This window comes from Flavobacterium sp. ARAG 55.4 (assembly GCF_051846875.1).
Lineage (GTDB): Bacteria > Bacteroidota > Bacteroidia > Flavobacteriales > Flavobacteriaceae > Flavobacterium > Flavobacterium plantiphilum.
This window is the reverse complement of record NZ_JBPYCT010000009.1, coordinates 115,344-172,295: the sequence shown is the minus strand read 5'-3', so window position 1 is coordinate 172,295 and position 56,952 is coordinate 115,344. Positions and strand designations below refer to the sequence as shown.

General features: G+C 33.8%; 57 protein-coding genes and 3 tRNA genes (2 of these 60 running past the window's edge). 22 read left to right on the top strand and 38 right to left on the bottom strand.

All coding sequences use genetic code 11. The features are described 5' to 3' along the window. From ACSV4D_RS11600 to purL, 6 genes are all read right to left on the bottom strand, one after another. A protein-coding gene (locus ACSV4D_RS11600; protein ID WP_408081948.1) for a PhzF family phenazine biosynthesis protein crosses the window boundary here: on the bottom strand, window positions 1-416 show its 5' portion. 364 nt of this gene lie to the left of the window's left edge; only the first 416 of its 780 coding nucleotides appear in the window; the start codon lies at window positions 414-416; its stop codon lies beyond the left edge, outside the window. Continuing rightward, window positions 397-1,830, bottom strand: coding sequence for a PLP-dependent aminotransferase family protein (locus ACSV4D_RS11595; protein ID WP_439228403.1), 1,434 nt, complete (start codon window positions 1,828-1,830; stop codon window positions 397-399). Before ACSV4D_RS11595 ends, ACSV4D_RS11600 begins: the two co-directional genes overlap by 20 nt. A gap of 61 nt (window positions 1,831-1,891) precedes the next feature. After that, window positions 1,892-2,287, bottom strand: a complete 396-nt coding sequence (locus tag ACSV4D_RS11590) for a hypothetical protein (protein WP_439228402.1) — start codon at window positions 2,285-2,287, stop codon at window positions 1,892-1,894. Window positions 2,288-2,451: 164 nt separating this feature from the next. After that, window positions 2,452-2,877 (bottom strand): HIT family protein, encoded by a 426-nt coding sequence (locus tag ACSV4D_RS11585; protein ID WP_408081945.1) that lies wholly within the window; start codon window positions 2,875-2,877, stop codon window positions 2,452-2,454. Window positions 2,878-3,007: 130 nt separating this feature from the next. Continuing rightward, complete coding sequence (locus ACSV4D_RS11580; protein ID WP_439228401.1) at window positions 3,008-3,385, bottom strand: DUF2059 domain-containing protein; 378 nt, start codon at window positions 3,383-3,385, stop codon at window positions 3,008-3,010. A 133-nt stretch (window positions 3,386-3,518) separates the two neighbouring features. Then, entirely contained in the window at window positions 3,519-7,181 is a 3,663-nt protein-coding gene (gene purL, locus ACSV4D_RS11575; protein ID WP_439228400.1) for a phosphoribosylformylglycinamidine synthase, read from the bottom strand. A 256-nt stretch (window positions 7,182-7,437) separates the two neighbouring features. On the opposite strand from purL, the gene ACSV4D_RS11570 reads away from it, so the two are divergent. Then, window positions 7,438-8,094, top strand: coding sequence for a M15 family metallopeptidase (locus ACSV4D_RS11570; RefSeq protein WP_439228399.1), 657 nt, complete (start codon window positions 7,438-7,440; stop codon window positions 8,092-8,094). A 3-nt stretch (window positions 8,095-8,097) separates the two neighbouring features. On the opposite strand, the gene ACSV4D_RS11565 is transcribed toward ACSV4D_RS11570, so the two are convergent. Then, on the bottom strand, window positions 8,098-8,859 hold the full coding sequence (locus ACSV4D_RS11565) for a C40 family peptidase (RefSeq protein ID WP_408081934.1): 762 nt from the start codon (window positions 8,857-8,859) through the stop codon (window positions 8,098-8,100). A gap of 13 nt (window positions 8,860-8,872) precedes the next feature. Further along, window positions 8,873-10,051 carry an acetyl-CoA C-acyltransferase gene (locus ACSV4D_RS11560; RefSeq protein ID WP_439228398.1) on the bottom strand — a complete coding sequence of 393 codons (1,179 nt, stop codon included), beginning with the start codon at window positions 10,049-10,051 and terminating at the stop codon, window positions 8,873-8,875. A 246-nt stretch (window positions 10,052-10,297) separates the two neighbouring features. On the opposite strand from ACSV4D_RS11560, the gene ACSV4D_RS11555 reads away from it, so the two are divergent. From ACSV4D_RS11555 to ACSV4D_RS11545, 3 genes are all read left to right on the top strand, one after another. Then, a tRNA-Ser gene (locus ACSV4D_RS11555) sits at window positions 10,298-10,381 on the top strand. 96 nt (window positions 10,382-10,477) lie between these two features. After that, window positions 10,478-10,552 (top strand) — tRNA-Pro (locus ACSV4D_RS11550). A gap of 112 nt (window positions 10,553-10,664) precedes the next feature. Further along, window positions 10,665-10,738 (top strand) — tRNA-Arg (locus tag ACSV4D_RS11545). 59 nt (window positions 10,739-10,797) lie between these two features. Here the strand turns inward: ACSV4D_RS11545 and ACSV4D_RS11540 are convergent. The 10 genes from ACSV4D_RS11540 to ACSV4D_RS11495 form a co-directional block, all read right to left on the bottom strand. After that, window positions 10,798-11,451 carry a 3'-5' exonuclease gene (locus tag ACSV4D_RS11540; protein ID WP_408081932.1) on the bottom strand — a complete coding sequence of 218 codons (654 nt, stop codon included), beginning with the start codon at window positions 11,449-11,451 and terminating at the stop codon, window positions 10,798-10,800. Further along, window positions 11,451-13,391 carry a DUF294 nucleotidyltransferase-like domain-containing protein gene (locus tag ACSV4D_RS11535; RefSeq protein ID WP_439228397.1) on the bottom strand — a complete coding sequence of 647 codons (1,941 nt, stop codon included), beginning with the start codon at window positions 13,389-13,391 and terminating at the stop codon, window positions 11,451-11,453. The genes ACSV4D_RS11540 and ACSV4D_RS11535 overlap by 1 nt, the downstream gene beginning before the upstream one ends. Window positions 13,392-13,506: 115 nt before the next feature. After that, entirely contained in the window at window positions 13,507-14,277 is a 771-nt protein-coding gene (locus ACSV4D_RS11530; protein WP_408081930.1) for a TerC family protein, read from the bottom strand. Between the two features lie 36 nt (window positions 14,278-14,313). Further along, the gene (locus ACSV4D_RS11525) at window positions 14,314-14,691 is read right to left on the bottom strand and encodes a DNA topoisomerase IV (protein ID WP_439228396.1); all 378 of its coding nucleotides are present in this window, start codon (window positions 14,689-14,691) and stop codon (window positions 14,314-14,316) included. Window position 14,692: 1 nt separating this feature from the next. Beyond that, window positions 14,693-15,265: a pentapeptide repeat-containing protein gene (locus ACSV4D_RS11520; protein ID WP_439228395.1), complete on the bottom strand. Its 573-nt coding sequence runs from the start codon at window positions 15,263-15,265 to the stop codon at window positions 14,693-14,695. After that, the gene (locus tag ACSV4D_RS11515; protein ID WP_408082130.1) at window positions 15,265-15,486 is read right to left on the bottom strand and encodes a DUF6095 family protein; all 222 of its coding nucleotides are present in this window, start codon (window positions 15,484-15,486) and stop codon (window positions 15,265-15,267) included. Before ACSV4D_RS11515 ends, ACSV4D_RS11520 begins: the two co-directional genes overlap by 1 nt. Window positions 15,487-15,578: 92 nt before the next feature. Continuing rightward, a complete protein-coding gene (gene murQ / locus ACSV4D_RS11510) occupies window positions 15,579-16,394 on the bottom strand; it encodes an N-acetylmuramic acid 6-phosphate etherase (protein ID WP_439228394.1) in 816 nt (271 codons plus the stop codon). Between the two features lie 98 nt (window positions 16,395-16,492). Then, window positions 16,493-16,951: a hypothetical protein gene (locus ACSV4D_RS11505; RefSeq protein ID WP_439228393.1), complete on the bottom strand. Its 459-nt coding sequence runs from the start codon at window positions 16,949-16,951 to the stop codon at window positions 16,493-16,495. A 121-nt stretch (window positions 16,952-17,072) separates the two neighbouring features. Continuing rightward, entirely contained in the window at window positions 17,073-17,744 is a 672-nt protein-coding gene (locus ACSV4D_RS11500; RefSeq protein ID WP_408081926.1) for a ZIP family metal transporter, read from the bottom strand. 96 nt (window positions 17,745-17,840) lie between these two features. Beyond that, window positions 17,841-18,605 (bottom strand): class I SAM-dependent methyltransferase, encoded by a 765-nt coding sequence (locus ACSV4D_RS11495; RefSeq protein ID WP_408081925.1) that lies wholly within the window; start codon window positions 18,603-18,605, stop codon window positions 17,841-17,843. Between the two features lie 136 nt (window positions 18,606-18,741). Here ACSV4D_RS11495 and ACSV4D_RS11490 point away from each other — a divergent pair, with 136 nt between their 5' ends. Together ACSV4D_RS11490 and ACSV4D_RS11485 are read left to right on the top strand one after the other, a co-directional pair. After that, window positions 18,742-19,908 carry a THUMP domain-containing class I SAM-dependent RNA methyltransferase gene (locus tag ACSV4D_RS11490; RefSeq protein ID WP_439228392.1) on the top strand — a complete coding sequence of 389 codons (1,167 nt, stop codon included), beginning with the start codon at window positions 18,742-18,744 and terminating at the stop codon, window positions 19,906-19,908. 75 nt (window positions 19,909-19,983) lie between these two features. Continuing rightward, window positions 19,984-20,220: a hypothetical protein gene (locus ACSV4D_RS11485; RefSeq protein WP_408081923.1), complete on the top strand. Its 237-nt coding sequence runs from the start codon at window positions 19,984-19,986 to the stop codon at window positions 20,218-20,220. Window positions 20,221-20,273: 53 nt separating this feature from the next. Here ACSV4D_RS11485 and ACSV4D_RS11480 read toward each other — a convergent pair whose 3' ends face one another. Together ACSV4D_RS11480 and ACSV4D_RS11475 are read right to left on the bottom strand one after the other, a co-directional pair. Then, window positions 20,274-20,768, bottom strand: coding sequence for a hypothetical protein (locus ACSV4D_RS11480; protein ID WP_408081922.1), 495 nt, complete (start codon window positions 20,766-20,768; stop codon window positions 20,274-20,276). A 116-nt stretch (window positions 20,769-20,884) separates the two neighbouring features. Next, the gene (locus ACSV4D_RS11475; protein ID WP_439228391.1) at window positions 20,885-21,709 is read right to left on the bottom strand and encodes a UDP-2,3-diacylglucosamine diphosphatase; all 825 of its coding nucleotides are present in this window, start codon (window positions 21,707-21,709) and stop codon (window positions 20,885-20,887) included. 185 nt (window positions 21,710-21,894) lie between these two features. On the opposite strand from ACSV4D_RS11475, the gene aroC reads away from it, so the two are divergent. Then, window positions 21,895-22,953, top strand: coding sequence for a chorismate synthase (gene aroC, locus ACSV4D_RS11470; RefSeq protein ID WP_439228390.1), 1,059 nt, complete (start codon window positions 21,895-21,897; stop codon window positions 22,951-22,953). 156 nt (window positions 22,954-23,109) lie between these two features. Next, window positions 23,110-24,393 (top strand): dicarboxylate/amino acid:cation symporter, encoded by a 1,284-nt coding sequence (locus tag ACSV4D_RS11465; RefSeq protein ID WP_408081919.1) that lies wholly within the window; start codon window positions 23,110-23,112, stop codon window positions 24,391-24,393. Between the two features lie 60 nt (window positions 24,394-24,453). Here ACSV4D_RS11465 and ACSV4D_RS11460 read toward each other — a convergent pair whose 3' ends face one another. Beyond that, window positions 24,454-25,707 (bottom strand): DEAD/DEAH box helicase, encoded by a 1,254-nt coding sequence (locus ACSV4D_RS11460; protein WP_439228389.1) that lies wholly within the window; start codon window positions 25,705-25,707, stop codon window positions 24,454-24,456. Window positions 25,708-25,821: 114 nt separating this feature from the next. Further along, window positions 25,822-26,877, bottom strand: coding sequence for a formimidoylglutamase (locus ACSV4D_RS11455; protein ID WP_408081917.1), 1,056 nt, complete (start codon window positions 26,875-26,877; stop codon window positions 25,822-25,824). 108 nt (window positions 26,878-26,985) lie between these two features. On the opposite strand from ACSV4D_RS11455, the gene ACSV4D_RS11450 reads away from it, so the two are divergent. Then, window positions 26,986-27,861 (top strand): hypothetical protein, encoded by an 876-nt coding sequence (locus tag ACSV4D_RS11450; RefSeq protein WP_408081916.1) that lies wholly within the window; start codon window positions 26,986-26,988, stop codon window positions 27,859-27,861. Between the two features lie 351 nt (window positions 27,862-28,212). Then, window positions 28,213-28,761 (top strand): type 1 glutamine amidotransferase domain-containing protein, encoded by a 549-nt coding sequence (locus ACSV4D_RS11445; RefSeq protein WP_408081915.1) that lies wholly within the window; start codon window positions 28,213-28,215, stop codon window positions 28,759-28,761. A gap of 253 nt (window positions 28,762-29,014) precedes the next feature. Here the strand turns inward: ACSV4D_RS11445 and ACSV4D_RS11440 are convergent, their stop codons facing one another. Both ACSV4D_RS11440 and ACSV4D_RS11435 read right to left on the bottom strand, forming a co-directional pair. Then, the gene (locus tag ACSV4D_RS11440) at window positions 29,015-29,605 is read right to left on the bottom strand and encodes an RsmD family RNA methyltransferase (RefSeq protein ID WP_408081914.1); all 591 of its coding nucleotides are present in this window, start codon (window positions 29,603-29,605) and stop codon (window positions 29,015-29,017) included. Further along, on the bottom strand, window positions 29,602-30,408 hold the full coding sequence (locus ACSV4D_RS11435; RefSeq protein ID WP_439228388.1) for a DUF3822 family protein: 807 nt from the start codon (window positions 30,406-30,408) through the stop codon (window positions 29,602-29,604). The genes ACSV4D_RS11440 and ACSV4D_RS11435 overlap by 4 nt, the downstream gene beginning before the upstream one ends. Window positions 30,409-30,646: 238 nt before the next feature. Between ACSV4D_RS11435 and ACSV4D_RS11430 the strand changes: the two genes are divergently transcribed. Then, the gene (locus tag ACSV4D_RS11430; protein ID WP_408081912.1) at window positions 30,647-32,068 is read left to right on the top strand and encodes an ATP-dependent DNA helicase; all 1,422 of its coding nucleotides are present in this window, start codon (window positions 30,647-30,649) and stop codon (window positions 32,066-32,068) included. 39 nt (window positions 32,069-32,107) lie between these two features. On the opposite strand, the gene uvrA is transcribed toward ACSV4D_RS11430, so the two are convergent. The 5 genes from uvrA to ACSV4D_RS11405 form a co-directional block, all read right to left on the bottom strand. Then, window positions 32,108-34,942, bottom strand: coding sequence for an excinuclease ABC subunit UvrA (gene uvrA / locus ACSV4D_RS11425; protein WP_439228387.1), 2,835 nt, complete (start codon window positions 34,940-34,942; stop codon window positions 32,108-32,110). A gap of 124 nt (window positions 34,943-35,066) precedes the next feature. Continuing rightward, complete coding sequence (locus ACSV4D_RS11420) at window positions 35,067-36,065, bottom strand: tetratricopeptide repeat protein (RefSeq protein WP_439228386.1); 999 nt, start codon at window positions 36,063-36,065, stop codon at window positions 35,067-35,069. 99 nt (window positions 36,066-36,164) lie between these two features. Next, entirely contained in the window at window positions 36,165-37,949 is a 1,785-nt protein-coding gene (locus ACSV4D_RS11415; RefSeq protein WP_408081909.1) for a chloride channel protein, read from the bottom strand. Window positions 37,950-37,997: 48 nt separating this feature from the next. Further along, window positions 37,998-38,663, bottom strand: coding sequence for a DNA alkylation repair protein (locus ACSV4D_RS11410; protein WP_439228385.1), 666 nt, complete (start codon window positions 38,661-38,663; stop codon window positions 37,998-38,000). Window positions 38,664-38,666: 3 nt separating this feature from the next. Next, window positions 38,667-39,251, bottom strand: a complete 585-nt coding sequence (locus ACSV4D_RS11405; protein ID WP_439228384.1) for an ACP phosphodiesterase — start codon at window positions 39,249-39,251, stop codon at window positions 38,667-38,669. 98 nt (window positions 39,252-39,349) lie between these two features. On the opposite strand from ACSV4D_RS11405, the gene glmM reads away from it, so the two are divergent. Continuing rightward, window positions 39,350-40,750, top strand: coding sequence for a phosphoglucosamine mutase (glmM, locus tag ACSV4D_RS11400; RefSeq protein WP_439228383.1), 1,401 nt, complete (start codon window positions 39,350-39,352; stop codon window positions 40,748-40,750). A gap of 65 nt (window positions 40,751-40,815) precedes the next feature. Here the strand turns inward: glmM and ACSV4D_RS11395 are convergent, their stop codons facing one another. From ACSV4D_RS11395 to ACSV4D_RS11380, 4 genes are all read right to left on the bottom strand, one after another. Further along, window positions 40,816-41,214, bottom strand: coding sequence for a DoxX family protein (locus tag ACSV4D_RS11395; RefSeq protein WP_439228382.1), 399 nt, complete (start codon window positions 41,212-41,214; stop codon window positions 40,816-40,818). Between the two features lie 86 nt (window positions 41,215-41,300). Then, on the bottom strand, window positions 41,301-43,823 hold the full coding sequence (locus ACSV4D_RS11390) for a TonB-dependent receptor (protein ID WP_439228381.1): 2,523 nt from the start codon (window positions 43,821-43,823) through the stop codon (window positions 41,301-41,303). Continuing rightward, on the bottom strand, window positions 43,810-44,724 hold the full coding sequence (locus ACSV4D_RS11385) for a FecR family protein (protein ID WP_439228380.1): 915 nt from the start codon (window positions 44,722-44,724) through the stop codon (window positions 43,810-43,812). The genes ACSV4D_RS11390 and ACSV4D_RS11385 overlap by 14 nt, the downstream gene beginning before the upstream one ends. Before the next feature lie 59 nt (window positions 44,725-44,783). Continuing rightward, complete coding sequence (locus ACSV4D_RS11380; RefSeq protein ID WP_408081902.1) at window positions 44,784-45,299, bottom strand: RNA polymerase sigma factor; 516 nt, start codon at window positions 45,297-45,299, stop codon at window positions 44,784-44,786. 239 nt (window positions 45,300-45,538) lie between these two features. On the opposite strand from ACSV4D_RS11380, the gene ACSV4D_RS11375 reads away from it, so the two are divergent. Further along, a complete protein-coding gene (locus tag ACSV4D_RS11375) occupies window positions 45,539-46,579 on the top strand; it encodes a hypothetical protein (protein ID WP_439228379.1) in 1,041 nt (346 codons plus the stop codon). Between the two features lie 82 nt (window positions 46,580-46,661). Continuing rightward, on the top strand, window positions 46,662-47,414 hold the full coding sequence (locus ACSV4D_RS11370) for a membrane metalloprotease (RefSeq protein WP_439228378.1): 753 nt from the start codon (window positions 46,662-46,664) through the stop codon (window positions 47,412-47,414). Between the two features lie 66 nt (window positions 47,415-47,480). On the opposite strand, the gene ACSV4D_RS11365 is transcribed toward ACSV4D_RS11370, so the two are convergent. Beyond that, on the bottom strand, window positions 47,481-48,350 hold the full coding sequence (locus ACSV4D_RS11365; RefSeq protein ID WP_439228377.1) for a lysophospholipid acyltransferase family protein: 870 nt from the start codon (window positions 48,348-48,350) through the stop codon (window positions 47,481-47,483). Window positions 48,351-48,465: 115 nt separating this feature from the next. Here ACSV4D_RS11365 and ACSV4D_RS11360 point away from each other — a divergent pair, with 115 nt between their 5' ends. Both ACSV4D_RS11360 and ACSV4D_RS11355 read left to right on the top strand, forming a co-directional pair. Beyond that, on the top strand, window positions 48,466-49,104 hold the full coding sequence (locus ACSV4D_RS11360) for a rhomboid family intramembrane serine protease (protein ID WP_439228376.1): 639 nt from the start codon (window positions 48,466-48,468) through the stop codon (window positions 49,102-49,104). 46 nt (window positions 49,105-49,150) lie between these two features. Beyond that, window positions 49,151-49,843, top strand: coding sequence for an SIMPL domain-containing protein (locus ACSV4D_RS11355; protein WP_408081897.1), 693 nt, complete (start codon window positions 49,151-49,153; stop codon window positions 49,841-49,843). Window positions 49,844-49,919: 76 nt separating this feature from the next. Here ACSV4D_RS11355 and ACSV4D_RS11350 read toward each other — a convergent pair whose 3' ends face one another. Beyond that, complete coding sequence (locus ACSV4D_RS11350) at window positions 49,920-50,360, bottom strand: KTSC domain-containing protein (RefSeq protein WP_408081896.1); 441 nt, start codon at window positions 50,358-50,360, stop codon at window positions 49,920-49,922. A 159-nt stretch (window positions 50,361-50,519) separates the two neighbouring features. Beyond that, on the bottom strand, window positions 50,520-50,768 hold the full coding sequence (locus ACSV4D_RS11345) for a hypothetical protein (protein ID WP_408081895.1): 249 nt from the start codon (window positions 50,766-50,768) through the stop codon (window positions 50,520-50,522). An 86-nt stretch (window positions 50,769-50,854) separates the two neighbouring features. Between ACSV4D_RS11345 and ACSV4D_RS11340 the strand changes: the two genes are divergently transcribed. Further along, entirely contained in the window at window positions 50,855-51,409 is a 555-nt protein-coding gene (locus ACSV4D_RS11340) for a hypothetical protein (RefSeq protein WP_439228375.1), read from the top strand. Here ACSV4D_RS11340 and ACSV4D_RS11335 read toward each other — a convergent pair. Together ACSV4D_RS11335 and ACSV4D_RS11330 are read right to left on the bottom strand one after the other, a co-directional pair. After that, entirely contained in the window at window positions 51,406-51,798 is a 393-nt protein-coding gene (locus tag ACSV4D_RS11335; protein ID WP_408081893.1) for a response regulator, read from the bottom strand. The two genes, ACSV4D_RS11340 and ACSV4D_RS11335, sit on opposite strands and share 4 nt — an antisense overlap. Then, window positions 51,795-54,152: a sensor histidine kinase gene (locus tag ACSV4D_RS11330; protein ID WP_439228374.1), complete on the bottom strand. Its 2,358-nt coding sequence runs from the start codon at window positions 54,150-54,152 to the stop codon at window positions 51,795-51,797. Before ACSV4D_RS11330 ends, ACSV4D_RS11335 begins: the two co-directional genes overlap by 4 nt. Window positions 54,153-54,491: 339 nt before the next feature. On the opposite strand from ACSV4D_RS11330, the gene ACSV4D_RS11325 reads away from it, so the two are divergent. The 5 genes from ACSV4D_RS11325 to ACSV4D_RS11305 all read left to right on the top strand — a co-directional run. After that, on the top strand, window positions 54,492-54,644 hold the full coding sequence (locus ACSV4D_RS11325) for a hypothetical protein (protein ID WP_408081891.1): 153 nt from the start codon (window positions 54,492-54,494) through the stop codon (window positions 54,642-54,644). Between the two features lie 11 nt (window positions 54,645-54,655). Beyond that, window positions 54,656-54,886, top strand: coding sequence for a hypothetical protein (locus ACSV4D_RS11320; RefSeq protein WP_408081890.1), 231 nt, complete (start codon window positions 54,656-54,658; stop codon window positions 54,884-54,886). An 11-nt stretch (window positions 54,887-54,897) separates the two neighbouring features. Beyond that, entirely contained in the window at window positions 54,898-55,272 is a 375-nt protein-coding gene (locus ACSV4D_RS11315; RefSeq protein ID WP_408081889.1) for a YchJ family protein, read from the top strand. 175 nt (window positions 55,273-55,447) lie between these two features. After that, the gene (locus tag ACSV4D_RS11310) at window positions 55,448-56,566 is read left to right on the top strand and encodes a vWA domain-containing protein (RefSeq protein ID WP_439228373.1); all 1,119 of its coding nucleotides are present in this window, start codon (window positions 55,448-55,450) and stop codon (window positions 56,564-56,566) included. 101 nt (window positions 56,567-56,667) lie between these two features. After that, window positions 56,668-56,952, top strand: partial view of a magnesium chelatase gene (locus ACSV4D_RS11305; protein WP_439228372.1) — the beginning only. It continues 1,179 nt past the right edge of the window; 285 of the gene's 1,464 nt are visible here — the first part of the coding sequence; it begins with the start codon at window positions 56,668-56,670; its stop codon lies off the right edge, out of view.

Below are 56,952 nucleotides of genomic sequence, written 5' to 3'. Positions count from 1 at the left end.
GCTTTTTTGGGTTTTACATCAAATGCATCTAGCAGCTGATTCGTTAATTCGACAGCTTCGAATACATCGGAAGGAAAATTTAGTGAAAGTAAATCGTCTTCTTTAGTTACCATTAAATCACCACTTCTGGAAGAATAAAAGTTGATTAGTGAATCCTTATGATTTTCATAATTGAATAGTACATACGCAGCAGCTAAAGTGGCGTGTCCGCAAAGATCGACTTCAACAGTAGGTGTAAACCATCTTATCTCATATTTAGCTCCGTTTTTAACATAAAATGCTGTTTCGGAAAGATTGTTTTCAGCTGCAATATTTTGCATCATTTCATCGGTCAGCCATTCTTCCAGCGGACAAACTGCTGCGGGGTTTCCGGAAAATATATTTTTGGTAAAAGCATCAATTTGATATAATTTCATAAAGTTGTTGTTTAATTAATAATCCAAGTTTTTTAAGGCTGTTTTCGACTTTATCATCCCATTTTAATCCAAAATTTAGCCGCATACAATTGTTGTATTGGTCGTGCTGGGTAAACATTCGACCGGGAGCAAAACCTATTTTTTGCTGTATAGCAATATCAAAAAGCAGGGCAGTGTCTATCTTTGGATCCAGTTCCAGCCAAAGTACAAATCCGCCCTGAGGTTTTGAAATTTTAGTGTTTTCAGGAAAATGTTCTTCAATAGTGCGTTGAAATTGCAAATAGTTGCTGTACAATGTATTTCGTAATCCTCTAAGATGATGCTCATAACGACCATGTTCCATAAAATCAGCAATCACTTCCTGATATAATGGGGGACTGGAAATAGTATGTAAAAGTTTTTTTCTGATCAGTTTATTTTTAAATTTTCCCGGAGCAACCCAACCCACACGATAGCCGGGCGCTAAGGTTTTTGAAACAGAACCACACCACATCACGATTCCTTCTTTATCAAAAGCTTTACAGGGTTTTGGCCGGCTGGCGCCAAAAAATAAATCGCCATACAAATCATCTTCAATCAGCGGAATGTTATGCTGTGTAAGCAATCTGACAACTTCTTTTTTATTTTCTTCAGGCATACAGCTTCCCAGAGGATTATTAAAGTTTGTTACAAAGCAACAAGCGCTGATTTGAGGTAAAACTTTTTTTAAATCTTCCAGAGAAACTCCCGTTACAGGGTGGGTGGGGAGTTCAATAATATGAAGTCCCAGTGATTTTATCATTTGTAAAATACCAAAATACAGCGGTGTTTCAATAGCTACGGTGTCTCCCGGTTTAGTAACTGTAATCAAAGCATAAAATAAGGCATTTAACGCTCCCGATGTGGTTACAATGTCTTTTTCGGTTAAATTTCCACCCCAGGTAAAAGACCATTTGGCTACGTTTCTTCTTAAATTAAGGTTTCCCTGAGCGGGTTCGTATCCCGTTCCGCTGTCGTCTAATTGTCGCAACACTTTGTTAATTCCTTTGTTCAGTTTAGCTATAGGCAACATACTTTTGTCTGTAACCCCTAAGGAAAACTGAGTGATATTTTTATCTGTTAAAGTATTGAAAACCTTGCTGATTAAATCTTCAGGAGTTTTTTCTTTGTCAGATAAGTGAAGTTTACTGATTGAGGGAAGAGCTAATCTGGTATCAAAAAAATTACTGACATAATAACCGGATTTAGGTTTGGATTCTATTAATGATTTGCTTTCCAGTTCTAAAAAAGCCTGTTTTACAGTATTAATACTTATGCCGTAAATCTTTTGAACGGTGCGAATGGAGGGAAGTTTTTCGCCTGTTTTCAGACTCCCAATATGGATTTGTTCTTCAAGAATTCTTGCAATTTTTAAATATAAAATTTCTCTCGCCATATTATCAGTTTTTCTGTGTCTTGTAAAAATAATAAATTTACAACTGTGTCTGTTGTGTTTATTATTGGTAAGTATTGTTTAGCCAATTAATCAATCGTTGAGTTGTTGTATTAAGATTTTTAAACATACCCTTTTGACATTGTTGTTTGAAAAAGATTTCCGATTCTTTTATTAAATAGCCGACTATGGAATTACCTGATAAAGTGGAATCTATTGCAGCATTTAGATTGTAATTATTCCCGCTTGTTAGCATGACATAGGAATAAGCTATGATTTTGCTATCCCTTTCAGCCACAAAGAAAGGAAGTCCAAATTGGTCAGTTAATGGCATATCCGGACTTTTTAGCTTAGTAGTTGCATTCTTTTGTTGCTTATAAATTTTTACAATGGTAGGAAGATCAGCAATTGTAATAGCTCTTAATATTAGATTTTGATCAGGTTCCGGCTTCGTTTCCATAAGTTACTCTTTAGAAGAGTAAAAGTATCGAATTCAAAAAAACAAGCACAGATACAGAAATGTGGTTGTTTATGGGTACAGAATGTTTTTTAATTGTTAATCTAAAAAAAATCCTCTTTTAAATTAATTTAAAAGAGGATCCTATATTGTAAAACTTAAAAGGATTATAAGTTTGCTTTTATTTTTTCAATCAACGCCATATATTCGGTATCAGAAAGTATTACTTTGTTTGGATTCATTTCAAAAACACTTCCAAAACCATAGCCGTCTTTATATTTTGGAACGATGTGAAAATGCAAGTGCGATAATGTATCTGAAAATGCACCGTAATTAATTTTGTCAGGATTAAAAGCTTTTGCAATTGCTTTAGCAGCCGTGGCTACATCATCCATGAATGCTTTGCGTTCTTCGTCGCTTAATTCATAAAATTCCACTCCGTGATCTTTGTAAACTACATTTAAACGACCGGTGTACGACTGCTCTTTAAACAAGAACAATTGCGACACTTTTAAGTCGGTGATTTTAATCATTAAGTTATGTAAGGTTTCGTTTTCCTGACAATACAAACATTCAGAAACAGCTGATGGCATAGTGATTTATTTTAATAATATTATAAAAATGATTTTAATAAGATAGGGTAAAACTATCCATACTTTTTTACTTTTCCAAATTGTCTTTTTCTTTCAGCTTAGCGATTACTTTTTCGCTAATTTGTTTTCCCTAGGCTTGTCCCGCAACCATAGATTCCTGCATAACCTGAGGCATAGTAGCAATCATTTTTTTTCCAATAGGCGAATTGTAAAAAGCAATTAATTGGTCGATATCATTTTCGGTATAATATTTATCATAAATTGGGATAATCATATTGGTAATATCTTCAGCTTTTATTTCTTTTTTAAAATCTTCCCAAAAGGTATCATTTACTTTGGAATAAGAACTTTTAAAACTCTCCATCATTTGGTTCATCATCTGGATTGCCATTTTTCCGGAACCCATTAGTTCCATAAGTTGGTTTATTTTTTCTGTTTTTGAAGTGCTTTGCGCATTTGCCGAAAGGGAAAGAATACAGAAACTTAAAATTAAAAGTGATTTTTTCATGTTTTGGTTGGATGTAATTTATAGATTCAAAATAAAGTCTAAATGTAAGGATTTAAAATTTACTAATAAAAAATATCCCACAAAAAAAGCGCTCTCTTTCGAGAACGCTTTGTGATATTTAAGAAACTAAAAATTAGTTATTGTTTTCAATCCATTTTCTGGCATTGACAAAAGCTTCCTGCCAAGGAGTAACTTCATCGTTTCTGTGGGCTGGATAATTAGCCCAGTTCCATTGGAAAACGGAACGTTCAATATGCGGCATCGTAACTAAGTGACGACCCGTTTTATCACACAACATAGCGGTGTTAAAATTAGAACCGTTTGGATTTGCAGGATACTCTTCATAACCGTATTTACCCACAATATTATAGCTGTCTTCAGTCATAGAAAGATTAAATTTACCTTCCCCATGAGAAACCCATACTCCTAAAGTTGTTCCGGCTAAACTGGATAACATTACTGAGTTATTCTCTTTTATGGTTACAGAAGTAAAGATGCTTTCATGTTTTTGACTGGTATTGTGCAACATTTTTCCGTGTAATTCTACACCATGTTCCGGATTAATTAGTTCTAATTCCATGAACAACTGACAGCCGTTACAAATACCAACCGATAAAGTATCTTCTCTTTTAAAGAAGTTTTTCAAAGCAGTGTTTGCTTTTTCATTGTATTTGAAAGCTCCTGCCCAGCCTTTAGCTGAACCTAAAACATCTGAATTAGAGAATCCACCAACGGCCCCAATAAACTGAATATCTTCCAGAGTTTCACGTCCCGAAATCAAATCGGTCATATGAACGTCTTTTACATCAAAACCTGCTAAGTACATCGCATTAGCCATTTCTCGTTCTGAATTACTTCCTTTTTCACGAATAATTGCTGCTTTTGGTCTTGGTTTAGAAGCGTCTATTTCAGGTTTTTTTCCTGTAAAATGAGCAGGGAAATTAAAGTGTAACGGTTGGTTTTTATAATTGTTATAACGTTCTTGTGCTGTTCCGTTTTTTGATTGTTTTTGATCTAATAAAAACGAAGTTTTAAACCAGATATCTCTATAATCATTAATATTAAAAATTTCATTATTAATAATCAAATTTTCAGAAGATTCAACTCTTCCGATTTTGAAGAATTCGATATTAGCTGCTTTTAATTGAGGTTCAACACTTGCATCAGTTTTGGCCTGAAAAACAATACCAATATTTTCAGCAAAAAGGATTTTTAATAAATCTTTTTCTGCGAAAGCGGTGAAATCAACTTTGGCTCCTAAATTTACATCAGCAAAACACATTTCTAATAAAGTAGTGATTAAACCACCACTTCCGATATCGTGTCCTGCTACAATTTGGTTATCCAAAATTAATTCCTGGATTGTATTGAATGCATTTTTAAAGAAAGAAGCATCTTTGATAGTAGGCGTTTCATTTCCAATGGTATTCAGAATTTGCGCAAACGAAGAACCTCCTAATTTGTATTCATCCTGTGATAAATTGATATAATAAATGGAACCACCGTCTTTTTGTAAAACAGGTTCTACTACTTTTCTGATATCCGTACAGTTTCCACCTGCCGAAATAATAACCGTTCCCGGTGCAATTACTTCGTCATTAGGATATTTTTGCTTCATCGAAAGAGAATCTTTTCCTGTTGGAATATTGATCCCTAATTCGATAGCAAAATCAGAACAGCCTTCAACAGCAGCGTATAAACGGGCATCTTCACCTTCGTTTTTACAAGCCCACATCCAGTTGGCCGAAAGAGAAATTCCTTTTAGTCCGTCTTTAATTGGAGCCCAGACAATATTTGATAATGATTCCGCAATAGCATTACGGCTTCCTGCAACAGGATCAATTAATGCCGAAATAGGAGCATGACCAATAGAGGTTGCAATTCCTTCTTTTCCGTTAAAATCTAAAGCGACAACACCGCAGTTGTTTAAAGGCAATTGCAATGGACCGGCACATTGTTGCTTGGCTACTTTTCCACCTACACAACGGTCTACTTTATTAGTCAGCCAGTCTTTACAGGCAACTGCTTCTAATTGCAATACCTGTTCTAAATATTCAGCAATTTTTGATGCTGAATAATCTAATGGGGTATAGTTATAATCAACCGTTTTATCAGTCATTATTGTTTTTGGCGAACTTCCAAAGAAATCTTCCAATGCATAATCCATAGGTTTTGCTCCGGTAGTTTTTGATTCGAAAGTAAAACGATGATCGCCGGTTACATCACCTACTTCGTACATTGGCGAGCGCTCTCTGTCGGCAATTCGGTGTAAAGTGTCAATGTCTTTCTGACCAATTACTAATCCCATTCTTTCTTGCGATTCGTTTCCGATAATTTCTTTAGCAGAAAGAGTAGGGTCGCCCACAGGTAATTTATCTAAATCGATTAATCCTCCGGTATCTTCTACTAATTCAGAAAGACAGTTTAAGTGTCCGCCCGCTCCGTGATCGTGAATAGAAACAATTGGGTTATTATCGCTTTCCACTAATCCGCGAATAGCATTAGCGGCTCGTTTTTGCATTTCAGGATTGGATCGCTGAATGGCATTTAACTCAATTCCTGAACCAAAAGCTCCTGTGTCTGCCGAAGAAACCGCAGCACCACCCATTCCGATTCTATAATTTTCTCCACCAAGGATAACAATTTTGTCTCCTTCTTGTGGTTTGTGTTTGATAGCCTGATCTAATTTTCCGTAACCAATTCCGCCTGCCTGCATGATTACTTTGTCGTAACCTATTTTGCGTGCATTTTCTTCATGTTCGAAAGTTAAAACAGAACCGGTAATTAACGGTTGTCCAAATTTATTTCCAAAATCAGAAGCTCCATTAGATGCTTTGATTAAAATATCCATTGGTGTCTGATACAGCCATTTTCTTTCAGCCACTGCAGCTTCCCAGGGTCTGTTTTCTTCTAATCTTGAATAAGAAGTCATATAAACTGCAGTTCCGGCCATTGGTAATGAACCCTGTCCACCAGCCAAACGGTCACGAATTTCTCCTCCTGAACCGGTTGCAGCACCATTGAAAGGCTCTACAGTGGTAGGGAAATTATGTGTTTCTGCTTTTAAGGAAATAACTGAATCAAATTCTTTTATTTCATAGTAATCAGGTTTGTCAGCTGTTTTAGGAGCAAATTGCTGTACTCTTGGCCCTTTTACAAAAGCCACATTGTCTTTGTAAGCAGAAACAATATCGTTAGGGTTTTCCTGTGATGTTTTCTTGATTAATTTAAAAAGGGAAGTTTCTTTTTCTACGCCATCAATTACAAAAGTTCCGTTGAAAATTTTGTGACGACAGTGTTCTGAATTGGCTTGTGAGAAAGCAAATATTTCAGAATCAGTTAATTTTCGACCTAATTTACCTGCCAGATTATTTAAATATTCTACTTCTTCTGAGCTTAATGCCAAACCTTCCTGCTTATTGTAAGCAGCGATATCTTCAATTTCTAAAATATCTTCCGGCTGAATATGAATATTAAAAATATCCTGATTTAATTCGGTGTATTTTTGCGAAAGCATTGGGTCAAAATCAGCAAAATCTTCTGAGACTTTGAAAAATTCTTCGATACGAATGATTCCTGAAATACCCATATTTTGAGTTATTTCAACTGCATTGGTACTCCATGGCGTAATCATAGTGGCGCGGGGACCAACAAAAAAATCCGTCAACACGGATTTTTCTATTTTATTTGCATTGGCAAAAAGCCAGTTCAGTTTAGAAATATCTTGAGCCGAAATTTCGCCTTCTGTTTGTACGGCATAAATTGCGTTGCCTGGGTTTTCAAAGAAATGAATCATTGTTTTGTATTTGATGAATTACGGTGCAAATTTAGTTTAAAAAAACAGTATGAACAAGTGTAAAAAAGACTTTTTAAAGGAGCCGAAATCAGTGTGGTATTTGCCGTGTTTTGGATGCATTTTTTAATGTTTTTTACAGTCAGTCAATTTATTTTTGTAAAAAAGGGTAGGTATATAGTTCCCTTTATTTAATAATGAAATTGTTTTATTTTATAAAATCATTCTATTGTTCTAATTTTATAAAAAAATAATAGCAATGATATATTTAATAAGATTCATTTTTACAGCTTTTTTTGTGATGTGTTTTTATTCCTGTAAGTCGCAATCTGCAGCGGAAGTATATAAAAAAGCGCAAACTGTTATTTCTGATACTGCATTTGTAAATTTGAAAGAGTACAGTGTTGATTTTGTTTATGATATGAAGTATGCAACAACAGATAATTTCCTGAAAGCAAAAGTATATGATTGTGCTGAATGTTATTTGCGATTAAAAACAGTCAAAGCATTAATTGCTGCAAATAAAGAATTTATAGAAAAGGGATATCGGATAAAACTGTTTGATTGTTATCGTCCGTTAGCTATTCAAAAGAGAATGTGGGAAATTGTTTCTAATCCTCAATATGTTGCAGATCCTGCCAAAGGATCCATTCATAATCGGGGAGGGGCAGTAGATATTACCTTAGTTGATAAAAATGGAAAAGAGCTGGATATGGGAACTCCGTTTGATTTTTTTGGTGCAGAAGCTGGGCATAATTACGCCAATTTGTCTAAAAAGATAAAAAACAACAGAAAGTTTCTTAAAAAGATTATGGATAAGCATCATTTTAAAGCTTTAGATTCAGAATGGTGGCATTACAATTTACAATCGGCTTTAAAAGATAAGGTTGCTAATACAAAATGGGATTGTGAGTAACTTTTAGATAATCTTTTTAATTACCCTGAGTTTGTGGGTGTGTTTGTTGATTTCAGCATTAAAAATTCCTAAGTGATCTATGCGGTCAATTCTCACTTTACCACTGGCATGAATGATATAATTGTTTTCCATAATAATACCCACATGAATAATATTACCTTCTTCATTGTCAAAAAAAGCTAAATCTCCTGGCTCGCTTTCTTCAATGAAACTTAGGGCCTCACCCTGTGTTGCCTGTTGTGATGCATCTCTTAATAACTTGTAGCCGTTAAGTTTATAAACCATTTGTGTAAAACCGGAACAGTCAATCCCAAAAGGTGTTTTTCCTCCCCATAAATAAGGTGCATTTAAGTAAAGGTAAGATGTATTGATAATATTTTTTTTGTTTTTGATTCCGTTTACTTTAGTTCCTTCAAATTCATAATTGGCGGTGTTTATTTCGCTGTTATGTAAAAACGACAGAGAAGAACCTAATGGAATTGGTATAAGCGTGTTGGAAGACCCGGTAATGTATTCTATCAAATCAGCATTTAATATTGGCGTTTCTTTAGATAATTGGTTGTAATTAGATTCTGAAATAACCTGATATTGCTTAGAATCAACCCAGCCTTCATAATCATCATACTGCAGTTTAATGCGGGACCATTGTTTGTTTGTTTCTATTATTTTAAAATGTTCTCCAAACAAAACCTGGGAAACAATTTCGCTTCTGTCACTAGCTTCAAAACGAAGTGGTATAATGGCTAAATTACAAATTCCGAACATTAATTCTATTTTTTTAAATTCTTTCAATAACAATTGCTGAAGCTCCGCCACCTCCGTTACATATAGCTGCTGCTCCTATTTTAGCATTATTTTGTTCTAAAACATTTAGTAAACTCACTATGATTCGCGCTCCGGAACAACCCAATGGATGACCCAGAGATACTGCACCGCCATTTACATTTACTTTTTTGCTATCCAGATTCAGGATTTTGATGTTGGCTAATCCAACAACAGAAAAAGCTTCATTGAATTCAAAAAAATCGACATCGTTGAGTGTTATTCCTGCTTTGTCTAAGGCTTTTGGTAACGCCTTGGCAGGGCTTGTTGTAAACCATTTTGGTTCCTGCGCAGCATCGGCATAACTTTTTATGTAAGCCAATGGTTTTAGGTTTAATTGGGCTGCTTTTTCTTCACTCATTAATATTAAAGCAGCAGCACCATCATTGATAGTAGAGGCATTGGCAGCAGTTACTGTTCCGTTTTTTGTGAAAACGGCATTTAAAGTTGGGATTTTTTCCAATTTTACATTGGTAAACTCTTCATCTTTACTAATGATAATCGGTTCGCCACGTCTTTGTGGTACTGTAACCGGAACTATTTCGGCATCAAATTTACCCGCTTCCCAAGCCTTTGCAGAACGACGGTAGGATTCAATGGCATAATTGTCTTGTTCTTCACGACTAATATGATGTTCGGTAGCGCATAAATCGGCGTAAACACCCATAGCCTGATTGTCATAAGCATCTACCAAACCGTCTTTTTGCATACCGTCAATAAGGGTAGTTGGACCAAATTTAGTTCCATTTCTTAAATGCGTATAATGCGGAATCAGGCTCATGTTTTCCATACCACCTGCTATTACCGTTTCGGCATCGCCAGATTGTATTGCCTGAGCAGCCATCATAACGGCTTTCATTCCTGAAGCACAAACTTTGTTAATTGTTGTACAGGGAACAGTATTATTTAATCCGGCAAAAATGGCTGCCTGCCTGGCTGGAGCTTGTCCTACACCGGCCTGAATTACATTTCCCATAAGTATTTCGTCAACCATAGCTGGGTCTAAATTAATTTTATCTAAAGCTCCTTTTATGGCTATTGCACCAAGTTGTGGTGCAGTAACATTTGATAATCCTCCCATAAAACTTCCGATAGGGGTTCTGACTGCAGAAACAATTACTACTTTTTTATTCATGACTGAAATTCTTATTGGTTGTATGCTTGTAGCAAATTTACTCTTTTTTGTATAAAATTTAGATTTTCAGTTGTTGATTCTGTTTTTGAAAAAATGTTTTCTAATTTTTTTAATCTTATGTATTTGATTTTTAGTGTTTTTTGAAAACAGTAAAAAAAATAATAAAAAAAAGCATCAAAATAGTTGTGAGAAATGGGATGATGTGTTACATTTGCAACCGCAAAACAAGACACGTTCTTTGAGCTTGGAGAGGTGCCAGAGCGGTAATGGAGCAGATTGCTAATCTGTCGACGGGTAACCGTCGCCAGGGTTCGAGTCCCTGTCTCTCCGCTTAATACTTTGTCTTCGGGGTGTAGCGTAGCCCGGTTATTGTGTCCCGATTGAAATCGGGAAGACCACAGATAACGAATCTATCTATAAAAAGTTCGGGGTGTAGCGTAGCCCGGTTATCGCGCCTGCTTTGGGAGCAGGAGGCCGCAGGTTCGAATCCTGCCACCCCGACAAAACTTTGCCATAAGTTTAAAAACAAATGGACGCATAGCTCAGCTGGATAGAGCATCCCGATTATTAATCGGGACGGTCAGAAGGTTTAGATATGATAAAACAGATTAAAGGACGCATAGCTCAGCTGGATAGAGCACCTGCCTTCTAAGCAGGCGGTCGAAGGTTCGAATCCTTCTGCGTTCACAAAAAGCCACTCATTTGAGTGGCTTTTTTGTTTTAAGTTTATAAAATCCAAATTGCCTTTATCTGAAAAGCTGGTACAATAAACTTACTTTACTCTCTTTTAGTTTTTTTAGAATTTTAAGAAAAGCGATAGCAGTGATGTATGCATCTCCTATTGCAGTGTGCCGGTCCTTTTTTGATATATCAAATTTATCGGCCAGATCATCTAATGTATAGTGATCTTTACGTACCAGTAAATTAGATTTAATTAATGTTTTTTTGTATAAAACAGCGGTATCGAGGGTTTTGTTGGTTAGTTTCGGCAGACCGTTTCTTTCCAGTGCATTATTAATCATGGTGATGTCAAATTTAGTATGATGCGCAATGATAATGGAATCTCCTAAATAGTCTAAAAACAACTGAAGTACCTGTAATTCTGTTTTATGATCCAATACATCACTTCTTATAATTCCGTGAATTTGAACGCTGGATTTATCAAAATGCTCCTGATCCATATAATGCTCAAAAGCATTTTGTAAATTGATGACTCCGTTTTGTAGTACGATGGCTCCAATACAAAGAATACGGTCATTTATGTAATCAAATCCGGTAGTTTCTGTATCAAGAACAACAAACCGTGCAGATTCGATGGGTTGATTTAAATTTTCTTCAATAGGTTCCTTTAGAATTCCCAGAATTTGAAGAGACTCGGTTATTTTTTCTTTAATAGTCATTATATTGTAATTTTTCCAGGATTAAAACGCATCGAAATCACTTCTTGTAATTCTTTAATTGTTTTAAAGGTTCCCTTTAGTTTTACTTTTTCTAATTTGGAAAGTGCTTCTAATTCAATAAATTGTCCGGAATCATGATGTAAAAGACCTTGTTTTGTTCGGAATTTGAGTAAGGCTTTGTATGAATAAGCACAAGATAAATACAGTTCTTTGTTTTGTGGTTCCAACTCGGCCAGTTTTTCAAAACGTTCGGGAGTATTGCTGATTCCTTTTACAGAATGGGATAAAATCAAAACGCGGGCAGCATCAGCTAATGGCATTAAAGCACGTCTTTTAATGTCGAAAAAATCTTTATGAGCACCATCCTGTTCTACCAGAAATTGTCTGAAAAAACCTGTTGGTGACGGACTTTGTAAAGCACCGCTAACTAAATGCACATAGAAGATAGGATTGGCGGCAATATCTTCAAAAATATAATCGGCTAATTCATTGGCTAATTCTCTGTCTCCAAAAGATAAGCTGTAATCAAAAAAGATAAAGGAAAGTAAGACTTCATCTTTACCTGGTTTACTAATCCAGTCGTGAACTAATTCTTTCCATTGGTTTAAACTCAGGCACCATTTAGGATTGGAAGCCATCATTTCTGCAGGACAGTATTCATATCCAATTTCAAAAAGCCCTTTGTTAACTATTGCTGCTAGTTCCAGAAAATACTTGCTGGTTTTTTCCTGTAACTCTTCAGGGACATCTTCATAAATCAACGCATTATCCTGATCGGTGTGTAATAATTGTTCGCTGCGTCCCTGACTTCCTAATGCCAGCCAGGAAAACCGTACAGGTGGCGGGGTTTTCATCTTAGCCAGGGATAATTCTATAACCCTTTTAATACAGGCATCATTGAGCTCTGTAATAATTTTTGAGGTAATCGTTATAGGAATATTTTGGTCTAAATATCCCTGCAGCAATTGCATTATTTTGGTACGAATCGGTTTGATGGCTTTGGCTTTTTTCACCCTTTTTAATGCCTTGATTAATACGGCAGGATTATTTCCTAAAGCAACCATTACGTCGTGTTTAGAAAGAATTCCGATAGCTTTGGTATTTGCTGTCCCGTCTTTAGTAAGGCATAAATGACTGATATTGCTTTTCATCATTGCCATTTGTGCCTGTGTGATGGTCATTTTTTTAGAATAAGTAATTACCGGTGAGTTCATGATTACATCTGCAGAAGTATTAATAGAATGTTCACCGGTTACAATTTTATTTCTTAAATCTTTATCGGTTATAATCCCAATAGGTAGCATATCTTCTACTACCAGCATCGCTCCAATATTCTTTTTTGTCATAGTTGCTGCAATTTCTTTAGCTGTAGTAGCACGGGAGCAGGTAATTATTTTTTTAGAATATTTTATAGGTTGCAGATCCAGTATTTTATTATCATAATCAATGATATCATCTCCATTTGTATTTTCAAAATCAATGCGCTCTCCATATAGTTTACCACTATGGCTTTTTGAAAAAGGATTATGCGTGTTAGAAGCAAAACTATCAATTATAAAACTGCCTACATCGGCATTTTTTATAGCATAAGGTTTGAAAACAGCGATGGGAATTGCGTATAAAATGGTTTCTTCATGAGTGGTAGCTTCCATTTTATAATTTTCATGGGCAATTAATGGTCGTAAACCAAAAATATCACCTTCATCACACATATCCAGGATATCATTTTTTGCTTTTTTGCGTAATTCCACAGCTCCTTTATGAACAACATAAAAAGAATCATGTGTCTCTTCATTTTCTTCAAAAATAACAGCTCCTTTGTCTTTGTAAATTATTGAAACCTGTTCAGAAAGTACTTCTATATCATTTTTTTCTAAAAAATTAAAAGGAGGGAAATTTTTTAAAAAGTCGGCAACTCTTTGAGAGATGGTATTTTTCATTAATAATTATTTTTAGGCTTGGTTTATTTCATATGCTAATTTATTACTTTTTATGTTTTATAACTAAAAAAAGCTCCTGTTGAGGAGCTTCTTTTGTTGATAATGTATGAAATAATTATTTCTTTTTGGAGACTTTCATGTTTAGTACTTCTACCATCAGTGAGAAAGATATAGCAAAATACAAATACCCTTTTGGAATAGGAGTTACATGGCTGCCAAAAACTAAAGCATTGGATAAATGAGCACTTTCAGTAATCAGCATTAACCCAATTAATATTAAAAACGATAAACCTAAAATTTGGATTGAAGGATGTTTGTTTACAAAAGTCCCTACCGGAACAGCAAATTGCATCATAATCAAAATAGAGATAATCACAGCAGTAATCATGATATACAAGGCGCCGGTAACACCATTAGTCATTCCTACAGCTGTTAAAATACTATCAAATGAGAACACTAAGTCAATCAGGATAATTTGTAAAATCACACTGCTGAAGGATTTTGCGGCTGTTTTTCCAATTTCTTTTTCTTCTTCTCCTTTATGATCGACTTTTTCTCTAATCTCGTTAGTACTTTTATAAATCAGAAACAATCCTCCTAATAATAAAATGATACTTTGTCCTGAAACCTGAGCATTTATCCAGCTTAGTTCAATAGTAAACCATGGCTCTTTCATAGCAATTAGATAAGAAATTCCCATCAGCAATGCAATTCTCATGAACATCGCCAGAAACATCCCTATTTTAGTGGCTTTTTTGCGACTTTCTTCCGGTAGCTTTCCGGTAGCTATTGATATAAAAATTATATTATCAATCCCTAGCACAATTTCGAGAAAGGTTAAAGTCAATAACGCTATCCAGGCATCAGCATTTAAAAATACTTCCATAATAAAATATAATATGATTAAAAAAATAATTAGAATTTACAGTTCACCAACTTTAGTGACAGTTCCTCTTTGTTTTTGGTCTGAACCAACAATGCCAAATTCAAAGGTATAGGAATTTTTAGAAGTGGTCAAAATTTTCATTCCTATTGCTTTTTCTTCAGCCATATTTTTAGGATGTAGTTTTTTAAGAACATATTCGCAATCATTAACCCAGCGTATAGAAGCGGTATCAGTTTTTCCTTCAAAGGTTTCAATCTCGATGCTGTCATTACGTTGAAAAAGTGTCACTTTTTTTACACCGTCAACTTCGTGTTCAAAACGAAATTTCCCGGTTTTAAAGTCTGCACAATTGTGTTCTGCATTATAGCAGGAAACAATAATAAGAAGTAAGGGAAGTAGAATAAGTTTTTTCATTTTATTGAATTTTAATATCGTATTTGTCTAAAAGTCCCGGAATTCCCTGCATCGAAAATTTGGCTTTTCGCATCGGGTTGAATTCTGGATCAATTTTATAATTGTAAGCCGTCAGGAAATTCACTTCCTTCAATTCAGTGTCGTTAAAAACAGCATTTTCCAGATTGCAATTGTCAAAAACGGAGTTAGAAAGATTGGTTCCAATGAAACTGACTTCTTTCATAGAGCAAGAATTGAATCGGGATTTAGGCATTTTTTTATTCGAAAAAGAAGCGTAATCTAAAATACAGTCATTGAAACTCACGGTAAACATAAAATCGGCACAAGTATTAAATTGGATTCCTAATAATTTACAATTGGAAAAATGAACAGTTTTTAAGCTGGTATTACCAAGAGCAGTCATCGAAAGATTACAGTTGGTGAATTCGCAATCCATAAAAGTATTGTTAGAAAAATCACTGTTGGAAAAGTCACAGTTTTTAAAAACGCAATCTTCAAATTCGCGATTGTTCACTTTTTTGTTAATAAAAACGACTTTTTCGAATGTTTTCTGGATGTGAATTAAGTCTTCCATTAATCGTTGAATAAGGCTTTCATAATAAATTGCAGTCCTTTGAAACTCAAAATGACAGCAGTAATACAAAATGCGATCCCGAATCCCAAAACCAAATAATGCCATACATTTTGTTGATTCATAAAAGCATTATGGATAAAGGAGGGGCCTATAAAAAGCAAAGGTAAAGCGCCTGTTAAGTATTTTACGCCTTTGGATAATAATTCTTTGTTTGTAGCCATGTTTTTTTTAGTACTTAGTGATGAGTCCATAGTTCCATAGTCCTTAGTTTTTTGGAGTCCAACTAAGGACTAAATAACTAACTGCTAAGGACTTATTTAGAATTATAAAAATCAACTGCTTTACGCACACTGCCGTGTTCTTTCAATAGTTGGGCGGCTTCTTCGTAGCTTACAGGAATTTCGCCCATAATCATTTTGGTTCCGCGATCAACGAGTTTGTTGTTGCTCAATTGCATATCGACCATTTTGTTTCCTTTTACTTTTCCTAACTGGATCATCGTTGCGGTCGAAATCATATTTAAAACCAGTTTCTGAGCGGTTCCTGCTTTCATTCTGGAACTTCCGGTAACAAATTCCGGTCCTACAACCACATCAATAGGGAATTGGGCTGTTTGCGAAAGCGGGCTCCCGGCATTGCAGGAAATACTTCCTGTGATGATATTATTTTTATTACAGGCTTCTAATCCACCAATAACATAAGGCGTTGTTCCCGAAGCGGCAATTCCCACCACCACATCATTTTCATTAATATTGAATTCCAGTAAATCCATCCAGGCTTGCGTAGCATTGTCTTCGGCATTTTCTACCGCTTTACGGATGGCTTTGTCGCCACCGGCAATAATACCCACAACCAGGTCAAAAGGTACTCCAAAAGTAGGAGGACATTCCGATGCATCCACCACACCTAAACGCCCTGAAGTTCCCGCACCTATGTAAAATAAACGTCCGCCCAGTTTCATTTTAGTAACAATCTGAGTGACTAAAGTTTCAATTTGAGGTAATGCTTTTTCTACAGAAAGCGGAACGGTTTTGTCTTCGTTATTGATGTTCGAAAGCAAGTCAGCAACTGACATTTTTTCTAAATGTTCGTATTTCGAGGATTGTTCGGTGGTTTTTATGAAGGTCATTTTGTTGTGTTTCTGAGTTGCAAAGTGCCAAAGGTACTAAGTTTTCAGCAAGAATGGTAGGAGGATTTTGTTGTATTTTGATTTTTTGAAATAAAGTTTTATTCAGCTTTAATATAATTTCTAAATTTTCTAAAAAGAATTTTTTCTTGAATTCTGTAAATAAACCAAAACCAAAAAAGAATAAATGGTAATAAAAAAATACTCGATGGAGGAACCTCTTTACCACTCAAAAATGTAATTAAAATTGTAAGTGTTGGAATAATTCCGATAAAATAAAGTTCAACGCGTAATTTCGTTTTTAAATCAATTTGGGTTTTCCCATTTTTTAATTCGGTCAACTTTCCAAAACCTTTTATTCCTTCAAAATATTTAGGATTCGAGATAAAAATAAAAGTTCCTAATGAAATTTTCGAGAGAATTGTAAATTCATTCTCAGAAATCCATTCAAGTTTAAATTTTCGCTCAGTAGCAATTCGAATTTTTTCTTTTAATTCAGTGACTGAACCATTAAATTCTATTGATTCTTTCAAAAGTGCTTTTTCAATAAACTCTTCCATTATTTATTACGAATGGTTGGCTTTAGCTAAAATTACTCTTTTGGCTAAAGCCTTATAGTGTTTTTCTAATTTTATTACTCCAGCTAAAGCTTGAGGCAATTTAAAAAGAAAATATTTTAATCTATAAAAAATAAGCCAACACAATTCCTAAAACAATCATCGAAACTTTGGCAATATTAAACTTGTGTCCTTCGCTGCTTTCGAAAATAATAGTCGAAGAAATATGAAATAAAATTCCGATAACCACAGCGGTAATTTCGTTATGGAAATTGCTTAGCCCTGTAAGATAATCTGAGGCAAATGTGCCTAATGGTGTCATTAATGCAAAGCTGAGCATGAAGGCAAAAATGGCTTTTTGATTCAGATGTGAATTGATGAAAAAAGTAGTCAGAATAATGGCAATAGGAAGGTGGTGAATAGCAATCCCGATGGCTAAATTATCATGATGATGTCCTACGGGAAATCCTTCCAGAAAGGCGTGAATGCAAAGACTAATAAACAACAACCAGGGAATATGAGTCATGTTAGGATGTCCGTGTACGTGACCATGCTCAGCACCTTTTGAGAAAAACTCTAAGATGATTTGGAACAAAATCCCAAGCATAATGCAAATTCCAATATTGCTGTTGTGACTTTCATAAACATCCGGTAATAGATGCATGACGGTAAGTGAAAGCAAAAACGAACCACTAAAAGCCAGTAATAGTTTTAGATTGGTTTTGTTTTTTGGTTTGATGACCAAAGCAATAATATATCCAAGGAGTACCGAAAGTAATGGTAATAGATAATTCATTTAATTTAGCTGAATTGTTTAATTGTTTAATCATTTAACGGTGAATTTGTTTATTCGATGAAACGATTAGACAAATTAACAGTTAAACCTATCAATCTATTTAAAAATAAGAATAAGTCGTTCACTTTCTGTTTTGTGGAATTTTTTTAGTTTGTAATCCCCAAAGATATCCAAAAGATAAATTCCTGCTTCTTCCATCATGGATTCAAAATCCTGTAGAGTCAGGGCTTTTACTTTTTCGGTAAAATGATAGCTATGACCCTGGTCTTCAAAATCAATTTCTTTAAAAATATGTCCGTCTTTTACATAGCGTTTGATATGAAAATCAATACCATCAACGGTTTTTACTTCTTCAGGAACCAGTGTATTGATAACCTGATATACATTCATGAAATCAATTACTGCAAACCCATATTCAGACAGGCTGTTTTTGATGGCTTTTAAAGTCGTTAAATTGTCATCGTCATTTTCAAAATAGCCAAAACTGGTAAACAAATTAAAGATAGCATCGTATTTTTCTTCGAATGCTTCGCGCATGTCATGGACTTTAAAATGCAGGGTTTCATTGGAGCTTTTGCTGGCTTCTGCAATACTGTTTTCGGATAAATCGGCTCCTATAACATCAAACCCCAACTGGTTTAAATAAATGGCATGACGCCCTTTGCCACAGGCTAAATCCAGGACTTTTGCGTTTTCGGGAAGATTTAAATAATGCGTTAAATTATCCATAAAAAGCTGCGCCTCGTTTTCATTTCGTTCTTTATAAAGGATGTGATAGTAGGGAGTATCAAACCAGGAACTGAACCAGGTTTCTTCCGGTTGAGCCTGATTTGGAATAGTGGTTTTTTGCATTGCAGACATTTATTCTTTTCAATTATTTCTATCCCGCAAATTTAGTGTATTTTTGTGGAAATATACTATTTCAGGTTGTTTGTAATATAAACAAGGGCGAAAGCGAACTGGCATAGCAATTTAATTATTGGAATTTAAAAGAGAAATGGAAGAAAATTTTAAGATGATTGCCAAAACCTTTTTTGGTTTTGAAGAAATATTAGCTGCCGAATTGAAAAATTTAGGAGCACAGGATGTAGAGCAAGGTGTAAGAATGGTAAGCTTCAAAGGAGATAAAGGATTTATGTATAAAGCCAATTTGTCTTTGCGTACCGCATTAAAAATATTGAAACCCATTTATTCTTTCAGAGCCAATAATGATCAGGCCTTATATAAAGGTGTTTCGGGAGTTAACTGGTCTAAATTTATTAATGCCAATCAGACTTTTGTAATTGATGCAACAGTGCATTCCGAATATTTTAATCATACAGAGTTTGTTTCTCAAAAATGTAAAGATGCCATTGTGGATCAATTCAGAGAGCGTACAGGGCAACGTCCAAGTATAGATAAAGTACATCCTGATTTGCGAATTAACATTCATATTGATAAAGACCAGGTTTCGGTTGCTTTAGATACTTCTGGAAATGCACTGAATCAACGTGGATACAGAACCGCAACTAATATTGCTCCAATAAACGAAGTTCTGGCTGCCGGAATCCTGTTGCTCTCGGGTTGGGATGGACAAACCGATTTTTTAGATCCTATGTGTGGTTCAGGAACTTTTCTTGCCGAAGCAGCAATGATTGCCTGTAATATTCCGGCAAATATTAACCGAAAAGAATTTGCTTTCGAAAAATGGAAAGACTGGGATAATGATTTGTTTGACAAAATTACCGATAGTTTGCTTGGGAAGGTGCGTGAGTTTCATCATACCATAAAAGGCTATGATAAAGCACCAAGCGCAGTGAATAAAGCCAAAGATAATATCAGAAATGCCAATTTAGAAGAATATGTAACTATTACGGAGGAGAATTTTTTTGATACAGAAAAAACATCGGAAGCTAAACTTCATATAGTTTTCAATCCGCCTTATGATGAGCGTCTGGATATTCACATGGAAGAATTTTATAAAAATATAGGAGACACTTTAAAACAAAGTTATCCGGGAACCAATGCCTGGTTTATTACAGGAAATCTGGAAGCTTTAAAGTTTGTAGGCTTAAGGCCTTCCCGAAAAATAAAATTATTCAATGCCGGACTAGAAGCACGTTTGGTAAAATACGAAATGTATGAAGGAAGTAAAAGAACGAAGTTTCAGAGAGAAAAAGAATAGTGTTTGCTGATGAAAAAGTAAGCTGTAGGATACAAATCAGAGCTTAGGAAAATAAATAAAACAGAAAATAGTACTATGAGTAAATTACAAGTAAGAGCATTTTTATACCAGCTGGGAACTTTTGCCAGTTTGTTTATATTATCACGTTATTTAATTCATCAATATGCGGGACTTACCGGTTTTTGGGAACCTTTTGCAGCATTTGTGATAGCGACTTTTGTAGGGCCTAAGTTTCAGGCGGTGAAAACTAAAGATGGAGAAAAACTATTTATGAAATGGGTTTTTTCTAAAAACATAAAAGAGATAGGATAAAATAAAAAATGCCACTGGAAATAGTGGCATTTTTAGTATAATGTTTTTCTAAATTAGAATTGGAATCTGATACCTAAAGCGATGTCCGGACCAAAATTATCTCCAGAATAGTTGTCAGAAAAATACAACTCAGGTCTGATATCTAATGAAAGTAAGATAGGCACTTCAGGAAAGTTGTATTCAATACCAAGGTCACCAGCAACAAATGCAAATGTTTTACTGTCGTCACCTCCTGGTCCATTGTTGTCAATACTCCAGTTTCCAACACCACCACCAACACCGGCGTACCAGTTGAAACCGCCGTCAATATTCCAAACCCATTGGTAAATACCTGTTAGTTTAAAGGCATCAACATTTTTGCTGTTTCTCCAGCCTAAATCTAACTCTAATCGGTTGTTATCAGACAATCCTCTTTGGTATGAGATTTCTCCTCCAAAACCGTCATTGTCACCTAAACGTAAACCTAAAGCATTTTTTGAAATTTCTTGTGCTTGTGTGCTGAATGCTAATCCCATTAGCATAAAAGCTGATAAAATGATTTTTTTCATAAATAAAGTTTTGTTATTGCAAATCTACAATTAATATCAAACGGAAAGTTTATTATATAATTATATGTTGTTATATAATTTCCACTTTTTTTTATTAAAAAATCATTAAAATTAACTTATTTTGAGAGAATGATAGAGGCAATAAGTTGTTCTCCAGTGAGTTGTTCTTTTTCTGCCGGGTTTTCCAGTAAACTATAATTGGATTCCATGTAACGAAATAGTTTCCATTTTTTTCTGTTGTATTCTAAAGCGGTTAAGTTTTCGACCCAATCCCCCGAATTCAAGTACGTTATTGAACCGTTTTTATTTGATTTTTTCAAAATTTTAGGCTCATGAATATGACCGCATAACACATAATCGTATTTGTTTTCAATGGCTATTTCAGTAGCAGTTTCTTCAAAATCCGAAATATGTTTGACTGCTTTTTTTACACTGGCTTTAATCTTTTTTGAAAATGAATACGGTTCGCGCCCCATTTTTTTTAAACACCAATTAAAAAAACGATTGATTAAAATTAAATAATCATAACCTAATCCACCTAATTTTGCAATCCATTTAGCGTGATTAACAGAAGCATCAAATACATCACCGTGAAATATCCAGGCTTTTTTATCGTCTAATTCTAAGACTAGTTTATCGGCCAGAATAAAATTTCCCATATTCATTTCGGTAAATTTTCGAAGCATCTCATCGTGATTTCCTGTAATGTAATACACTTTAGTACCCTTAGAAGCAAAACTGATAATTTTCTGGATTACTTTTAAATGAGATTTAGGGAAATAAGATTTTCTAAATTGCCAGATATCAATAATATCACCATTTAATACTAAAATATTTGGTTTTATTGACAATAGATAGTTGTACAGCTCTTTAGCGTGGCTTCCGTAAGTTCCTAAATGAACATCAGAAATTACAACTACTTCAACTTTTCTTTTTTTCAATGGATTTACAAATTTATTGTTTTGCAAATTAAGCTTGTAAATACGGATTAATGTTAAAGTTAAGGTTAATAAATAGTGTGTTGTATGTAAATTAAATGGTTATTTTTTATTGCAGAATGAAATCTTTAAATCATTAATTTTTAAAGCTAAAACTAAAATGGTACTTTTGTTCAAAATTAATTATAATGGCAGGAAATAGCTACGGAACCCTATTTAGAATAACCACTTTTGGAGAATCACACGGTGAGGCTTTAGGAGGAATCATTGATGGTTGTCCATCAGGAATTGCATTAGATTTTGATGCGATTCAATTAGAAATGTCAAGAAGAAAACCAGGACAATCCGCTATAGTTACCCAACGAAAAGAACCGGATGATGTGCAGTTTTTGTCCGGAATATTTGAGGGAAAAACTACAGGAACTCCTATTGGTTTTATTATTCCGAATACCAATCAAAAATCTGATGATTATTCGCATATAAAAGATAATTACAGACCCAGTCATGCTGATTATGTGTATGATCAAAAATATGGTTTTAGAGATTATAGAGGTGGCGGACGAAGTTCAGCACGTGAAACTGCAAGCAGAGTAGTAGCAGGAGCTATTGCCAAGCAAATGTTAGCAGATATTAAAATTCATGCGTATGTTTCAGCCGTAGGACCTCTTACTTTAGATAAACCATATCAGGATCTGGATTTTTCTAAAATAGAAAGCAATCCGGTACGTTGTCCGGACGAGGAGATGGCAGCTATAATGGAAAATTATATTAAGCAAATTCGTAAAGAAGGAGATACTGTAGGTGGTGTGGTGACTTGTGTTATTCAAAATGTACCTGTAGGTCTGGGAGAACCTGTTTTTGATAAATTACATGCCGAATTAGGAAAAGCAATGCTTTCTATTAATGCGGTAAAAGGTTTTGAATTTGGAAGCGGATTTGAAGGTTCTAAAATGAAAGGAAGTCAGCATAATGATTTGTACAATGCTGATGGGACTACCAGAACCAATCTTTCCGGAGGAATTCAGGGCGGAATAAGCAACGGAATGGATATTTATTTCCGTGTCGCTTTTAAACCGGTAGCTACGATTATGCAAAAACAGGAATCACTGGATAATAAAGGGAATATTACTGAAATGACCGGAAAAGGACGTCATGATCCTTGTGTTGTTCCCCGTGCCGTACCTATTGTAGAAGCTATGGCAGCCATTGTATTAGCTGATTTCTATTTAATAAATAAAACGTATTAATAACTAATCGTAATGATTTTTTCTTATTTTTACCCCCGAAGAGGTAAAAACGTTGAATAATTCTTTTGGAATTTGCTAAAACGCTTATAATAATTTAAAGCTCCTCTTTTTTTAAGAGGAGCTTTTATTTTTTACTGATAACTTAAATATTATGATATGAAGAAAAAGCTCGCCTTGCATTGGAAAATTTTAATCGGTATCATACTGGGGTTGCTTTTTGGATTATTAATGAAAAATTTAGAGCTAAATGCTCTGGTTATAGACTGGATTAAACCATTTGGAACTATTTTTATCAATTTATTAAAAGTAATTGCTGTTCCTTTAATTGTAGTGTCTCTAATTGTAGGACTGGCAGATTTAAAAGATATTTCTAAATTATCACGCTTAGGCGGAAGAACAGTTTTGTTTTATTTGGGAACAACTGTTTTTGCAGTTTCTACCGGACTCTTATTGGCTAATATCATAAAGCCGGGAAGTTATATTAATGCAGAAGCCAGAGAAAGTTTGCTAACGAGTTTTTCAGGTGATGCTTCGCAAAAAATTGAATTAGCCCAGAAAGCTAAAGAAAACGGGCCACTCCAGCCTTTGGTTGATATTGTACCGGATAATTTTTTTAGAGCATTGACTGAAAATGCAAGTATGTTACAGGTAATTTTCTTTGTAGTGCTTATAGGAATTGGTCTGATTTTAATTGAAGAAGAAAAAGCAAAACCCGTAGTTGCTTTTTTCAAAGGGATGAATGATGTAATTTTAAAAATCATCGACATTATTATGTTATTTTCCCCTTATGGTGTGTTTGCACTGATGGCTTCTTTAATGGTCGAAATTCCCGGTTTTTCTACTTTAGGAGCATTGATTATCTATGGATTGACGGTATTGTTGGGTCTGTTGCTAATGATTTTTATATTCTATCCAGCTTTATTAATGGTATTTGCCAAGGTAAATCCAATACAGTTTTTTAAGGCGATAGCTCCTGCACAATTATTGGCATTTTCAACAAGTTCAAGTGCTGCCACACTTCCTGTAACGATGGAGTGTGTAACAGATAAGTTAGGTGTTGATGAAGAGGTTTCAAGCTTTGTATTGCCTTTAGGAGCAACGGTCAATATGGATGGAACCAGCTTGTATCAGGCTGTAGCGGCCATTTTTATTGCTCAGGCCATGCTCCCGAATCCTTTGGATGTTGCCACTCAGTTAATGATTGTAGTTACCGCTACTTTAGCATCTATAGGTTCAGCTGCCGTACCTAGTGCCGGCATGGTAATGCTGGTGATTGTATTGGGGCAGGCTGGAATTCCGGAAGCCGGTTTAGCACTGATTTTTGCAATTGACAGACCATTGGATATGTGCAGAACTGTAGTTAATATTACCAGCGATGCTACAGCAGCTACAATTGTCGCAAAATCGGTTGGGAAGCTGAATCCAAAACCTGAAATATAATTATAAAAAAAAACCGTAAAATAGTTGAACTAATTTACGGTTGATAACACAAACTGTTTTTTAATACCAGCGTTTTTTATTCTGTTTTGAAGCGTTTGATTTTCTGGATTTATGAGCAGCACCGCTTCGGTTTGAGTTTTTAGGCTTTGTTTCGTTAGTGTTGTCAGGGCTTCCCGCATGCCATGGATATGGATGATCTGTAATGGTTTTTACATCAACTTTTATGAGTTTTTGAATGTTTTTCCAGTATCCGTGTTCATCTTTTCCGCAAAATGAAATTGCAATTCCGCCATTTCCTGCACGGCCGGTTCTTCCTATCCGGTGTACATAGGTCTCGGGGATATTAGGTAAATCAAAATTGATTACATAAGGCAACTGGTCAATATCAATTCCGCGTGCTGCAATATCGGTAGCAACAAGAACGCCAACTTCCTTGTTTTTAAAAGCATCTAATACTCTTTGTCTCGCATTTTGCGATTTATCTCCATGAATAGCTTCGGCAGCAATTCCTTTTTTACGCAAAGCTTTTACCACATTATCAGCTCCATGTTTTGTTCTTGAAAAAACTAAAACATCAGTTAGATTTTCATTCTGAAGTAAGCTGTATAAAAGGTTTCTTTTTTCTCCTTTTTCAACAAAATAAACACGTTGTTCTACATTTTCTGCTGTAGAAGAAACAGGTGAAACCGTTACAGTTTCAGGATTAGTCAAAAACATTTCGGCTAATTCTCTTATCGCAATTGGCATTGTAGCCGAAAAAAACAGTGTTTGTCTGTTTTTAGGAGTTAGTTTTACAATTTTCTTTACATCATTTACAAATCCCATATCAAGCATCTGATCCGCTTCGTCCAGCACTAAATTATGCAAATGATCTAAATTGATGAATCCTTGTTTGTGTAAATCCAACAATCTTCCGGGAGTTGCAATTAAAATATCAACACCTTTTTTTAGTGCATCTACCTGAGGATTTTGAGAAACACCGCCAAAAATGGTAAGCTGTGTCAAATTAGTATATTTAGCATAGGTGTCAAAGCTTTGCCCTATTTGTACAGCCAGTTCTCTTGTAGGAGTTACAACTAAAGCACGAATTTGCTTTGTCTTTTTTGATGAACCCACAATGCGGTGCAACTGATGGATAATGGGTATGGCAAAAGCAGCTGTTTTTCCGGTTCCTGTTTGTGCACAACCTATCAGATCATTTCCGGCTAAGATAAGCGGAATTGCTTGTTCCTGAATAGGTGTGGGAGTTGTATAGCCATGTTCGTGCACGGCTTTCTGAATACTTTTTGAAAGTGATAAATCTTCGAATAACATAAGTTTGATATTAATTAGCGCGTAATAAGTTACAGCGATAAGTTTGGCAAAGATAGCATTATTATTCCTGATGCTTGTTAATGCCTGTTTTTACTTCTGATAAACATAACTCAATCAAATAGTATTTTCTTTCAGGGCTTTATTTGAATTGGCTTTTATAAAATCGGTTACAAGATACCCAATAAGTTTCCCTATTAAATGGTTGTTTTTATCTACGTCTAATTCAGGTGCGCCTTCGCAAATGTGTAAATAGCTGGTGTTTTTATTTTTAGCAAAAAAAGAAACAAATTGACGTAATTCTTCTACCGAAAAACCACTTAATGTCATGGCACTGCTGGCAATATTAGGTATGGCGTCTAAATCAACTTCAATTCCAAAATGATCTGTTTTGATAAAATCCAGAGCCTGAATCATTTCTTTTTGAAAATCTTTTTCTTTTCGGATATTGATACTGTCATAGGTATTGTAACGCACTCGGTCTTCTGTTTTTTTAATAATATCCAGAACACTTTTAGAAGTATAGTTTTCGTGTAAACCAAAAACAAAATATTTTTTCAGGAAACCTTCTTCATAGGCATAAGAAAAGCCGTTTCCGCTGTGACGTCCTTCTAAAATTCTGAAATCCGAATGTGCATCAAAGTTTATTGCGTTTACCGGTTTTCCTTTTGCAAGAGCAGTTCCTTTAATATTTCCGTAGGCATTATTGTGTCCGCCACCAATAATAATGGGAATTTTTCCCAGTTTAACGATGCTGAAAATGATATGAGAAACATCTTTGTCTATTTTTTTGACTAACTGGCTTAGCTTTACACGATCATCCATGTGGTTAAAATCCAGATTTTCTACCTCTTTCATTTCCTCCTGAACATTAATCTGTCCTAAAACAATGATTTGGTTTCCTTTGCAAAAACGATTGTGCTGAATGTTTGCAATACTTTTAATCGCTTCATTCCAGGCAGAAGCAGCACCCGGTCTGCCATAATTTGCGCGGATTCCTATATCTTCTGGAATCCCTAATAAAACATATTTTGCATCAGTGTTTTTTATAAATGAAATAGGATTGGCACCCACGGGTACTGTGAGCATTTTTTCTCCAAATTTAATTTCTCCACTTCGATGGTTAGTGACTTTGGCTAGATTGTTAATTGTAAATGGCAGAAACTTTTCCATGTAAAAGAAAATTTTTTACCAAAAATAATATAATTTCCTTACTTACGTTATATGTTAAATATATATTGTTAAATTTGGGATTATTAAAATTGAAAAAACGTTAAAAAAATGGAAAACAAACAAAGTAGTTCAGGTCTAAAGGCAGTTATTGCTGTGCTGGCAGTTTTATTGGTTGGGAGTTTAGTTTATATTTTTAAAATATCTTCGGATACCGAAAAAGTACAAACAGTACTAACAACTACCGAAACGGAAAAAGAGTCCGTAATGAAAGATTTAGAACAGTTGAAAGCAACCTATGATGCTGCGATTGCCGAAAACACTTCAATGTCTGACGAGTTAATTCAGGAAAGAGACAAAGTAGTTAACCTGATGGCTGAAGTAAAGAAGTCTAAGGGAGATGTTTCTGCTTTTAAAAACCAGATTAATCTTTTACAAAATAAAATGAAGGCCATGATGGCTGAAAATGAAGGATTGAAAAATCAGAATAAAGTCTTAAAAACACAACGTGATAGTACAGCAGTAATTTTGACAGAATCTAAAAAATACAACGAAGCGCTTGTAGGTCAAAATGACGAATTAGCTAAAGTAGTTGAAAAAGGAGCGAAACTAACCGTTTTAAATATTCAGAGTTCTGCGTATAAAGTAAGAAGTTCAGGTAAAGAAATAGAGACGGAGAAAGCAAGACGTACTAATATGCTAAAAATTAGTTTTACAATTGCCGGAAACCAAATTGCGCAATCAGGCGATAAAACGTATTATGTACAGGTTATCGACGGTAAAAACAATGTTTTAGGCGAAAAGAAAAACATCAGTTTCGACGGAAAAGATTTGACTTATAGTTTTACAAGTACTGTAAAATATGAAAATAAAACAGTTCAGGTTTCAGAAAATTTACCGGGAAAAGATTTTGCTCCGGGTACTTATTATGTAAATATTTTTGATAAGGGAGAGCTGGTTTCCAAATCAAGTTTTACTTTGAAATAATCCATTATATTTTATATAGAAAAGAGGCATTTCATTGAAATGCCTCTTTTTTTTATGTAAAAATGTTGAAATTTTATTCTTCTTCGCCTTAGCATCATTTGATTCTTTTCCTGAATTTTTTTTGTACTCAATTTAATTTATAGTAATTCTTTTCTTGGCTTTCAGGCTATAAAATAATAAACGAGATTGATACCAATGTTATATAATTTTAGTTTTATTTTTAATAAAAAACTGTAATTCAATTAATTAACTTTTATTAAAGAAAGGTTTAACATCGTCTGTTTCTGCTGGTCCTATGAAATAGCTAATTTTAGACTAATCAAATTAATAACATTTTAAAAATTTAGAATTATGAAAAAGAATATAGCCATATTAGCAACAAACGGTTTTGAAGAATCAGAATTATCATCGCCTAAAGCTTATCTTGAAGAGCAGGGATGGAATGCAGATATCATCAGCTTAAAATCAGGAACAATCAAAGGATGGAAAGACGGTAATTGGAGCAACGAATATAATGTTGATGTAGTATTAGATCAGGCAAATGAAGCAGATTACGATGCTTTAGTTCTTCCGGGAGGAGTTATAAATCCTGATTTATTGAGAAGAGAAGAGGCTGCCGTAAATTTTGTACGGGCTTTTTTTAAAAGTAAAAAACCAGTAGCGGCTATTTGTCATGGTCCTCAGATTCTGGTAGATGCTGATGTTTTAGAAGGTCGAAAAGTAACTTCGTTTTTCTCAGTAAAAAACGATTTGAAAAATGCCGGAGCACATTGGGAAGACTCAGAAGTAGTCGTAGACAATGGATTGGTGACCAGCCGAAATCCTAATGATTTGCCCGCTTTTAATAAAAAAATGGTGGAAGAAATTAAAGAAGGAAAACACGAACGTCAGACAGTGTAAGATATTTTGATTATACATCAAGTTATAAGAAATGCAAGATCAGTTTTTTGGTCTTGCATTTTTTTGTAATTCCCAGTTTAGAAAAAAATATGTAATTCCCTGGACCGGAAATAAGAGGTTGGAGCTACAAGGATAATAATCTAAAGGTTTAATTACGATATCTCTGACTTTGAAATAATCCACTAATTTTATTGAAAGAGGTATTTCAATCAATGAAATGCCTCTTTTTCGCTTTATCTAAAACGGTAAAATATTATTCTTCTTCTCCTTCGTCTTCAGCTGAATCATCTGATTCTTCCTCATTAGATTCAAATTCGAAAAAGCTAAAAATAGAGCCGCCGTAACTTTTCTGAAAAGAAAAATTGATTAAGTGATCTAATTTGGTGTATTTGGAATGTTCAATAATCATCATTCCTTCTTCATTCAAAATATTTCTTTCAAAAACCAGTAAAACTACTTTTTCAAAAGTGGCTTGGTCTAATCCGTAAGGTGGATCGGCAAAAACAATATCATAAGAAGTATTGCATTTTTCCAGGAACTTAAAAACATCACTTTTGGTTGCGGCAATAGGAAAATCATATTCGGCAGCCGTTTGTTTAATAAATTTTACACATCCAAAATCACCATCAACTGAAGTAATCGGAGAACTTCCTCGGGAAGCAAATTCATAACTGATATTCCCCGTTCCGGCAAATAAGTCCAGAATTTTTAAACCATCAAAACTAAAATGATTGTTTAAAACATTGAACAAAGCTTCTTTAGACATATCGGTAGTAGGACGAACAGGCAAACCTTTTGGTGGATTTATGCGTCTTCCTTTGTATTTTCCTGAAATAATTCTCATGAATTGAAAAGTATAAAATGATTTCTGTTTTCGGCCTCAGAAAAATAATTGTTCCATCGCAAATCTTCGACATCAATAAGTGAAACATTGCGAATGTATTTATAAGCGATTTTGTAAAATGGACTTTCGGCGGTGATATTTCCAATCAATTCCAAAGGAAAATTCTCAGGATTCATATGGAGTTGTTCGGCAGTGAACAGCATATAATAAATAAAATCTTCGGGAGTCTGGTATTCAAATGAATTGAACAAAAGTAACTTTTGATTTTGGATAACTATGATTTCAAAATGACCGGAATTAAAATGAACTATCATTTTTTTTGTATCAATATTTTTAGAAGCATCTAATAATTTAGTGACTAAAATACTGTTGGCGTGTTTGTAATCGAAAGAGCCAAATTTATCTATAAAAAAATTATTCATATTCACATACGGAATATAAACAGCATTGATTCCGTAATTGCTGATTTCGTCAAAAGCAAAAAAATCAGTTTCAAAAACCTTAGTATTGTATTGCAGATAGCTGCCTAAATAGTTTTCGTCAAAAAGAGGTTCCGGAACAAAAGTAGATAATGTATTATTGTGTATAACAAGGATATCATCATATTTTTCATTGAGTTCAGGATATTCTTCAAAAGCATTGGCAAACAATTCTTCTATCTTTAGGTTTTTGTCAAAATTGTCAAAATGGATTTCTCGGAATAAAGAAACGGTATTGTTAAGGGTGTCAAAACAGCAAAAAGAAAGTCCGCTCAGTGAAACCTGAATGGAGAGTTTTTTATATTTCTTTTCGGTAATGTCCATTAATGAAGATTTTTTCTGAATGGCAAACTTACAAATTTTAATGCCAACACCAATAATACACATTGAAAGTTTTACCACAAAGTGTCTCAAAGCAATCGCAGAGATTCGCTAAGTTTTTATAACCGCATATTTCATAAATAAATATAAAAATCGAAATACTTATATGTACTTTATGCTTTTAGCTTTTGTATATAAACCATTTCAAAAAAAACTATCTTTGAACTTAAAATTCTAGTACATGATTTCCTCCCAGTTTTACAGTCTTTTAAAAAATAAATTTCCGTTTTCACCTACTTACAATCAGGATATTTTTTTTCAGAAGATTGCCATCTTTTTGACAGAAACTACTAATGACAGTATTTTTGTGCTTAAAGGATATGCGGGAACGGGAAAAACTACCGTAATTTCTACCATTGTAAATAATCTTTTAGAAATAAATAAAAAGTATGTTTTACTTGCACCAACAGGACGTGCGGCTAAGGTAATTGCAAACTATTCAGAGAAGCCTGCTTTTACCATTCATAAAAAAATTTATTTCCCTAAAAAATCTTCCGGGGGCGGAGTAACGTTTACATTACAGCAAAACAAACATAAAAATACCATTTTTATAGTCGATGAAGCCTCGATGATTTCAGATGTGGATTCTGATTCAAAAATGTATGTCAATGGTTCCCTGCTTGACGATTTGATTTCGTATGTTTATTCAGGAACCAATTGTAAAATGATTCTGCTGGGCGATACTGCTCAGTTACCGCCGGTAAATTTAGATATCAGTCCGGCTTTGGATATTCGTACCTTGAGTATGAATTATAATAAAGAAGTAGATTCTATTGAGCTTGATGAGGTAATGCGTCAGGAGGAAAGTTCCGGAATTTTACATAATGCCACTGAACTCAGGGAATTGTTGAAAGATTCTTTTATTACGGATTTTCAGTTTAATGTCAGAAAGTTTAAGGATATCGTACGGTTAATTGACGGTTATGATATTCAGGATGCTATTAATTCGGCTTACAGTAATTATAGTATTGAAGACACGGCTTTTATTGTTCGTTCGAATAAAAGAGCCAATCAGTACAATGAGCAAATCAGAACAAAAATTCTGGATAAAGAAAGCGAACTCTCCACAGGTGATTTCCTGATGGTAGTCAAGAACAATTATTTTTGGCTGAAAGATTCTGATGAAGCCGGTTTTATTGCCAATGGTGATATTATTGAAATTCTGGAGATTTTTAGTATCAAAGAATTGTACGGATTTAAGTTTGCCAATGTTAAAATCAGAATGGTGGATTATCCCAACCAGAAACCATTTGAAACCGTTTTATTATTAGATACTATAAAAAGTGAATCTCCATCATTAACGTATGAAGAATCTAACCGTTTGTATCAGGAAGTTTTAAAAGATTATGAAGGCGAAACCAAATTTAAGCAGTTTCAGAAAGTAAAAGCTAACGAATATTTTAACGGACTTCAGGTGAAATTTTCTTATGCCATTACCTGTCATAAATCACAAGGAGGACAGTGGAATACCGTTTTTATAGAACAGCCTTATTTACCTAACGGAATCGACCGGGATTACATTCGCTGGTTGTACACAGCCATGACACGTGCTAAAAACAAACTGTATTTGATAAATTTTAAAGATGAAAGTTTTGAGGAATAAAAATAAGCTGATAAATAATATCAGCCTATTTTAAGGATTTTATTGTTCTAATTCTTTCTTCAAAAACTTCGCAGTATAGCTTTTTTTGACTTTGGCTACTTCTTCAGGAGTTCCTTTAGCCACTACTGTTCCGCCGCCTTTTCCACCTTCGGGACCAATATCGATAATGTAATCGGCTAGTTTGATAACATCCATATTATGTTCAATAATCAAAATTGTATTGCCTTTATCGACTAATTTATTGATGACTTCCATTAATACTCTGATGTCTTCAAAATGCAGTCCGGTAGTAGGTTCGTCTAATATATAAAAAGTATTTCCGGTATCTTTTTTAGACAATTCACCCGCCAGTTTGATACGTTGTGCTTCTCCGCCGGAAAGCGTGGTACTTTGCTGTCCCAGTGTAATATATCCCAAACCAACATCCTGAATGGTTTTTACTTTGCGGTAAATTTTAGGAATATTTTCGAAAAAAGGAACTGCTTCATCAACCGTCATGTCTAAAACATCCGAAATAGATTTTCCTTTATAGCGAATTTCCAGTGTTTCACGGTTAAAACGTTTGCCCTGACAGCTCTCGCATTCTACATACACATCCGGAAGAAAGTTCATTTCTATCGTACGCACACCGGAACCCTGACAGGTTTCACAACGTCCGCCTTTGACATTAAAACTAAAACGACCCGCTTTGTAACCGCGTATCATACTCTCAGAAGTCATCGTAAACAAGTTCCTGATTTCCGAAAAAACATCGGTATAGGTTGCCGGATTGGAACGCGGCGTTCTACCTATCGGACTCTGGTCTATATCAATCACTTTATCGATATGTTCCAGTCCTTCAATTTTTTTGTAAGGCTGCGGTTTTTTTACCCCATTAAAATAATAAGTATTTAAAATAGGGTAGAGTGTCTCATTTATTAAAGTCGATTTTCCGCTTCCGGAAACTCCCGTAACGCAGATCATTTTTCCTAAAGGCAACTCAATAGTAACATTTTTTAAGTTATTTCCGGTTGCACCGCTTAGTTTTAGAAATTTTCCGTTTCCTTCCCTGCGTTTTTCAGGGATATCAAATTTCATTTTCCCGTTTAGATATTGCGCAGTAATTGTATTGGATTTCAATGTTTCGGCAGGAGTGCCTTTACTAATGATTTCGCCACCAAATTTCCCCGCTTTTGGTCCAATATCAATGACATAATCGGCACGTTCAATCATGTCTTTATCATGTTCAACTACGATTACCGAGTTCCCTATATCACGCAATTGTTCAAGAGAATGAATCAGTTTTTCATTGTCTCTTTGATGAAGTCCGATGCTGGGTTCATCTAAAATATAGAGCACACCCACAAGCTGTGAACCAATTTGTGTCGCTAAACGGATGCGCTGTGCTTCTCCTCCCGAAAGGGATTTTGAACTTCGGCTTAAAGCCAGATAATCCAGACCTACATTCATCAAAAAGTCTAATCGGTCTTTGATTTCTTTAATCACTTCAGAAGCGATTCGTCGTTGTTTGTCAGATAAATGCGAGTCTAATTCCTGAAACCATCTGGTTAAATCAGAAATATCCATCGCACACAATTCGGCAATATTTTTTTCGTCAATTTTAAAAAAAAGTGCTTCTTTTTTTAAACGGGAACCTTCACAAACAGGACATTTTACTTCATCCATAAAATCTTTAGCCCAACGTTTTATGCTTGTGGAGCCACTTTCATCATGCTGATTTTTTATAAAATGTGCGATTCCTTCAAAGTCTATTTTGTAATCTCTGGCAACTCCTAAATCCTTAGAATTGATGGTGAATTTTTCTTTTCCGCCATTCAGAATCATTTCCATTGCTTCTTCAGAAATACTTTCGATGGAATCCGTAATTTTGAAATTATATTTTTGTCCAATAATTTCCAACTGCTTAAAAATCCAGGACGATTTGTATTCGCCCAAAGGCACAAAACCACCTGCTTTTATCGATAATTTAGGGTTTGGAATTATTTTTTTAACGTTGATTTGATTTACTGTTCCTAATCCGTTGCAATGTTCACAGGCGCCTTTTGGAGAGTTAAAAGAGAATAAATTAGGTTCCGGATTCTGATAGGATATTCCTGTTGACGGACACATTAAATTACGGCTGAAATAGCGCACTTCATTCGTATCCTGATCCAGAATCATTAATACATTTTCACCGTGATGCATGGCTGTATTGATACTTTCGCTCAGGCGTTTTTCATTATCCGGAGTGGCTTCAACAACCATTCTGTCTACTACAATTTCGATATCATGGGTTTTATAACGATCCAGTTTCATTCCCGGAGTGATATCGAGAATATCACCATTAACACGAACTTTTAAAAAACCCTGTTTGGCAATTTGCTGAAATAATTCGCCATAATGTCCTTTTCTGGCTCTGATAACCGGAGCGAGAATATTGATGCGTTTGTTCGTGAAATTCTCAATAATCAAATCTTTAATTTGTTCATCGGAGTAGGAAACCATTTTTTCGCCGGTATTGTAACTGTAAGCATCAGCTCCACGGGCATACAGCAAACGCAAAAAATCGTATATTTCAGTTATAGTTCCTACGGTAGAACGCGGACTTTTGGATGTCGTTTTTTGCTCTATCGCAATAACAGGAGACAATCCGTCAATTTTATCTACATCAGGACGTTCCAGACCTCCTAAAAACTGTCTGGCATAAGCAGAGAATGTTTCTACATAACGACGTTGTCCTTCGGCATAAATAGTGTCGAATGCTAAAGATGATTTTCCGGAACCCGAAAGCCCTGTTATGACAACTAATTGTTCACGGGGTATGGAAATGTCAATATTTTTAAGATTGTGTACTCTGGCACCTAAAACTTCAATAGTATTGTCTTTATCTAACATAATTTTTTGCTGGTTGCTTCTTTCATCGCAATGACAGCAAAGTTACTATTTTGATTTATTTTATCTGATAGAACACTATGGAAGATTTTGTTAAAAAGGAGTTTAGGTCTTATATTTTTGCTAATTATTCATTAACACTGATATTGTTGTTTTTTAATATTTCAAAAAATTTATCTTCCTTGCCTTCTCTTTTTAAATTCTCGTAAATTCGTTGTATTAATGTTCCGGCATCAGTTCGGTAAGGAGATTTTATTTCGGTATAAATAGTATAAGCTTTGCATAAATTATCCAATCCGTTTTCCTGATCGTTGAGATTAAAAGCATATACATTTCCAATACCATAATAAATTTCAGGATTTTTAGAGTCCAGTTCAGCTAATTTTTTATAGGCATCAATAGCTTTATAAAATTCTTTTTTATATTGGTAAGCCACTGCAATATTTTGTAATGGCATTGCGCCGTTTGGATCTATTTCTAATGATTTTTGATACGCAAGAATGGCATTGTCAATGTCATTCAATTTGCGATAAGATAGTCCCATATTGTCATAAGCGAAAGCAAATTCAGGATCTAAAGCGATTGCCTTCTTGTAATATTCAATAGCTTCTTTATCGTTTTCTTTTCTGGATGCAGCAATTCCAAGATGATATGCCTTCATTGCATTCTCATTTTTAGAAATAGACTTTTCGTTTAAAACATCATTAACTGTTAAGGTTTCTTTTAAGGCACCACAATTATCCATCAGATGTTTTTCAATAGTACTGTAATTTTTTTTATAATCAGTAGAATTTTTATCAGTATTGAAATTAATATTGATTTCTTTGTTTTTAGTATTGTCGGATAGATTTATATTTTTCAGGCTTAAACCAATTTGGTATGCAGCTGTGACATTATCGATACACCTGCTGATTTTAGAAGCAATAATTTTTGTTCTCACATCTCTGGTAGGGATTGAATCAATACAAAGACAGGCTTCATTTGATAATTCTTTTAATAATTCGTCTGAGTTGAGTGTTGCGTTTTTATCTTGTGAATATATAAAAGAACAGCAGCAAAGAAATAAACTGAGTATAGGTTTTTTCATCATAAAAATATTAGAAATCAAATCTAATATTTTTTTCAATACTAAAATGATTTGTAGTATAAATTTTTAAATTGTAATAAAAAAACGCCAACAATTAAGTTAGCGTTTGGTTTAAATATTCAGGAATTAATTTTATTCTTATTCAATGGTCATCGATTTCAATTTACTTCTGTACGCTTCAAGCGCAGCAGATTTAGAGATAAATCCAAAGTATTTTTCATCCTTGATTACAGGTAAATAGGTTGCTTTTGTTTTTTCAAACTTATTCATTACTGTTTCCATGCTGTTAAAAGGATAGACAACATCCAGCGGCTGAATCATAATATCTTTTACCAAGGTATATTTAACCCGGTACTTATTAAATATAATTTCTCTGATGTTATTAAAATTAACGATTCCCAATAAATGATTTTCGCTGTCCACTACTGCAAAATAAGTTTGGTTAGAATGCGAAATTAAATCTACCAGTTTTTCTAAATTATCATTAGGAGAAAGCGTTAAAAAATCAGTCTGGATGATTGTATTTGTATCTAAAGTAGACAGTACATTGTGGTCTTTATTGCTGGTAAAAGCATGTCCTTTTTTGACTAATTCTTTTACATCCATAGAATGTTTTTCAAATTGTTTTGAAATCGCAAAACTAATAGAAGCTACTATCATTAAGGGTAACATAAGGCTGTAACCTCCTGTGATTTCTGCAATTAAGAAAATAGCAGTTAACGGCGCATGAAATAATCCGCTTAATATTCCGGCCATTCCTACCATAGTAAAATTACTTATAGGCAGGTTTGTTAATCCGGTAAGGTTGATGAATTTTGAAAAAACAAAACCTACATAGGATCCCACAAAAAGGGAAGGAGCAAAGTTACCTCCGTTTCCTCCTGAACCTAAAGTGATTGCGGTAGCAAAAACTTTTATCATCATCGTAACGCCAACAAAAGCAAGTAGAACCCAGCTGTTGTCCTTAAAGCTGCTAAAAAGAGTATTTTCTAATATTTCTCCGGGATTGCTTTCAGCAAGAACTTTGATACTTTCATATCCTTCTCCAAAAAGTGTTGGAAAAACAAAAATCATAACGGCCAGAATAGAAGCTCCTATCAAAGCTTTCTTATAAGGATTGATTTTTAATCTATGAAAAAAGTGTTCTGTTTTTTGGAAATTTCGTGTAAAATAGATAGAAATAAATCCCGTTAAAATTCCCAGCATGATATAAAAAGGAATTTTATGATAATCAAATTCCTGTTGTTGTCTGAAGTTTAATAATACCGCTTCGTCAAGTATAATTTCAGAAACTAAAGCACCGGTTGCCGCAGCAATCATAATAGGTGTAAAAGCAGAAATACTCACATCAACAAGTAAAAATTCGATTGCAAATAAAACACCTGCTATAGGAGCGTTAAAAGCAGCGGCGATACCGGCAGCCACTCCGCAACCTATAAGGAGAGTACGATCTTTGTATGTTAATTTATATTTTTGAGCATAATTAGAACCAAAAGCAGCACCTGTAACCACAATAGGACTTTCTAAACCTGCCGATCCTCCAAGACCTACCGTTAACGAGCTGGTCATGATATGTGCATACATTTGTTTTCGGGGAATGATACTTGCTTTTTTAGCTACAGCATATAAAATTTGGGGTGTTCCTTTTTCAATCGAACCTCCTAAAAGTCGTTTTACCACTAATACAGTAAGTAATAAACCTGCAATAGGTAAGATACTGTTTATGAAACTTAGTTTTAAAATTCCATTAATATACGTGGCAAAAGTATAAACCCAGTGGGCAAAAGTTTTTAGCACAATTACAGCAAAAGCAGCAGATATGCCTACTAATACACTCGATAGAAAGATAAATTGCTTTTCTGTTAAGATAGATTGTGCCCAATCAATTATAATTTCTAACTTAGAAAGATATTTTTTGAACATTTATGCTTTATTTTTTGAGTGAACAAATTTACTATTATTTTAAGGATGTTATAAGTTTTTTACCGCTTCTTTTTTACTTAAAGGTTTTAGTTTGCTGTTTTCCACAAAAAGAATTACCTGATCAGGATTTGTTTTAGCATATTCCCGTAAGGACCAGCCGATGGCTTTCTGAATAAAAAATTCTGTTGAATTTTCATGTTGCTGACAAATTGCTTTCAGTAAATCAAAATCCGTTTTTTCTTTGTAGCCCAACTGAAATAAAATAGCACTCCGATTAAGCCAAAGGTTATCTGAATTTGAAAATTTTTCAATGGTATTTTCCACAGCATCGGGAAATTCCAGCAGATATTGCCCTAAAATATATTTGGAAATAGTATCCACACTATCCCACCAGGAATTAGTGGTGATTAGTTTTTCGATAAAACGAATATCTGATTTTTTATAATTTCCTTTAGATTCTTTGATTACAATCTCTATAGCGCAATAGTGCAGTTCCCGCTGTTTTCGGGTGTAAAGTTCAGTTGCTGTATTTTGAATATTATTTTTGATTTCCTCTTTATGGGTGTTCCAAATTTCTTGAAGAAGCAGTCTTCTGTCAGTAGTTTTTATTCCATAAAAGGCAAAATGATTTTTCATATACTTAGCCATAGCCAGACTATTTTGAATGTTTTCATGAGTCTGAAAAGCAGTTTCTAACTGATTTATAAAAGCCATTTTTTAAAGTGTTGTTAGTTTTTGCGTAGAGTAAGTACGAAGTTCTTCAAAGAAAACAGTAAATTCCTGTTCAAAATCTGTGTAATGCTTTTTAAGCTCTTCTGTGGCAAAACGCATATTGGATTGATTATTAGTCCGCCTATCCATCTGACTCAAAATCTGATCAATTCCGGCAATCGACTGATAGCTTAAAAGCCAATTTTGTTTTTCCATATACGGAAGCAATCCTTTTGTTTTTTCACTGAGTAAATCATGATTTGTGTGCAACGACTGATAAAACCGGTTAATATATTCTTTCAGATTTTCATCAGAATACATCTTCCAGTTTTTTGCTAAAAAGTGATCGTAAAATATGTCAACAATTACACCTGCATAATGATGATAACGCTCATGCAGACGTTTGGTACTTTCTCTGAAAACCGGGTGCGCATCAGTAAAAGTATCAATGGCACGATGCAGGAGTATTCCTTTTTGAATTTCTTCAGGGAAATTTTCAAACTGTTTGCCACGAATACCATCTGCCATGAAATTGCCAATTTTTATAAAGTCATTATTACCCGAAAGATAGATGTGTGCTAAGAAATTCATTCGTCTAAATTATGAATTCTAAATGACTTTTATAAGCAGTCAATTATTATATTTGTGACCAATGTATATTTTTAAGTAAACCAAAACAAAAAAAGAGAATGACATTAATAAAATCAATATCAGGAATTCGGGGAACTATTGGCGGTAAAGTAGGGGATAATCTTACTCCTGTTGATGCCGTAAAATTTGCATCCGCTTATGGAACCTGGTTAAAAAACAGTCAGACTACAGCTGCGACAGAATCAAAATTAAAAGTAGTAGTAGGACGCGACGCCCGTATTTCTGGGCCTATGATTCATAATTTAGTGGTGAATACATTGATAGGTTTAGGAATAGATGTAATCGATTTAGGTTTGTCAACAACGCCTACGGTTGAAGTTGCTGTACCGCTTGAAAAAGCGAATGGCGGAATTATTTTAACCGCTTCACACAATCCAAAACAATGGAATGCCTTAAAATTATTAAATGAAAAAGGAGAATTTTTAAACGGTGCGGAAGGCGAAAAAATTCTTCAGATTGCAGAAACTGAAGCTTTTGAATTTTCTGATGTAGATAGTTTAGGTGAAATAACTGCAAACGATGCTTACATGGATATTCATATTGACGAAGTATTGAATTTACCATTGGTAGATGTAGAGGCTGTAAAAGCAGCTAAATTTAAAGTGGTGGTTGATGGTGTAAATTCATCCGGAGGAATTATTATCCCTAAATTATTAGAATTAATGGGAGTTGAAGTAGTAAAACTATACTGTGAACCTAACGGACATTTTCCTCATAACCCGGAACCTTTAAAAGAACATCTGACAGATATTTGCGAATTAGTTGTAAAAGAAAAGGCGCATCTTGGGGTAGTAGTTGATCCTGATGTAGACCGTCTGGCTTTTATAAGTGATGATGGCGAAATGTTTGGTGAAGAATATACGCTGGTAGCCTGTGCCGATTATGTGCTGAGTAAAACACCAGGCAATACCGTTTCTAATATGTCTTCTTCCCGTGCATTACGCGATGTAACAAATGCTCATAATGGAAGTTATGAAGCAAGTGCTGTGGGAGAAGTAAATGTGGTAGAACTGATGAAGAAAAATAATGCCATTATTGGAGGTGAAGGAAATGGCGGAATTATCTATCCTGAATCCCATTATGGTCGTGACAGTTTAGTGGGAGTAGCGTTGTTCTTAACACATTTGGCAAACAAGAAAATGAGTGTGGCAGCTTTGCGTGCTTCTTATCCGGAGTATTATATGAGCAAAAATAAAATAGAATTAACACCACAAATTGATGTTGATGCGATATTGGTCGCTATGACTGAAAAATATAAAAATGAAGATATTACGACCATTGACGGTGTCAAAATTGACTTTGCTGACGAATGGGTGCATTTAAGAAAATCGAATACTGAACCGATTATTCGTATTTATACCGAAGCACCATCACAGGCGCAGGCAGATGCTTTAGCGTTACGTATTATTGACGAAATTAAAGCAGTAGCAGGAATTTAAATTTTTGGAATTTTTCAAAAAAAAAATAACCCTTTCAGAATTTGATTTCTGAAAGGGTTTATTATTTAATCCCAATTATTTGATGATGATACCGCTATTTTTCCTCCTCCGGTAAAGAACAGCGTAATTCCTCCGGCTATATATAATCCTAATAATTCTAATTGCCAGCCTCCATTTTCATTGAGTAAAAATAGTTGTTCACTATGCACTAATAACAGCGCAAATAAAGCACCTAAAACATATACGATAGAAGCAATCCGGGTTCTGAATCCAATCAGAATTAATATTGGTGCTATAATTTCAGTAAAGTATACACCATAAGAAAGTAAAGATGGTAAGCCTTTGTCAACCAGCATATCTCCAATGAAAGAGGTATGTCCTATTTTAGCAATTCCGTGTAATAACATTAATCCTCCGGTAGCGATACGAAGGATCAGTAAACCTAAATCAGTGTTTTTAGTCATAAATTTATTTTTGCAGGTTAAGTAAAATTTTATGGGGAAACTTTTTCAAATATAGCTTAATATTTACAAAAAAATAATATATCTGTTTAAAAATTCACTCTGAAACTTACGTTTGGTGTAAGTGCCAGCGAATGATTATTGATTTCAATGGCTTTTCCGGAAGTATCCGGATCAACTTTGTAATACCGATTAATGGTATTGTTTTGATTGGTAACATTAATAATTCCTGCCCGCAAAGTGGTTTTTACAGTTGGTGTGAAATTAAAATGATAGCTTATAGAAGTATCTAAACGAAAAAAATCATCCAGATTCAGGCTGTTCGGCGCATCATAATTTACAAAAGTGTTGTTGCCGTTTTGTACGGTTTCATTTCCTTCAACAGGTTTGGTATAAGGAATACCATTGCGCCATATTCCTCCAACAGACAGCTTTAAATTATTATAAACAGTATAATTAAATCCAAATGTTACCGAATGCCGAATATCCAGATTATTCGGGAAAGTGGACGGGGTAAAACTTTTAAAATTATAATTATTATTGTTAAAAGTATAGCTAATCCACGTACTGTATCGTGTAGTGGTTTTATTAATAAGAAATTCAATTCCTTTATTGGTATAACTGCCGTTTGCTTTTTTAAATTGAAAATTATTATAAAAACCCTGATTAGAAGCTGTAATTCCGTCCACAATTTTGTAAAATCCTGTTAACTCAATATTCCAGTTGTTGGTGTTAAAATCAATTCCTGTTGAGAACTGTTTGCTTCTGGCAATCGGAATTTCATTATTATCCACCAGTTGCCAGCGTCTTTTTTCGACTCCCAGAAAATCATCTTCAAAATCAATAATCTGGGTTGTAGTCTGGTTTTTAAGTTCGCCTTCTACTTTTAGAGCCAGTTCCTTGGTGAGTTTTTGTCTGAAATTAATTCGGGGTTCGAATAACAATTTGTCAAATTTCTGAAAATAATTTATGCGCATTCCCAGCCTTACATAGCTGTTTTTTTTATTGTATTCAATTTCAGAAAAAAAGGCATGATTTAATAATACTTTCTTTTTAGTAATGGAATAAAAAGGTGCGCTCACACGGGTCTGATTCAGCATTCCCGTTTCGTTAATCTGGTAACCGTTTAATAATTTTAAATTAGGATTAAAGTCATAGTATACATTTAGTTTGGTTCCTGTTTCAATAACTTCATTAGCTTCTGATAAAAGCTGATCTTCACTGACTCTGTAATCTCTTGCATCAATATTATATCTGGAAAAATAGCTGCTTACAAAACTGCTTAATCTGCTATTCCATTGTGCTTTCCAGTTTCCGCCGTAGCCAGTGTTTTTTTGCGAAAGCGAACTGGTTTTGGTAGTGTTTTGATTTTGATTTTCAGCATAATTTAACGCATTATTGATTCCGATAAAATTAGCTCTGAACTGATGATTCTCGTTCAAGTCAAAAAGAATTTTAGCGGTATAATCATAAAATGAAAAATCAGAATCACTGTTTTTAGCTGCGTTATCGGCATTTATTTCACTGTCCTGAAAACTTTTTTTGTAATAATTAGAATAGGCAGGAGTGTTAACCATATCTGTGATGGAATGACGGGCAGAAAGATCGATTTCCAGATTTTTAGTGAGTGGAATTTCTATATAAGCATCTGCGCTGATGAGATTAATGCCTGCTCCACCCGAAATTTTGTTTTTAATTTCGTTATTGGTACTCATTTTAATCATACTGGAAACACCATCACTGTATTCGGCACTCGTTCCGTTTTTAGTAACCACTACTTTTTGGGTCAGATTGGGATTATAAGCTGATATTAACCCAAAAAAATGTCCGGAATGATACATTTTTATATTATCCCAAAGCATTAAATTCTGATCATTTGTTCCTCCCCGAACATTGATATTGGCAATACTTTCGTTACTGCTTTCAATTCCGGGCAGTGTTTGTATGGATTGTAAAATATCGGGCTCCGTAAGTCCGGGCAGGATTCCGAATTTTTTGGTGTTTAACACCGTACTTCCATCAGTGGTTTTTTGTAAACCAGAAGTCAGAAACAGACTGATTAAAACAGGATTCAGTTCTTCTTTAGCTGATTTTAAATAAATTTCTTTGCATTTATTATTCGTCGAAAAGAATTCTTTTGCTTTAAAATTTTTAGTTTCATAGCCGATATATGAAATTGAAATTGTTGCGTCAGCAGCAACGTCTTCCAGATTGAAACTTCCGTTTTTTGAACAGACAGTCCATTTTGAATTGTTGCTGATTCGAACAGAAGCTCCCGGGAGTGTAGTTTTTGATTCTTCGTCCAGTACCACTCCGCATACAGAGAATGATTTATCTAGTCCAGAAATGGTAATATAACGCTGGTCTAATAATTTGAAATTTAAAGGAATTTTTGAGTTTAAATATTCCATTGTTTCCTGAAGAGTAAGAGTTGCAGCAGGTTTTTCAATATGAATACTGGCTACATCTTCCACAACATAAGAAAACTTTACATTAAATTGCTGTTCAATAGTTTGGATAATATCCGTTAGAGGAGTTTTAGGAGTCTGCTGTTGTGCATAACTAAAACTCATGGCGAATAAAAAGTAAAGTAACCATCTATTGCACTTCATATTTGTAGAATATAATAGTTTTTCCTTTGATACGATAACTTAATTGTAACGGAATAGTAATGGCTTCAAGAGCTGTTTTTTGATTATTATGTGTAAAACTTCCGGTAAATAATTTAGAAGTATCAATATCTTTAGTTTCTACTTTTATATCATACTGACGTTCTAATTCGGCTATAACTTGATTCAGAGGTATTCTTGAAAAACTGGATTCATGTTGCAGCCAGGATGGATTCTGAGCATTAAAATCCTCCGTTTTTTCAATTTGATTATTGATAATTCTAAAGGTTTTTCCCGGAGGGAGTTTTACCGTTTGGGTTTTATAAGTAACACTTACTAATCCTTCATAACAGCTTACCTCATAATAATTGCTGCGCTGTTTTACGTCAAAATGAGTTCCTAATACTTTTACAATTCCGTCAGCGGTTTTTACACTAAAAGTGTTTCCTTTTTGCACTTTAAAATAAGCTTCTCCTTCCAGCGTTAAATCCCGTTGTTTATTCCAGTCTTTTTTGCTGAAAATAATCTTTGAAGAAGCATTTAGTAACACCTGAGAATTGTCAGGAAGATAAAAACTTTTAGTTTGGGCAATTCCGGTGGTAAAAGTTTGTGCGGTATTATTAAATAAGAAATAAGCTGTTGTTAATGCTACTATAAAAATTGCCGCAACTTTAAAGAAGCTTTTATAATTTAAGCTTCGGACTTTAGGTTCTTTTTTAGAAAGATTTCTGTTTTTTAAATCAGCCAAAGCCTGTTGCGCATCTACTTTAGGTGTGGCAATATGAGCAGAATAATGAGCAATCTTTTTGATAGTATCAAAATCTTCAGATTGTTTTAAATCTTCCGTTTCTTTATCAGAAAGTGTTCCTTCTAACCATTTTAATATTTCTTTTTCCTTTTTCATTAGTTCCTCATTGTAAGGATAAGACAACTTTGTATAGTTTTACCCTACTTTTAAGTGAATTATATATTTTCGATTTGCTCTTTTAATATTTTCAAAGCAGCAGACATTCTTTTTTCAACCGCTTTTTGTGTGATACCTAATACATCAGCAATTTCCCTGTATTTTTTCCCGTCAATTCTGTTCATTAAAAAAACTTCTCTCTGCGCTTCACTTAAAGACGCAATGGCATTTTGAAGTTTAATTTTAAATTCTTCTTCTTCTAAAATATATTCGGGATTCTGATTGGTTTTATCGTGATAAGGCGTTTCTTTGGCGAAAGCCATCACTACTTTCTGATGTTTTATGGTATTGAGAAATAAATTATTTACGGTAGTAAACAAATACGTTTTGACTTTTAAGAAATCAATCTGAGAACAATTTTCCCAGATTTTAGCAAAAGCTTCCTGAACCAAATCTAAGGCAGCATCTGCATCACCTGATTTATAATAGGCGAAATTTGTTGCTGATTGTACATTTTTTATATAAAAGTCGCTGAAATGAGATTCTTCGCAAAGCGTATTTTTTTTCTCAGACATTCTTGTAGCAGGATTGGGTTTTGGTTATGGTAAAATTATATTATTTTTTTTGAAATCACTGTATTTATATGAAGTGTGTTTCTTGTTCGGTTTTAATTTACTGATTTTCAAGGTTATTGGTTTTTATCTGTTTTTTTTTAATTTTTTAGGTAGGGTAAATTAAGAGACTGTTGTCTTACTTACAAATGCGAATAAATCGACATTAATAACTATTTAGAAAATATTAAATTTGTAACATTATGAAAACATTAAAATTGATTACCGGAATTGCATTGATGAGTATTTTTAGTTTAACATCATGCCAGGACGAAGTAGATGAGGTACAGGGAGATAATCCTAACACGAATACCGCTAACTCTACAACAGCAACTAATTTAAAAAGAGTGGCTATGTTTGACGGATCATCAGATGATTTTATTGATGGTTCTTCCTGTTCAGCTATTAAATTCCCTTTTATTGCTAAAATAAACGGAGTGAGTCTTACTTTTTTAAGTCAATTGAGTTTTGAACAGGCCATTTCTATTTTAGGAGAATTAAATAATAATGAGGATACAGTAGAAATTAAGTTTCCCGTGACACTTAAAATGAGTGATTATACTGAAGTAACAGTTAACAGCCAGGCGGAATATAATGCTATTGTAAATAATTGTGAAGAAGCAGAAAATGACGGAGAAGCGGCTATTTCATCTTTAAATATTAAGTATCCAATTACGCTATTAACTTATGATTCGAGTTTAGAGCAAACAGGAAGTGTGGTGATTACTTCTCAGGAGCAAATGTATAATTACATGATTAACATTAGCAGCACCGAATATTTTTCAGTAAAATACCCAATTTCAGTAACACTTGCCGATGGTTCTACGGAAGAATTAAATAGCGATGCCGAGTTAAAAGCGAGTATTACTGCTGCTTTGAATATTGAGTCTTCAATGGATGAAGCTGCTGAAGATAAAGAAGAATTAGAAGAAATATTAGTAAATGGTACTTTTAAAGTCAACTCATATATTAATGCAGGAATAGATTCGGCCGGGAATTATTTAGGATATACAATTGATTTTGCAAATGACTGGAAAATAAAATCAATGAATGCTTTAAGTGTTATTGCGACAGGAACTTATCAGGTGACTTCTGATACAGAATTATATTTGCAATTTGGATTTTTAGGTAATACTAATTTAAGTTTATTTAATCATACCTGGAAAGTAATCAGTTTTACAGACTCTACAATTACGCTGGAAAGTAAAACAAACAGTGCTGTGAAGTTAGTATTGAAAAAATAGTAATTGTTATTTGTTGGCTTTTACAATTTATAATTTATTTAAAATTGTATTTTTGAAATTCAGTTTAAAAACCCATCATTAAATGAAGAAAATATTTGTTGCTATTAGCTTGATTTTTTTAGTAGCAACTTCCTGCTCTAAAGATTCAGATGAGGAATTGGGTGGAGTTGTAAAAGCCAACAATAAAAAAACATTAGGTACTTCGGCACATGATTTATTATCAGAAGATAAATTTGACAGTATGTTACTTGAAGTGGTTTATGTAGAAGGTTTTGAACCTTCGGCAACAGCAATAAATAATTTTGTTACTTTTTTAAATACCAGAATTTACAAAACAGCCGGAATTAATGTAGTAAAAAGAGCGATTCCCTCTCCGGGTAACGAAACCTATACTAACGCTCAGATTGTTGCTATAGAAGATGCTAACAGACAACATTATAATACCGGAAGCGAAATTGCAGTCTGGGCATTTTTTGCCGATGGAAAATCGGCGAGTGATACTGATACCGCTGTGGTTTTAGGTACTGCTTACAGAAATACTTCATTTGTAATCTATGAAAATACAGTTCGGAAATTAAGTAATTCTCCTTTTAAGCCCAGCAGAACAGTATTAGAAACGACAGTAATAAATCATGAATTTGGGCATATTTTAGGGTTGACCAATGCCGGGACAGCTTTGCAGTCAGACCATGAGGATCCCGATCATAAAAGACATTGTAAGGTATCGACTTGCTTAATGTATTGGGAATCAGAATCAGGAAATGTTCTGGGTGGAGTTGTACCTCAATTAGACGCACAATGCATTGCTGATCTTCGTGCCAATGGAGGAAAATAGCATTTTTATATGATATAAAAAAGGGAATTAAAAGCTTAAAAACGCTGTTTAATTCCCTTTTTTTTTTTAATGATGGTGTTTCCATCTTTTATGTGTCCAGAAATAATATTCAGGAGCTTCATATATTTGTTTTTCTACTTCTTTAATATACCGGTGAATGATTTCATAATTAGGAAGTGACTTAGGATCATCCGTTATAGGAATTAATGTCATTTCGTAATACCCTCTTTTTGCTTTTTTTACTTTGGCAAAAAGAACATTCAGATTGTATTTTTTCGATAATAATTCAGGACCAATATGAACCGGAGTTTCAATTCCCATAAAACTTTCCCAATGTGCTATCTGAGCTCTCTTTGGCGATTGGTCACTGGCAAGTCCGTAGACGGACAAAATTCCTTTTCGGTTGTTGTTAGCCATTAATGGAATGGTTTTGTCAGTAGAAACTAATTCCGTTTTATATTTGGAACGAATATCCCGTGTTAATTTATCAAAATAAGGATTGGCTATTTTTTTATAAACCGCAATTCCCTGATACGACAATTGTATGTTGAAAGAAAGTAACCATTCCCAGCTGGCGTAATGAGAAGCTAAAAGCATAATACTTTTATCTTTTGCTTCGTATTCCCGGACTAACTCAATATTGGTAATCTTAAATCTTTTGCTCATTTCTTCCGCAGACATAGTCATGGTTTTTGCCATTTCCATAAACATATCGCAGAAATGTCTGTAGAATTTTTTTTCTATAGCTAAGTGTTCTTTGGCAGTAAGATGTGGTAACGCTATTTTTAAATTTTCTCTGACGGTTTTTTTACGATAGCCTATGATATAATAAACTACAAAATACATGATGTCAGAAACCCAGTAAAAAATTTGGAAAGGCAAAATCGATATCAACCAGAGTAACGGGTAAGCGATTATAAAAATTAAAAATTGCATGCAGTATTTTTTTAGCAAATATAAGTCAAAAATGAATAACCTTAATAAAATGGAGTTCCTTAGCCTTTGAGTGTCACGGAATGATTATATTTACCAATCATAATAAAAATAATACATGAACAGCTTTTTGATTACTTTAATTGTTGCCAATGTGCTTTTTAGCTACAAAGGTTTTAATGATTATTCTTTTTTTAGAAAATATGAATTTCATACAGGGAGTATTCTTTCCGGGGAAAAAATCCGAATGTTAACTTCTGCGTTTCTGCATGCTGATATTGCTCATCTGGCTTTTAATATGATTACACTTTATTTTTTTGCACCTGTAGTAATCGCTTATTTAGGTAATATTCATTTTCTTATTATTTATTTCTCAAGTTTGCTTTTTGGAAGTTTACTTACATTAGTTTTGCATAAAAATGATTATAATTACAGAGCTATTGGTGCTTCAGGAGCAGTAACGGGAATTTTGTATTCGGCAATTTTATTGCGGCCGGATATGATGTTGGGAATCTTTTTCATCATTCCAATGCCGGCTTATGTATTTGGAATTTTATATTTGATGTATTCCATTTACGGAATGCGGGCTAAAAATGACAATATAGGACATACCGCACACTTTGGCGGAGCGATAGGCGGATATTTAATTACATTATTATTTTATCCGGATTTGATCTGGCTACAGCCACTGATGGTCATATTGTTAACAATTCCTATAATACTTCTTTTTATTTTAATAAAACTAAAGAAGCTTTAATGGCACAAATTTTGAATATTATCTGAAAATTTTAAAAAGTAAAAAAATGAAAAATGTAGTCGTATTTCTATCCGTACTGTTTATGACCGTATCTTATGGTCAGGAGATAAAACAAGTTCCTCAAATAAGTGTTTCAGGTGAAGGAAAGGTAAAAGTCATTCCTGATGAAGCTACCATTTCAGCAACGGTTGAAACCAGAGGGAATGTTGCTAAAGATGTCAAAAAACAAAATGACGAACAAGTGGAAGCTGTTTTGAAATTAATTAAAAAAATGAATATTGCTTCCGCAGATTTCAGAACACAACGTGTGGCGTTAAATCCGATATACGATAGCGACAAAAAGAAAACCACTTATAATGCTACACAAACCATTGAAATTATCGTCAGAGATTTAAATAAATATGACGAATTAATGGAAGGTTTAGTAAATCAGGGAATCAACAGAATTGATAATGTGGTTTTTCAATCGTCTAAATTAGCGCAATATGAATCAGAAGCCCGAAAATTAGCCATGAAAGAGGCGAAGCACAAAGCCGAAGATTATGTGTCAGTTTTAGGACAAAAAATAGGACGTGCTATGACCATATCTGACAATACTCAGACTTACACTCCGCAACCGGTGTATGCAAGATTTAAAACTATGGCAATGGAAAGCGATTCAGCTGCACCAAGAGAAACTCTTGCCGCAGGAGAAATTACCATTACGGCTAATGTGAGTGTGAATTTTATATTAGAATAAAAAAAATAGAATAACTAAAAAAGCCAGTAAAATTATTTTTACTGGCTTTTTTTTATATCAATTAAGATTAAATGAATTAATCCTGATTAGTTACTTTTCTGTAAGGGAAAGCATTAAAGATATGTCTTTTTGCAAATCTTGCAGGAGAATCAGCATTCACCATTTTTACATAAGTTGCTTTAGGAACACTGATGTATTCATAAACACTACCATTAGAAAAATTGATAATCAATCTTCCTTCTACAAATTTGTAATCTGTAACTGTTGCCGTAGCAATAGTTTCTTTGTACTCAGGTAAGTTTGCTTTAATAGTTTCAGGATTGATGCTTACTAAAAAATGGTAAGCTTCAATAATTTTTTTACTATTTTCTTCGGCCGCTTTTAAACCAGCTTCATCTCCCTGAAATTTATCAGGATGTGCTTCTTTCATCGCGTTGCGATAAATGGTTTTTAAATCTTTTAGCTGTGCAGTTTTGTCTACATTTAAGAGCTTGCGGTATTCAACTATTTTTTTCATAAATTAAGGTAACTACTTGTCTTTTATTGAGGAAACAGATGTTTTTCGGTTTCAAAATCGACAATTTTTTTGCAAAGGTACACTTTTTTTTAAATTTTACTTTATCAATAAAAAAAAAGAAAAAAGATTTTATTTCGCTAACATCCAGATTGTCAGTTGTTATTGTTCCGGCTTATTGTTTGCTTTGTCAAAGTTTTTAGATTTTTTAGGATATTTATTATGACTGATGTCACTTGGGTTTTCGATGACTGATTTTATGGTAATCCAATCACCAACAGCATGTTTAGCCATAACCATTTTATAATCTAATAAGTATTCTCCACAAAAAAAGTTGTTGTTTTCATCTTTTTCAATAATTCCTGTATATACTCCTTTTTGTAACATCTTTCCTTCTGAAGCTTTGCTCATAATCTTTATTTTTAAATTTAAGTGCAAAGTTAATCATTTATTAATCGCTGGAGGCAGTTTTATGTTTTCTGAGTATCTTTGCGCTCATGCAAAAAAACTTTAAACCCCATCCTAATTCTTTTAAAAACACTTTTTGTGTCTTTCACGAAGTCCTTCCGGATGTTTTAGACGGCTTAAAAGTACAGTTTAAAAGCAAAGCAGGGAGCAGTTATTATTACACTGAGGAAGGAATGTATCGCGTTTCTAATCATTGGGGACGTTTAGCTAACAGTAAATGGCGATTAGTGGCTATGGATCCTGAAACAGAATCCAAATATAAAACAGGTTTTGCAAAATGGGATTGTTTTTATCCGGATAATGCAACAGATAAATTGTATTATTTAGAAATGGATTATCGTAAAAACACCGTTAATTATCAACACCGGATGAATCCGCTTTATGATCAAAAAGCAATATTGCGCACTAGTGCGGAAACGACCAAAAGAATCAAACAAATTAGAAATTTACTTCAATTGAATTCCTGGGCAAAACATTTTGACTGTGATGATATTGCTCTTTTGAGAACGTTAATTATCGAAGATTTGATTTATACCGATAATACACTGGAAGAGATCAAAAAAAAGGTGGCTCTTAAAATTTAGTTTGTTGTAATTTTTATTAAGTCGTTTAAACTTATGGGTTTTGACATGTATCCCAGAATTACCGGATTGTTTTTTGCCCTTTCTTTATCTTCAATTGCTATAGAAGAACTGGAAATATAAATTTTAATTTCAGCCTGAATTTGCGGTTTCAAAACAAGTATTTCATCCATAAAGCCCCAGCCGTCAAGAACCGGCATTTCAATATCTAAAAGAATGACATCCGGGAAATTTCCTTTTTCGGCAATAATCTGTTTCAGGGAATTGATTGCTTCGTATCCATTTGAAAAAGAATGTACATTAGAAAAAAGTCCCGATTTACCGATGATTTTTTTCATGATAATTTGATAGATAGGATCATCATCTACAACCCAGATGCTTTTTTGGTTCATGATATATAAACTTTAAAAGTGGTTCCTAAATCAGGCTTACTTTCTACAGTTATACTGCCTCCCATAGCGTCAATTTGATTTTTAGTAATAAACAGACCAATGCCTTTAGCCTCTTTGTGGTTACTGAATGTTTTATACATTCCAAAAATTTTATGTCCGTTTTTATCAAGATCAATACCTATTCCGTTATCAGATACCTTCAGTACGGTTTTTTCGTTTTCAGTGTAACAGTCAATATAAATTTCAGGATGTCTTTCCGGATGACTGTAACGGATGGCATTTGAAATAAGGTTATATAAAATACTTTGAAGATAAGCTGGATTATAGTTTATTTGAATGGCTTCGTCAATGGAAGAAATTATGTTTAGTCCTTTTAATTCAATTTGGTCAGCAAGAATATTGATTGTATTATCTATATATTGTTTCAGATTCAGATCTTCGGTAACAATACCTACATTAGTCTGGATATTAACAACTTCATTCAGATTTAACATTGTTTCATTTAATGAATCAGAAACGGATTTTAATAATTGTATCATTTCTTCTTTTTCTTCTTCGGATTCTGAGTGTTCAATTAAATCAACAATAGAGGAAATGTTGCTGGTATGAGATCTTAAATTATGAGAAACAATATATGAAAAATTCAAAAGACGTTTATTTTGTTCGGTAACCAGATGGAATGAATTGTTTAAATCTTTTTCAATTTCTTTGGTTTTAGTAACATCAATCATAATGCCTCTTAATCTTTGGGCTTCGCCATTTTCAACAATTACATTGACAATATCTCTTACCCAAACAATGGAGCCGTCTTTAGCAATCATCCGGTATTCAAAATCATGATTTGATTTTTTGCTGGTTTGTTCGTAACAAAATGACAAGGCAGATTCTTTATCAGCAGGATAAATATGATCAATCCAAAAATTTGGTGTGTTGATCCATTCCTGAGAAGTAAAGCCTAAAATATCTTCCACTTTTTTACTGATAAAATTAAATTCTAATGTTTTGGCATCACATTCCCACACAATTCCATCAATGGTATTAATGAGGGATTCTATTCTTTTCTGTGAATTATAAATAGCTTCTTCTGCAAGTTTACGCTGGGTTACATCTTCTGCAATAGCAATATGGTTTGTAGGAAATGAATTGACTTCCCAAAGAGGAGAAACAGTAAGCTTAATCCAGATAGTAGCACCTGATTTTGTAATATGTCTTCTTTCAGTAGCATATTCTCTGATTATTCCTTGACGGAGTTTTTCAAAATTTGCAAGAGATTCTTCTAAATCATCAGGATGAACTATAGCCTGAATGTTTTTTTGTTTTATTTCCTGTTCTGTGTAGCCCAGCAAATCACAATATTTTTTATTAGCTTCTAAAAGTTTCCCTGTAACAGTATCAACATAAGTGATTCCTACTGCAGCCTGGTCGAAAACACTTTTAAATTTAATTTCATTTTTTAAAAGTTTCGCCGCCTGTTCTTTAAGTAATTTTTCTAATTCTGCCGGTTTTCTAAAAAAAGAAGTAGTCAGAAATCCAATCAGTAAAGCTAAAATCAAAGCCAAAAGGCTACGAACTGTAAAAGTAAATAATAACTCATTAGGTTTTTTATTGACAAGGTAAAGTGTCCAGTCACCATCAGGAACTATTGAAACAACTGCATTTTCAGGATTTAATTTTTCTGATGTTTCTAAAAAAAAGGTTTCTTTATGAGTAAGAGGATTGACTTTCGAAATTTGGAAAAAATATTTCGACGGATCAATTTTTTTTATTTCCGGTTTATTGAGTAAAGTATTAAAGCGGATAATAACTGCTGAAAAACCCCAAAAACGGTTTTCCTTATAGATGGCTATACGGCCTAAGATGCCTAATCCACCCTGTTTTAATTCAAACGGACCTGCAAAATACATTCTTTTTGTCTGAATGGCTTTGAGAGCTTCTGCACGATACTTTTTATTGTTGAGAATATCAATTCCCAGGGCAGCCTGATTTTCTTTTAACGGATAAGTATAGCGTATAATTCCGTCAGGCACCAGTTGTACAGCGTCTATGTTGCTGTCTGCCTCCAGAATTTTTTTACCCACTGCCTCAAAATTTTCCGGTATTCCTTTATCATTAATAGTTAATGCTAACGTCAGAGCATCGACATAATTTTTTTTTAAAGATTGATCTATGCTTTTGTGTATTGCTTCAAGAATAGTATGCATCTCATCGTGCTTGACCTTTTTTTCAATATGATACTGCTGATAAATAATTAAAGAAAAAATAGTACAAAAAAATAAAAAGACCAGCGTCCCAATCAATTTTGGTTTTAATTTGAACCAATTGCCTGAATTTGTGTTTGATTTAATAAAATTCATTTTACAAAGAAGCTAAGAGTTTTTATTTTTTGTCAAGCTAATTACTAAAAATTAAATGATAATGTAATGAATTTATCCAAATCTATGAAAAAAAAATAAAAAAAAAGGAAAATTGATTCCTGGTTTGCTAATTTATAAAAAGTATAAATTCAGATTTTTTTAAAAAGCAGAAATAAAATTTTAGTAACAGGCTGGTCTCCAATTAATAGATAATAAAAAGATTTTATTGAAATTTCTATATAAAAATGATGAACTTTGTGCATTATAAAACAGATAAGCTTTATTTTTATTTAATAAATAAGGATAGAATTATAATCTGAAATTTTAAAGGAGCTGATTATGGGAAGAAACAATGAAAGAAATATTAAAAAGCACAATGATAAGCTTCACAAAGCACAAGCTAAAACAAAACAAGCGGAGTTATCCAGAAAAGAAAAACTAAAAGAAATAGTGAAAAAATTTAATGAAAATAATCCTTCCGCAGGAAATTAATAAAATACATAATGGAAAACGATAAATACAGTTTGCTAAAAGCAGAAGTTCAGGAAATAATTGATTTGATTGCGGCTAAAAATGCTAAAGAGGCCAATAATAAATTGGCCGAAGTAAGTGAACAGCTTGATGAATTATTAGATACTTCGGATGAAGACGAAGATTTGATAGAAATTAGTAAATATCAGGTTTTATTAAATCAATTGTATCAAAGAATAGTGGCTCTTAATGGTCACGCATAAGTTTTCATAGTATGAATGGATGTTATTGTAATTCGCAAAAAATATTTAAAGATTGCTGTGAACCTTATCTTAAAGGATCAAAACAGGCCCCAACAGCCGAAGCTTTAATGCGTTCCCGCTATAGCGCTTATGCTACCCATCATGCCGATTATCTGATGGCAACAACTCATGTTTCGCAAAGAGATTTACATTCTAAAGAGGATATTCTGCTTTGGTCAACCTGTAATCAATGGCAAAAATTAGAAGTATTAAAGACAACTGCAACTACCGTTGAATTCAAAGCTTATTATTTGGATACCAATAAAAAAACACATATCCATCATGAATTTTCCACCTTTGTTCAGGAAGAAGGAAGCTGGTATTATGTAGATGGAGAATATTATTGATTTTAGAGGTTGTTTAAATTCATCTTAATTATCCCAAATTCCTAAAGGATATAATTTTGATGAATTTTTAAGAAATTTTCTGTCCCTTAGAGAAAGGGAAAAGAAAATTCTTTTTAACTTAAAATTAATAACTGTTTGCTTGAAGTACTCTTTAAAAAAATGTAATTTTAAAGCTATGGAAAAGAGCAATAAAAAAGGGTTTTTCTTTAAACAGTATCAGGCTCCCAATCAATCTCCATTTGATAAATTATTTGAAATTTTCAAAGAATTAATCACGCATACTTCCGGAGATTTTGATGAAGCTATTAGTTGGTTGCGAGAATTAGACGTTGAATACAAACTAACTGATGAAAATTATACTATCGATGATTTTATAGAAGACCTTAAGAAAAAAGGTTATATTAAAGATGAAGTCAAAGAAGATGGAACTCCGGGGTTAGGAATCACAGCAAAAACAGAAAGAGCCATTCGTCAGCAGGCTTTAGATCAGATTTTCGGGAAATTAAAACGTTCCGGAAGCGGAAATCATAAAACCAAACATTCCGGAAACGGCGATGAACATACAGGCGAATTCAGAGAGTTTCATTTTGGGGACAGTCTGGAACGTATTTCATTGACCGAAAGTTTACGAAATGCCCAAATTAATAATGGAGTTGAGCATTTTATACTGACTGAAAATGATTTGGTTGTTGAAGATGCACAACACAAAGCGCAGATGAGTACGGTGCTGATGATCGATATCAGTCACAGTATGATTTTGTATGGTGAAGACCGTATTACACCGGCTAAAAAAGTAGCGATGGCGTTGGCCGAATTAATTACCACACGTTACCCAAAAGATACTTTAGATATTTTAGTTTTTGGAAATGATGCCTGGCCTATTGCTATTAAAGATTTACCTTATTTAAAAGTAGGTCCTTATCATACTAATACTGTAGCAGGTTTGCAATTAGCCATGGATATACTGAGAAGAAAACGCAATACCAACAAGCAAATTTTTATGATTACTGATGGAAAACCCAGTTGTGTAAGAGAACGTGACGGTTCTTATTATATGAACAGTAATGGTTTAGACGAGTATATCGTGGATAAATGTTATACTCAGGCACAACAGGCCAGAAAACTCCATATTCCTATCACCACCTTTATGATTGCAAGTGATCCCTATTTGCAAAAATTTGTCAATAAATTTACCGAAGCCAATCAGGGGAAAGCTTTTTATACCGGTTTAAAAGGTTTGGGCGAAATGATTTTTGAAGATTATGAAACGAATAGGAAGAAGAGGTTAAAGTAGGTAGAATATAGAAAAAAGAAAATAGAAAAATATAGAATACAATGATAAGATAAGAATACAATTTTAAAATTATTCAATCTTTAAATCTTTAAATTTCAAAAATGAAAATACAAAATATAAATACTTTAGGCGAATTAAAAGCTTCGGGTTACCAAAGTAAAAGTATCAAAGATGAATTGCGTAACAATTTACGCGAAAAAATAAAAACAGGCCAAGTTGCTTTTGAAGGCGTTCATGGTTTTGAAAACACGGTAATTCCGGAGTTAGAACGCGCTATTTTGTCCCGTCATAATATCAATTTATTAGGACTTCGCGGTCAGGCTAAAACCAGACTGGCCCGCAAAATGATTGAATTATTAGACGAATACATTCCGTTTGTAACAGGT

What these genes read in the sequence shown, in the direction of transcription:
- ACSV4D_RS11595 (WP_439228403.1), bottom strand. Translation starts at nt 1,830, where the DNA reads ATGGCGAGAGAAATTTTATATTTAAAAATTGCAAGAATTCTTGAAGAA.
- ACSV4D_RS11520 (WP_439228395.1), bottom strand. Translation starts at nt 15,265, where the DNA reads ATGGAAGACTTAATTCACATCCAGAAAACATTCGAAAAAGTCGTTTTT.
- ACSV4D_RS11530 (WP_408081930.1), bottom strand. Translation starts at nt 14,277, where the DNA reads ATGGAAGTATTTTTAAATGCTGATGCCTGGATAGCGTTATTGACTTTA.
- ACSV4D_RS11440 (WP_408081914.1), bottom strand. Translation starts at nt 29,605, where the DNA reads ATGAGAATTATTTCAGGAAAATACAAAGGAAGACGCATAAATCCACCA.
- ACSV4D_RS11410 (WP_439228385.1), bottom strand. Translation starts at nt 38,663, where the DNA reads ATGGCTTTTATAAATCAGTTAGAAACTGCTTTTCAGACTCATGAAAAC.
- ACSV4D_RS11380 (WP_408081902.1), bottom strand. Translation starts at nt 45,299, where the DNA reads ATGTCTGAGAAAAAAAATACGCTTTGCGAAGAATCTCATTTCAGCGAC.
- ACSV4D_RS11390 (WP_439228381.1), bottom strand. Translation starts at nt 43,823, where the DNA reads ATGAAGTGCAATAGATGGTTACTTTACTTTTTATTCGCCATGAGTTTT.
- ACSV4D_RS11435 (WP_439228388.1), bottom strand. Translation starts at nt 30,408, where the DNA reads ATGGACATTACCGAAAAGAAATATAAAAAACTCTCCATTCAGGTTTCA.
- ACSV4D_RS11525 (WP_439228396.1), bottom strand. Translation starts at nt 14,691, where the DNA reads ATGAAAAAACTTATTCTACTTCCCTTACTTCTTATTATTGTTTCCTGC.
- ACSV4D_RS11330 (WP_439228374.1), bottom strand. Translation starts at nt 54,152, where the DNA reads ATGAATTTTATTAAATCAAACACAAATTCAGGCAATTGGTTCAAATTA.
- ACSV4D_RS11570 (WP_439228399.1), top strand. Translation starts at nt 7,438, where the DNA reads ATGATATATTTAATAAGATTCATTTTTACAGCTTTTTTTGTGATGTGT.
- ACSV4D_RS11345 (WP_408081895.1), bottom strand. Translation starts at nt 50,768, where the DNA reads ATGAGCAAAGCTTCAGAAGGAAAGATGTTACAAAAAGGAGTATATACA.
- ACSV4D_RS11355 (WP_408081897.1), top strand. Translation starts at nt 49,151, where the DNA reads ATGAAAAATGTAGTCGTATTTCTATCCGTACTGTTTATGACCGTATCT.
- ACSV4D_RS11585 (WP_408081945.1), bottom strand. Translation starts at nt 2,877, where the DNA reads ATGCCATCAGCTGTTTCTGAATGTTTGTATTGTCAGGAAAACGAAACC.
- ACSV4D_RS11325 (WP_408081891.1), top strand. Translation starts at nt 54,492, where the DNA reads ATGGGAAGAAACAATGAAAGAAATATTAAAAAGCACAATGATAAGCTT.
- uvrA (WP_439228387.1), bottom strand. Translation starts at nt 34,942, where the DNA reads ATGTTAGATAAAGACAATACTATTGAAGTTTTAGGTGCCAGAGTACAC.
- glmM (WP_439228383.1), top strand. Translation starts at nt 39,350, where the DNA reads ATGACATTAATAAAATCAATATCAGGAATTCGGGGAACTATTGGCGGT.
- ACSV4D_RS11490 (WP_439228392.1), top strand. Translation starts at nt 18,742, where the DNA reads ATGGAAGAAAATTTTAAGATGATTGCCAAAACCTTTTTTGGTTTTGAA.
- purL (WP_439228400.1), bottom strand. Translation starts at nt 7,181, where the DNA reads ATGATTCATTTCTTTGAAAACCCAGGCAACGCAATTTATGCCGTACAA.
- ACSV4D_RS11465 (WP_408081919.1), top strand. Translation starts at nt 23,110, where the DNA reads ATGAAGAAAAAGCTCGCCTTGCATTGGAAAATTTTAATCGGTATCATA.
- ACSV4D_RS11535 (WP_439228397.1), bottom strand. Translation starts at nt 13,391, where the DNA reads ATGAAAAATACCATCTCTCAAAGAGTTGCCGACTTTTTAAAAAATTTC.
- ACSV4D_RS11395 (WP_439228382.1), bottom strand. Translation starts at nt 41,214, where the DNA reads ATGACTAAAAACACTGATTTAGGTTTACTGATCCTTCGTATCGCTACC.
- ACSV4D_RS11320 (WP_408081890.1), top strand. Translation starts at nt 54,656, where the DNA reads ATGGAAAACGATAAATACAGTTTGCTAAAAGCAGAAGTTCAGGAAATA.
- aroC (WP_439228390.1), top strand. Translation starts at nt 21,895, where the DNA reads ATGGCAGGAAATAGCTACGGAACCCTATTTAGAATAACCACTTTTGGA.
- ACSV4D_RS11515 (WP_408082130.1), bottom strand. Translation starts at nt 15,486, where the DNA reads ATGGCTACAAACAAAGAATTATTATCCAAAGGCGTAAAATACTTAACA.
- ACSV4D_RS11335 (WP_408081893.1), bottom strand. Translation starts at nt 51,798, where the DNA reads ATGAACCAAAAAAGCATCTGGGTTGTAGATGATGATCCTATCTATCAA.
- ACSV4D_RS11455 (WP_408081917.1), bottom strand. Translation starts at nt 26,877, where the DNA reads ATGGAAAAGTTTCTGCCATTTACAATTAACAATCTAGCCAAAGTCACT.
- ACSV4D_RS11415 (WP_408081909.1), bottom strand. Translation starts at nt 37,949, where the DNA reads ATGTTCAAAAAATATCTTTCTAAGTTAGAAATTATAATTGATTGGGCA.
- ACSV4D_RS11580 (WP_439228401.1), bottom strand. Translation starts at nt 3,385, where the DNA reads ATGAAAAAATCACTTTTAATTTTAAGTTTCTGTATTCTTTCCCTTTCG.
- ACSV4D_RS11340 (WP_439228375.1), top strand. Translation starts at nt 50,855, where the DNA reads ATGCAAAAAAACTTTAAACCCCATCCTAATTCTTTTAAAAACACTTTT.
- ACSV4D_RS11495 (WP_408081925.1), bottom strand. Translation starts at nt 18,605, where the DNA reads ATGTCTGCAATGCAAAAAACCACTATTCCAAATCAGGCTCAACCGGAA.
- ACSV4D_RS11315 (WP_408081889.1), top strand. Translation starts at nt 54,898, where the DNA reads ATGAATGGATGTTATTGTAATTCGCAAAAAATATTTAAAGATTGCTGT.
- ACSV4D_RS11350 (WP_408081896.1), bottom strand. Translation starts at nt 50,360, where the DNA reads ATGAAAAAAATAGTTGAATACCGCAAGCTCTTAAATGTAGACAAAACT.
- ACSV4D_RS11365 (WP_439228377.1), bottom strand. Translation starts at nt 48,350, where the DNA reads ATGCAATTTTTAATTTTTATAATCGCTTACCCGTTACTCTGGTTGATA.
- ACSV4D_RS11460 (WP_439228389.1), bottom strand. Translation starts at nt 25,707, where the DNA reads ATGTTATTCGAAGATTTATCACTTTCAAAAAGTATTCAGAAAGCCGTG.
- ACSV4D_RS11360 (WP_439228376.1), top strand. Translation starts at nt 48,466, where the DNA reads ATGAACAGCTTTTTGATTACTTTAATTGTTGCCAATGTGCTTTTTAGC.
- ACSV4D_RS11385 (WP_439228380.1), bottom strand. Translation starts at nt 44,724, where the DNA reads ATGAAAAAGGAAAAAGAAATATTAAAATGGTTAGAAGGAACACTTTCT.
- ACSV4D_RS11310 (WP_439228373.1), top strand. Translation starts at nt 55,448, where the DNA reads ATGGAAAAGAGCAATAAAAAAGGGTTTTTCTTTAAACAGTATCAGGCT.
- ACSV4D_RS11405 (WP_439228384.1), bottom strand. Translation starts at nt 39,251, where the DNA reads ATGAATTTCTTAGCACACATCTATCTTTCGGGTAATAATGACTTTATA.
- ACSV4D_RS11500 (WP_408081926.1), bottom strand. Translation starts at nt 17,744, where the DNA reads ATGAATTATCTATTACCATTACTTTCGGTACTCCTTGGATATATTATT.
- ACSV4D_RS11565 (WP_408081934.1), bottom strand. Translation starts at nt 8,859, where the DNA reads ATGTTCGGAATTTGTAATTTAGCCATTATACCACTTCGTTTTGAAGCT.
- ACSV4D_RS11540 (WP_408081932.1), bottom strand. Translation starts at nt 11,451, where the DNA reads ATGACTATTAAAGAAAAAATAACCGAGTCTCTTCAAATTCTGGGAATT.
- ACSV4D_RS11375 (WP_439228379.1), top strand. Translation starts at nt 45,539, where the DNA reads ATGAAAACATTAAAATTGATTACCGGAATTGCATTGATGAGTATTTTT.
- ACSV4D_RS11450 (WP_408081916.1), top strand. Translation starts at nt 26,986, where the DNA reads ATGGAAAACAAACAAAGTAGTTCAGGTCTAAAGGCAGTTATTGCTGTG.
- ACSV4D_RS11560 (WP_439228398.1), bottom strand. Translation starts at nt 10,051, where the DNA reads ATGAATAAAAAAGTAGTAATTGTTTCTGCAGTCAGAACCCCTATCGGA.
- ACSV4D_RS11370 (WP_439228378.1), top strand. Translation starts at nt 46,662, where the DNA reads ATGAAGAAAATATTTGTTGCTATTAGCTTGATTTTTTTAGTAGCAACT.
- ACSV4D_RS11590 (WP_439228402.1), bottom strand. Translation starts at nt 2,287, where the DNA reads ATGGAAACGAAGCCGGAACCTGATCAAAATCTAATATTAAGAGCTATT.
- ACSV4D_RS11485 (WP_408081923.1), top strand. Translation starts at nt 19,984, where the DNA reads ATGAGTAAATTACAAGTAAGAGCATTTTTATACCAGCTGGGAACTTTT.
- ACSV4D_RS11505 (WP_439228393.1), bottom strand. Translation starts at nt 16,951, where the DNA reads ATGGAAGAGTTTATTGAAAAAGCACTTTTGAAAGAATCAATAGAATTT.
- ACSV4D_RS11480 (WP_408081922.1), bottom strand. Translation starts at nt 20,768, where the DNA reads ATGAAAAAAATCATTTTATCAGCTTTTATGCTAATGGGATTAGCATTC.
- murQ (WP_439228394.1), bottom strand. Translation starts at nt 16,394, where the DNA reads ATGACCTTCATAAAAACCACCGAACAATCCTCGAAATACGAACATTTA.
- ACSV4D_RS11430 (WP_408081912.1), top strand. Translation starts at nt 30,647, where the DNA reads ATGATTTCCTCCCAGTTTTACAGTCTTTTAAAAAATAAATTTCCGTTT.
- ACSV4D_RS11445 (WP_408081915.1), top strand. Translation starts at nt 28,213, where the DNA reads ATGAAAAAGAATATAGCCATATTAGCAACAAACGGTTTTGAAGAATCA.